Source organism: Roseospira marina (genome assembly GCF_014197855.1).
Taxonomy (GTDB): domain Bacteria; phylum Pseudomonadota; class Alphaproteobacteria; order Rhodospirillales; family Rhodospirillaceae; genus Rhodospira; species Rhodospira marina.
In genome coordinates this window covers 1-57,547 of record NZ_JACIGJ010000018.1, presented here as the reverse complement: position 1 = coordinate 57,547, position 57,547 = coordinate 1, and the positions used below count along the sequence as shown (strand labels likewise).

General features: G+C 69.4%; 51 protein-coding genes (1 of these 51 cut by a window edge). 14 read left to right on the top strand and 37 right to left on the bottom strand.

The genetic code is table 11. The annotated features are described in order from the left end of the window. Both GGD82_RS17720 and gloB read right to left on the bottom strand, forming a co-directional pair. Positions 1–452 carry the 5' end (the start) of a glutamate-5-semialdehyde dehydrogenase gene (locus GGD82_RS17720; protein ID WP_246163982.1) on the bottom strand. It extends 787 nt beyond the left edge of the window, so the window shows 452 of its 1,239 coding nt (coding positions 1–452); the start codon lies at positions 450–452; its stop codon lies off the left edge, out of view. Between the two features lie 222 nt (positions 453–674). Then, entirely contained in the window at positions 675–1,445 is a 771-nt protein-coding gene (gene gloB / locus GGD82_RS17715) for a hydroxyacylglutathione hydrolase (RefSeq protein WP_150063549.1), read from the bottom strand. 102 nt (positions 1,446–1,547) lie between these two features. Here gloB and GGD82_RS17710 point away from each other — a divergent pair, with 102 nt between their 5' ends. Continuing rightward, positions 1,548–2,342, top strand: coding sequence for a class I SAM-dependent methyltransferase (locus tag GGD82_RS17710; RefSeq protein WP_150063550.1), 795 nt, complete (start codon positions 1,548–1,550; stop codon positions 2,340–2,342). Positions 2,343–2,364: 22 nt separating this feature from the next. Here the strand turns inward: GGD82_RS17710 and GGD82_RS17705 are convergent, their stop codons facing one another. Beyond that, a complete protein-coding gene (locus GGD82_RS17705) occupies positions 2,365–4,044 on the bottom strand; it encodes a methyl-accepting chemotaxis protein (RefSeq protein ID WP_150063551.1) in 1,680 nt (559 codons plus the stop codon). Between the two features lie 283 nt (positions 4,045–4,327). Further along, the gene (rlmB, locus tag GGD82_RS17700; RefSeq protein ID WP_311731983.1) at positions 4,328–5,062 is read right to left on the bottom strand and encodes a 23S rRNA (guanosine(2251)-2'-O)-methyltransferase RlmB; all 735 of its coding nucleotides are present in this window, start codon (positions 5,060–5,062) and stop codon (positions 4,328–4,330) included. Between the two features lie 524 nt (positions 5,063–5,586). Between rlmB and GGD82_RS17695 the strand changes: the two genes are divergently transcribed. From GGD82_RS17695 to GGD82_RS17670, 6 genes are all read left to right on the top strand, one after another. Next, positions 5,587–8,028, top strand: coding sequence for a tetratricopeptide repeat protein (locus tag GGD82_RS17695; protein ID WP_150063553.1), 2,442 nt, complete (start codon positions 5,587–5,589; stop codon positions 8,026–8,028). A 426-nt stretch (positions 8,029–8,454) separates the two neighbouring features. Continuing rightward, positions 8,455–9,852: an undecaprenyl-phosphate glucose phosphotransferase gene (locus tag GGD82_RS17690; protein WP_184013315.1), complete on the top strand. Its 1,398-nt coding sequence runs from the start codon at positions 8,455–8,457 to the stop codon at positions 9,850–9,852. A 147-nt stretch (positions 9,853–9,999) separates the two neighbouring features. After that, positions 10,000–11,265 carry a nucleotide sugar dehydrogenase gene (locus GGD82_RS17685; RefSeq protein WP_150063555.1) on the top strand — a complete coding sequence of 422 codons (1,266 nt, stop codon included), beginning with the start codon at positions 10,000–10,002 and terminating at the stop codon, positions 11,263–11,265. A 61-nt stretch (positions 11,266–11,326) separates the two neighbouring features. Beyond that, positions 11,327–12,586, top strand: coding sequence for a glycosyltransferase family 4 protein (locus GGD82_RS17680; RefSeq protein ID WP_211364822.1), 1,260 nt, complete (start codon positions 11,327–11,329; stop codon positions 12,584–12,586). 172 nt (positions 12,587–12,758) lie between these two features. After that, the gene (locus GGD82_RS17675; RefSeq protein WP_150063556.1) at positions 12,759–13,106 is read left to right on the top strand and encodes a hypothetical protein; all 348 of its coding nucleotides are present in this window, start codon (positions 12,759–12,761) and stop codon (positions 13,104–13,106) included. Positions 13,107–13,152: 46 nt separating this feature from the next. After that, positions 13,153–13,602, top strand: coding sequence for a hypothetical protein (locus tag GGD82_RS17670; RefSeq protein WP_150063557.1), 450 nt, complete (start codon positions 13,153–13,155; stop codon positions 13,600–13,602). A 38-nt stretch (positions 13,603–13,640) separates the two neighbouring features. Here the strand turns inward: GGD82_RS17670 and GGD82_RS17665 are convergent, their stop codons facing one another. The 5 genes from GGD82_RS17665 to msrP all read right to left on the bottom strand — a co-directional run bounded on the left by GGD82_RS17665 (position 13,641) and on the right by msrP (position 18,520). Next, positions 13,641–14,282, bottom strand: a complete 642-nt coding sequence (locus GGD82_RS17665) for a hypothetical protein (protein ID WP_150063558.1) — start codon at positions 14,280–14,282, stop codon at positions 13,641–13,643. A gap of 119 nt (positions 14,283–14,401) precedes the next feature. Beyond that, positions 14,402–15,919, bottom strand: a complete 1,518-nt coding sequence (locus GGD82_RS17660) for a tripartite tricarboxylate transporter permease (protein WP_150063559.1) — start codon at positions 15,917–15,919, stop codon at positions 14,402–14,404. After that, positions 15,916–16,389: a tripartite tricarboxylate transporter TctB family protein gene (locus GGD82_RS17655; protein WP_170284410.1), complete on the bottom strand. Its 474-nt coding sequence runs from the start codon at positions 16,387–16,389 to the stop codon at positions 15,916–15,918. The genes GGD82_RS17660 and GGD82_RS17655 overlap by 4 nt, the downstream gene beginning before the upstream one ends. A gap of 38 nt (positions 16,390–16,427) precedes the next feature. Next, positions 16,428–17,429: a tripartite tricarboxylate transporter substrate binding protein gene (locus tag GGD82_RS17650; protein WP_221240822.1), complete on the bottom strand. Its 1,002-nt coding sequence runs from the start codon at positions 17,427–17,429 to the stop codon at positions 16,428–16,430. A gap of 113 nt (positions 17,430–17,542) precedes the next feature. Continuing rightward, positions 17,543–18,520: a protein-methionine-sulfoxide reductase catalytic subunit MsrP gene (msrP, locus tag GGD82_RS17645; protein ID WP_150063562.1), complete on the bottom strand. Its 978-nt coding sequence runs from the start codon at positions 18,518–18,520 to the stop codon at positions 17,543–17,545. Between the two features lie 340 nt (positions 18,521–18,860). Here msrP and lexA point away from each other — a divergent pair, with 340 nt between their 5' ends. Beyond that, on the top strand, positions 18,861–19,595 hold the full coding sequence (gene lexA / locus GGD82_RS17640; RefSeq protein ID WP_150063563.1) for a transcriptional repressor LexA: 735 nt from the start codon (positions 18,861–18,863) through the stop codon (positions 19,593–19,595). 19 nt (positions 19,596–19,614) lie between these two features. Continuing rightward, positions 19,615–20,331, top strand: a complete 717-nt coding sequence (locus tag GGD82_RS17635) for an acylneuraminate cytidylyltransferase family protein (protein ID WP_150063564.1) — start codon at positions 19,615–19,617, stop codon at positions 20,329–20,331. Positions 20,332–20,418: 87 nt separating this feature from the next. Here GGD82_RS17635 and GGD82_RS17630 read toward each other — a convergent pair whose 3' ends face one another. From GGD82_RS17630 to GGD82_RS17590, 9 genes are all read right to left on the bottom strand, one after another. Then, positions 20,419–21,870, bottom strand: a complete 1,452-nt coding sequence (locus GGD82_RS17630) for an O-antigen ligase family protein (RefSeq protein WP_150063565.1) — start codon at positions 21,868–21,870, stop codon at positions 20,419–20,421. Between the two features lie 5 nt (positions 21,871–21,875). Further along, complete coding sequence (locus GGD82_RS17625) at positions 21,876–22,742, bottom strand: hypothetical protein (RefSeq protein ID WP_150063566.1); 867 nt, start codon at positions 22,740–22,742, stop codon at positions 21,876–21,878. Beyond that, entirely contained in the window at positions 22,720–25,011 is a 2,292-nt protein-coding gene (locus GGD82_RS17620) for a GumC family protein (RefSeq protein ID WP_170284412.1), read from the bottom strand. The genes GGD82_RS17625 and GGD82_RS17620 overlap by 23 nt, the downstream gene beginning before the upstream one ends. A gap of 182 nt (positions 25,012–25,193) precedes the next feature. Further along, a complete protein-coding gene (locus GGD82_RS17615; protein ID WP_150063568.1) occupies positions 25,194–25,562 on the bottom strand; it encodes a helix-turn-helix domain-containing protein in 369 nt (122 codons plus the stop codon). Beyond that, on the bottom strand, positions 25,559–25,963 hold the full coding sequence (locus tag GGD82_RS17610) for a Smr/MutS family protein (protein WP_170284413.1): 405 nt from the start codon (positions 25,961–25,963) through the stop codon (positions 25,559–25,561). The genes GGD82_RS17615 and GGD82_RS17610 overlap by 4 nt, the downstream gene beginning before the upstream one ends. Before the next feature lie 253 nt (positions 25,964–26,216). Continuing rightward, positions 26,217–26,909 (bottom strand): LutC/YkgG family protein, encoded by a 693-nt coding sequence (locus tag GGD82_RS17605; protein WP_184013312.1) that lies wholly within the window; start codon positions 26,907–26,909, stop codon positions 26,217–26,219. Between the two features lie 82 nt (positions 26,910–26,991). Next, entirely contained in the window at positions 26,992–27,513 is a 522-nt protein-coding gene (locus GGD82_RS17600) for a hypothetical protein (RefSeq protein ID WP_150063571.1), read from the bottom strand. 116 nt (positions 27,514–27,629) lie between these two features. Continuing rightward, the gene (locus tag GGD82_RS17595) at positions 27,630–29,051 is read right to left on the bottom strand and encodes a LutB/LldF family L-lactate oxidation iron-sulfur protein (protein WP_150063572.1); all 1,422 of its coding nucleotides are present in this window, start codon (positions 29,049–29,051) and stop codon (positions 27,630–27,632) included. Positions 29,052–29,079: 28 nt separating this feature from the next. Then, a complete protein-coding gene (locus tag GGD82_RS17590; RefSeq protein WP_150063573.1) occupies positions 29,080–29,877 on the bottom strand; it encodes a (Fe-S)-binding protein in 798 nt (265 codons plus the stop codon). 349 nt (positions 29,878–30,226) lie between these two features. Here GGD82_RS17590 and GGD82_RS17585 point away from each other — a divergent pair, with 349 nt between their 5' ends. Next, on the top strand, positions 30,227–31,840 hold the full coding sequence (locus tag GGD82_RS17585) for a sensor histidine kinase (RefSeq protein WP_170284414.1): 1,614 nt from the start codon (positions 30,227–30,229) through the stop codon (positions 31,838–31,840). A 22-nt stretch (positions 31,841–31,862) separates the two neighbouring features. Here the strand turns inward: GGD82_RS17585 and GGD82_RS17580 are convergent, their stop codons facing one another. The 9 genes from GGD82_RS17580 to GGD82_RS17540 form a co-directional block, all read right to left on the bottom strand. Continuing rightward, a complete protein-coding gene (locus tag GGD82_RS17580; RefSeq protein ID WP_150063575.1) occupies positions 31,863–34,067 on the bottom strand; it encodes a heavy metal translocating P-type ATPase in 2,205 nt (734 codons plus the stop codon). A gap of 238 nt (positions 34,068–34,305) precedes the next feature. Continuing rightward, positions 34,306–35,484 carry a methionine adenosyltransferase gene (gene metK, locus GGD82_RS17575; protein ID WP_150063576.1) on the bottom strand — a complete coding sequence of 393 codons (1,179 nt, stop codon included), beginning with the start codon at positions 35,482–35,484 and terminating at the stop codon, positions 34,306–34,308. A 282-nt stretch (positions 35,485–35,766) separates the two neighbouring features. After that, positions 35,767–36,555: an aminoacyl-tRNA hydrolase gene (gene pth, locus GGD82_RS17570; RefSeq protein WP_150063577.1), complete on the bottom strand. Its 789-nt coding sequence runs from the start codon at positions 36,553–36,555 to the stop codon at positions 35,767–35,769. Positions 36,556–36,642: 87 nt separating this feature from the next. Continuing rightward, positions 36,643–37,257: a 50S ribosomal protein L25/general stress protein Ctc gene (locus tag GGD82_RS17565; protein ID WP_150063578.1), complete on the bottom strand. Its 615-nt coding sequence runs from the start codon at positions 37,255–37,257 to the stop codon at positions 36,643–36,645. A 182-nt stretch (positions 37,258–37,439) separates the two neighbouring features. Beyond that, a complete protein-coding gene (locus GGD82_RS17560; protein ID WP_150063579.1) occupies positions 37,440–39,098 on the bottom strand; it encodes a PepSY-associated TM helix domain-containing protein in 1,659 nt (552 codons plus the stop codon). 54 nt (positions 39,099–39,152) lie between these two features. Continuing rightward, complete coding sequence (locus GGD82_RS17555; protein ID WP_150063580.1) at positions 39,153–39,443, bottom strand: hypothetical protein; 291 nt, start codon at positions 39,441–39,443, stop codon at positions 39,153–39,155. 1 nt (position 39,444) lies between these two features. Beyond that, a complete protein-coding gene (locus GGD82_RS17550; protein WP_150063581.1) occupies positions 39,445–39,717 on the bottom strand; it encodes a hypothetical protein in 273 nt (90 codons plus the stop codon). Positions 39,718–39,779: 62 nt separating this feature from the next. Next, positions 39,780–42,050 (bottom strand): penicillin acylase family protein, encoded by a 2,271-nt coding sequence (locus GGD82_RS17545; RefSeq protein WP_150063582.1) that lies wholly within the window; start codon positions 42,048–42,050, stop codon positions 39,780–39,782. A gap of 316 nt (positions 42,051–42,366) precedes the next feature. Then, the gene (locus GGD82_RS17540) at positions 42,367–43,083 is read right to left on the bottom strand and encodes an IclR family transcriptional regulator (RefSeq protein ID WP_246163978.1); all 717 of its coding nucleotides are present in this window, start codon (positions 43,081–43,083) and stop codon (positions 42,367–42,369) included. Between the two features lie 337 nt (positions 43,084–43,420). Between GGD82_RS17540 and GGD82_RS17535 the strand changes: the two genes are divergently transcribed. After that, on the top strand, positions 43,421–45,508 hold the full coding sequence (locus tag GGD82_RS17535; RefSeq protein ID WP_150063584.1) for a TonB-dependent receptor: 2,088 nt from the start codon (positions 43,421–43,423) through the stop codon (positions 45,506–45,508). Positions 45,509–45,714: 206 nt separating this feature from the next. Here the strand turns inward: GGD82_RS17535 and GGD82_RS17530 are convergent, their stop codons facing one another. Both GGD82_RS17530 and GGD82_RS17525 read right to left on the bottom strand, forming a co-directional pair. Beyond that, positions 45,715–46,470 (bottom strand): COQ9 family protein, encoded by a 756-nt coding sequence (locus GGD82_RS17530; RefSeq protein ID WP_246163979.1) that lies wholly within the window; start codon positions 46,468–46,470, stop codon positions 45,715–45,717. Positions 46,471–46,515: 45 nt separating this feature from the next. Further along, the gene (locus GGD82_RS17525; protein WP_170284415.1) at positions 46,516–47,421 is read right to left on the bottom strand and encodes a helix-turn-helix domain-containing protein; all 906 of its coding nucleotides are present in this window, start codon (positions 47,419–47,421) and stop codon (positions 46,516–46,518) included. Between the two features lie 56 nt (positions 47,422–47,477). On the opposite strand from GGD82_RS17525, the gene GGD82_RS17520 reads away from it, so the two are divergent. After that, positions 47,478–48,074 (top strand): LysE family translocator, encoded by a 597-nt coding sequence (locus GGD82_RS17520; protein ID WP_170284416.1) that lies wholly within the window; start codon positions 47,478–47,480, stop codon positions 48,072–48,074. Here GGD82_RS17520 and GGD82_RS17515 read toward each other — a convergent pair. From GGD82_RS17515 to GGD82_RS17480, 8 genes are all read right to left on the bottom strand, one after another. After that, on the bottom strand, positions 48,069–49,649 hold the full coding sequence (locus GGD82_RS17515) for an ATP-binding protein (protein ID WP_170284417.1): 1,581 nt from the start codon (positions 49,647–49,649) through the stop codon (positions 48,069–48,071). The two genes, GGD82_RS17520 and GGD82_RS17515, sit on opposite strands and share 6 nt — an antisense overlap. A 1-nt stretch (position 49,650) precedes the next feature. Continuing rightward, positions 49,651–50,454: a response regulator gene (locus GGD82_RS17510; protein WP_150063588.1), complete on the bottom strand. Its 804-nt coding sequence runs from the start codon at positions 50,452–50,454 to the stop codon at positions 49,651–49,653. Next, positions 50,444–51,343, bottom strand: a complete 900-nt coding sequence (locus tag GGD82_RS17505; RefSeq protein WP_150063589.1) for a bifunctional 5,10-methylenetetrahydrofolate dehydrogenase/5,10-methenyltetrahydrofolate cyclohydrolase — start codon at positions 51,341–51,343, stop codon at positions 50,444–50,446. Before GGD82_RS17505 ends, GGD82_RS17510 begins: the two co-directional genes overlap by 11 nt. A gap of 85 nt (positions 51,344–51,428) precedes the next feature. Beyond that, complete coding sequence (locus GGD82_RS17500) at positions 51,429–51,779, bottom strand: DUF167 family protein (RefSeq protein ID WP_246163980.1); 351 nt, start codon at positions 51,777–51,779, stop codon at positions 51,429–51,431. Between the two features lie 8 nt (positions 51,780–51,787). Next, positions 51,788–52,087 (bottom strand): YggT family protein, encoded by a 300-nt coding sequence (locus GGD82_RS17495; RefSeq protein WP_150063590.1) that lies wholly within the window; start codon positions 52,085–52,087, stop codon positions 51,788–51,790. 121 nt (positions 52,088–52,208) lie between these two features. Further along, positions 52,209–52,859, bottom strand: coding sequence for a GNAT family N-acetyltransferase (locus GGD82_RS17490; RefSeq protein ID WP_150063591.1), 651 nt, complete (start codon positions 52,857–52,859; stop codon positions 52,209–52,211). A gap of 486 nt (positions 52,860–53,345) precedes the next feature. Beyond that, on the bottom strand, positions 53,346–53,555 hold the full coding sequence (locus tag GGD82_RS17485; RefSeq protein ID WP_150063592.1) for a cold-shock protein: 210 nt from the start codon (positions 53,553–53,555) through the stop codon (positions 53,346–53,348). Between the two features lie 93 nt (positions 53,556–53,648). Next, positions 53,649–55,088, bottom strand: coding sequence for a DEAD/DEAH box helicase (locus tag GGD82_RS17480; protein WP_150063593.1), 1,440 nt, complete (start codon positions 55,086–55,088; stop codon positions 53,649–53,651). Between the two features lie 323 nt (positions 55,089–55,411). On the opposite strand from GGD82_RS17480, the gene GGD82_RS17475 reads away from it, so the two are divergent. Together GGD82_RS17475 and GGD82_RS17470 are read left to right on the top strand one after the other, a co-directional pair. After that, the gene (locus GGD82_RS17475; protein WP_170284418.1) at positions 55,412–56,203 is read left to right on the top strand and encodes a hypothetical protein; all 792 of its coding nucleotides are present in this window, start codon (positions 55,412–55,414) and stop codon (positions 56,201–56,203) included. Next, a complete protein-coding gene (locus GGD82_RS17470) occupies positions 56,200–57,450 on the top strand; it encodes an ABC transporter ATP-binding protein (protein ID WP_170284419.1) in 1,251 nt (416 codons plus the stop codon). The genes GGD82_RS17475 and GGD82_RS17470 overlap by 4 nt, the downstream gene beginning before the upstream one ends. Positions 57,451–57,547: the final 97 nt, after the last annotated feature.

Below are 57,547 nucleotides of genomic sequence, written 5' to 3'. Positions count from 1 at the left end.
GAGGAATGGAAGCTCTCCGACCCGCCGCGCAGGATAACCGCGTTGCCAGCCTTCAGGCACAACGCGGCGGCGTCGGCGGTGACGTTGGGACGGCTTTCATAGATCACGCCAATCACCCCGATCGGCACGCGCACGCGGGCGATGCGCAGGCCGTTGGGCCGGTCCCAGGCCGCCAGTTCGGTCCCGACCGGATCGGGCAGCGCCGCGACCTCCTGCAGGCCCTTGGCCATCGCCTCGATGCGCGCGTCGGTCAGACGCAGCCGGTCGAGCATGGCGGCGGGCAGCCCCTTCGCTTCCCCCGCGGCGATGTCCAGGGCGTTGGCGGCCAGGATGGTGTCGATCTCGGCGCGCAGGGCCTCGGCGGCGGCGGTCAGAACCGTGTCCTTGGCGGCGCTCGGCGCGGTGGCGAGCGCGCGGGCGGCGGCCCGCGCCCGCCGGCCGATGTCGGTCATCAGGGCATCAACGTCGGCCACAGCGTCGGGCCCCGCCTCTTTGGGCCCCACCTCTTTGGGCCCCACCTCTTTGGGCGTTGCGTCCAGAGCGTCCATCATCCTGTCTCCGCACCATACGTCTTCATCAGGGTGTCGGTATCCCACAGGGTGCGCGCCCTGTCACTCACCTTGGCCTCCCCTTAGCCTCCCCTTGGCATCCACCGGGGATGGCAGGGTGAGGGCTCAGAACCGGTCCTTGCGGCCGCGCACCTCGGCCAGCACCGCCACCGGATCGGCGCCCGCCAATCCGAGCCGCGCCGCCAGAGCCGGATCATCGGCGCGCAGGAACGGGTTGGCGGCGGCTTCCTCCCGCAGCGTCGACGGGACGGTAGGCTGCCCATCCGCGCGCAGGCGGTCCACCGCGTCGGCGCGCGCGGTCAGGGCCGCGTTGTCCGGATCGACCGACAGCGCGAAACGCACGTTCGCCGCCGTGTACTCGTGGGCGCAAAAGACCCGCGTTTCCGGCGGCAGCGCGCGCAGCTTGGACAGAGAGTCCCACATTTGCGCGGGGCTGCCCTCGAACAGCCGCCCGCAACCGATGGAAAACAGGGTATCGCCGCAGAACAGCGCCGCCGAGTCTGCGAACCAATAGGCGATATGGCCCACCGTGTGGCCCGGCACTTCGAACACTTGAGCCACCTGCCGACCCACCGCCACGGTGTCGCCCTCCACCACCCGGACATCGATGCCGGGAATACGATCGGCGTCGCGGTCGTTGCCGACGATGGTGCAGCCGGTGGCGCGCTTGATGTCGCGGTTACCGCCGGTGTGATCATGATGGTGATGGGTGTTCAGGATGTACGTGATCCGCCAGCCCAGACGCTCCGCCGCCTCCAGCACCGGCGCCGCCACCGAGGGATCGACGGCGGCCGTCTCGTCCGTCTCCGGGTCGTGCACCAGATAGACGTAGTTGTCGTTGAGGACGGGCACTTGCTCTATGATGAGGCCGGCCATGGAACTCTCCCTCCGTTCGACGGTTGGCGGGCGATCGTTCCCCATATAGAGTCCAGGGACCGACCTCGCCAGGGCCCGCTTCGCCAGGGAAGGAGCGTCTGCATGCGCGCCGACGTCATTGACCTTCGCGATTTTTATGCCTCGCCGCTGGGCGAGCTGGCGCGACGTCAGATTAGCCGCCATGTGCGTGCGCTGTGGCCGAACGTGCGCGGGGAGCGCATTCTCGGGCTGGGTTTCGCCGGGCCGTATCTGGATGTGTTCGCGGAGGAGGCCGAGCGGACGCTGGCCGTCATGCCGCCCTCCCAAGGCATCATGCGCTGGCCAGCCCAGGGCACCAACCGGGCCGTGCTGGCCGACGAGACCGAACTGCCCTTCCCCGACTGCTCGATCGACCGCATCCTTCTGGTGCACGGGCTGGAGGGCCTGGAGCAGACCACGGCGGCCTTCCGCGAACTGTGGCGCGTGCTGACGGACGCCGGGCGGCTGCTGATCGTGGTGCCGAACCGGCGCGGCCTGTGGTCGCGGCTGGAGCGCAGCCCGTTCGCTTGCGGCCGGCCGTATTCCAGCGGGCAGTTGGAGGCCGTCCTGCGCGCCAACCTGTTCGCACCCGAGGCGCGGGGCGCGACGCTTCTGACCCCACCGTTCCAGTCCGCGATGGTGCAGTCGCTGGCGCCCGTCATCGAGCGGATCGGGTCCCGCTGGTGTCCCGGCGTCGCGGGCGTGCTGGTGACGGAGGCGGGCAAGCAGATCCACGCCCTGCCCCTGTCGCGCGAGCTGCGGCCGGCGCGCTCCCGGGAGTCGGTGGTCGCCCTGCCGGGTCTGCGGCCGGGCGCGGTCGCGGCGCAGCGTCGGACGGAGCCGCCGCCGATGGCGCAACCGCCCCGCCCGGTTCGGTGAGCCCAAAACAGGAGCGGGGCCGTCAGCCCGCCCGGATCTGCTGGATGAACTCCGCGACGTGCTGGCGCAGGGAATCCGCCTGCTGACCGAGTTCGTTCGAGGCTCCCAGCACCTGGCTGGCGGATTCGCCCGTCTCCCCCGCAGCGTGTGATGCGCCCTGGACGTTGCGGGACACATCCCGCGTGCCGTCGGAGGCCTGCTGTGCGTTGCGCGCAATTTCGTCCGTCGCGGCGCGCTGTTGCTCGATGGCCGAGGCGATGGCCGTTGAAATCGTGTTGATCTCCTCGATCGTGCCGCTGATCGCCCGGATGGCGTCCACGGACTGGGACACCTGACCCTGAATGGCGGTGATCTGCTGGCTGATGTCGCCCGTGGCCTTGGCGGTTTCGCCGGCGAGGGTCTTGACCTCCTGCGCCACCACGGCGAAGCCGCGTCCGGCCTCGCCGGCGCGCGCGGCTTCGATGGTCGCGTTCAGGGCCAGCAGATTTGTCTGATCGGCGATATCACTGATCAGGTCAACCACCTGGCCGATCTTCTGGGCGGCGCTGGCCAGATCCTCGATGACCCCGTTGGTGCGGCGCGCGTCTTCCACCGCCTTGCCGGCAATCAAGGTGGATTGGGACACTTGGCGGCCGATCTCGGCAACCGACGCGCTCAATTCCTCGGCCGCGCTGGAGACCGCCTGCACGCTGACCGACGCCTCCTCCACCGCGGCGGCCGCCGAGGACGACAACCCATTGCCTTTTTCGGCCGTGCTCGACAAAAACTCGGCGGACGCTTGCAACTCCGTGGCCGCGGACGACACCGTGTGCACGATCCCCTCGATGGACTTCGCGAACCTATCGGACACGTCGTTCAGCCTCTTGGCTTGGTCCAACTGCGCTTTTCGGCTCGCCTCCTGTTCGGCGGCAAGAGAATCCGCCTTGATCATGTTGTCCTTGAACACCAGGACGGTCTTGGCCATGGCCCCAAGCTCGTCGCCCCGGTCGGCACCGGGGATCGTGACCGCCTTGTCGCCGTCGGCCAACCGCCCCATCACCGCGGACAGGTCGAGGATCGGCTGAGACACACTGCGCACGATGAGCCAGCCGGTGCCCATGGCGAGCGCCACGCCGACGGCCCCCAGGCCAACCAGGAACGCGAAGGCAAATTCGAACGCCGCGTCGCCGCTGGTGCTGGCCTCCTCAGCGCCGTCCTGGTTCAACTGAATCAGGGTCACGAGTTGGGCGCTGGCGTCGTCGAACGCACGCCGCGACTCCCCCTTGAACAGAGCGGCCGCCTCGTCGTTCCGGTTCTCCCGTGACAAGGTAATCAGGCGGACGTGAACGCTCTGATTCTGGCTCCACAAGCTTTTGAACGTGTTAAACAATTCACGCTCGTGGTCCGACGAGATCAGCGACTCGTACCGCTGGACTGTGGATTCAATGGCCGCGTCCAACCTGTCCAGTTCCACGTCCGCCGCCGCCATTGCCGCGGAATCCAACGACATGACATGCATCCCCTCGGCGATGCGATAGTCGCTGGTCTGCGTGTTGAGCCGGCCAATCACCCGCACACTCGGCAGCCAGTTATCCGTGATGACGGTCGACTTATGGTTGATTTCAGACATCTGAAACAGCGAAAAGCCACCAAAACACACGATCACGAGGCTGACGACCGCAAACGCGCCAATGAGTTTTTGCTTGATTGAAAGAGAGCCCATGTTCCCTGCTCCACCGTGCAAACGGGGGCACGGCACGCCCCCGGACACCCGCCATCGCTAGTCATCGCGGTTTGGCAACGAGTTGGAGAGAATTTCACAGCGCTCCTTAATTTTCTATTGCTTGGGCAAAGCTCGTAAAACGGGTGCGCGCCCCGCGCCACGCCGTGAAAGGCCCCGTGAAAGGCCCCGTGAAAGGCTTTGTGTGGCCGGCCCCACCGGTCTGTTTTGTGTCCCCGCTCTTTCCTGTGCTGTCAGGGATCCGAAGGGCCGATGTCCGTCGGCGTCACCGGGCCCCCGAGGACTCCAACACGCCCCGCCGCAACTCGTAGAGGGCGACCGCACAGGCGTTGGACACGTTCAGGCTCTCGACCGCCCCGGCCACCATGGGCAGCCGCGCCAGATGGTCGCAGCGATCCCGGGTCAACCGCCGCAGCCCGCTCCCCTCCGCCCCCAACACAAGGGCCAGCGCTCCCGTCAGGCCGGCGCCGGCCAGGGTCGCGGGGGCGTCGGCATCGAGCCCCACGCTCCAGAAGCCCCGGTCGCGCAGATCGTCGAGGGCCCGGGCCAAATTGGGCACACGCATCAACGGGACCCGCTCCAGCGCGCCCGACGCCGCCTTGGCCAGCGCGCCCGTCTCGGCCGGAGCATGCCGGTCCTGGGTGATCACCGCCCGTGCCCCGAACGCTGCGGCCGAGCGCAGAATGGCGCCCACATTGTGCGGGTCGGACACCTGATCCAGAACCACCACCACCGCGGACTCTCCTGGGGCCGCGAGCGCCAGGTCGCCGATATCCGCGTCGGGGAGCGGCCCGACCTCCAGCGCGAGGCCTTGGTGCACCGCCCCGGGCGGCAGCAAGCCCTCCAGGGCGCCCCGGTCGGCCGGCTCGATGCCCAGGCCGCGCGCCTCGGCCAGCGCCGTGACACCGGGAGCGGTGTCCGCCGTCGCCCACAGGCGGCGCACGGGGCGGTCCGGATTTTGCAGCGCCGCAACCACGGGATGGCGGCCGTAGAGGCGCATGACGCCATCGCCATGCCCGGGCCCACGCCCGGCGCGCGGCGGGCGGGCGCCTTTCCGCGGGTTCGGGCGCGGGGACGTCGGGTGGGCGCGGCGATCAGAGCGAGACGACGGAGACATGGCGAATCCTGGCAACGAGACGGGCAACCGGTGAGGGGCGAGCAGGACGGCAGACGAAGGCCGCATGGGGCACCGATAGCATGGTCCGGGTCATCGGGGGCAGAGGGAACCGCCCCGGGACTCGCGGGGACCGCCGCCGGATTCGGGACGTCCTCCGCGCCCGAACGCCGTCGCAGGTGGACGCGCCGTTGAAACCGCCCCCAAAACGGCGGTACGGTGCCGGTCGCGTGCCCTGGTGCCGCACCGGTCGTGACGGATGCGCCCACCAGCCCCATAGTCCTACTCCGTATTGTGTGTCCGCGCCGGTCCGGTGGAGTGCGCGTACTCTGACCCTACCCGCGAACGGACCCGGCATGCTTGGCTCTGCTATCGCGCCCCGGCTACTCCCACACAGGAACTGACGCCCCATGAAAACTCGGTTTTTCACGCATGCCCCCCTTTCGACGGCCCTTCGGCGGACCGCTCTGGCCGGCATGCTGGCCGTCACCCTTGCGGCATGCGGCGACGCGGAAAGCAAGCAGGCGGAGTACCTGGAGCGCGGCAAAGATCTCTTCGAAGCCGGAGACTATGTCCGGGCGAGTGTCGAGTTCCGCAACGTCCTGCAAATCGATCCCAAGAACGTCGAAGGCCGCTACTACCTTGGTTTGATCTCTGAGGAGAACGGCAACTATCAGGCCGCCTTTCAACAGTTCAAAGCCGTCTCGCAACTCGATGAAACGCACGTGCAGGCCCGTCTGCACATCGCCCAATACCTGCTCGTCGGCGAACAGACGGCCCGCGCCCGGGCGCTGTATCAGGAGCTCGTGGCGTTGGCGCCCGACGACCCGGAGGTCATAACGCTGGGGGCCGGACTGGCGCTGCAGGAGGGCAACCTCGACGAGGCCGAGACCCTGGCGCGGCGGGCCCTGGAGGCCGATCCCGCCTCGGGCGGGGCGGTGTCTGTCCTGGCCGGCGTCCTGACCAAGCGCGGCGACCTCGACGCCGCGATCACCCTTGTGGACGATGGGCTGAAGCGGTCACCCGACAATCAGACGCTGCGGCAACTCGACCTGAGCCTCTTGATGCAGGCCGGCCGCCCCGACGAGGCCAAGGACGGATTCCGCGCCTGGATCGCCAGCACACCGGAGTCGTTCGGGCCACGGTCCGACTTCGCCCGATACCTCGTGAGCCTGGGCGACGTCGAGACGGCCAAGGGGGTCCTCCGTCAGGCCATTGAGGATGGCGTTGGCGGCAGCCAGCCGCGCCTGACCCTGGCGAACCTGCGCCAACAGACCGAAGGCGTGGACGCGGCCGTTGAGGAGCTGGAGGCCGCCATCGCCGCCCATCCCGACACCACGGACTACCGGTTCGTCCTGGCGGAGCGCCTGCACCAGGCCGACCGACTGGACGAGGCCCGCACGACCCTCCGGGGCATCATCGACCAGCACGGCACCGATGAGGACGGCCTGAAGGCACGCACCGCGTTGGCGCGCCTGGAAGTAAACGACGGCAACCGCGACGCCGCCCAAGCCCTGATCGACGACGTGCTTGCCGTGGACGCGGAAAACACGGGCGCCCGCTTTGTCCAGGGGGCCATGAATGTCAATGACGGGAACTTCGAGGCCGCGATCTCGGATCTGCGGACCGTCCTGCGCGGCAATCCGGAAAATGTGGACGCCCTGCGCCTTCTGGCGCGGACCGAGCGTGCGCAGGGCGACGAAGCCCTGGCCTTGCAGACCTTGACGCGCCTGGTGGAGATCGCCCCGGCGGACGTGGCCGCGCTGGAGGAACTCGCCGCCCTGCAGGATCGCCAAGGCAATCCGAGCGCCGCGATGGACACCCTTGATCGGGCGCTCGCCATTGCACCCAACGCGCCCCGGCTGCTGGCCGCCAAGGCCACCTTGGCCACCCGCGAAGAGGCCTGGACCGAGGCCGAGGCGGCGATTTCGACGCTGGCCGAGGTCCCCGAACAGGCGGATCAGGCCCGCCTGCTCCATGCCCGTCTGCGCCTTCAGCAGGGCCGTTACGACGAGGCGTTCGACGATTTCGAGGCGGTTCGGACCGCCGTGCCCGACTCGACCGCGGCCGCCAGCGGGGCCGTGACCGCGCTGATGGCCGCCGGGCAGACCGACCGCGCCCTGGCGTATGTTGCCGGCTTGCGGGCGGCCCAGCCCGACAGCCCCTTCCTGGCCACGCTGCAGGGCGAAACCCTGGCCCAGGCCGGCGACGGGGACGCCGCCGCCACCGCCTTCCGCGAGGCCATTGCGCTGCGAGCCGACGCCCTGCCGGCCTATCTGGGCCTCGCCCAGGTGCAGGGGGCGCAGAATGACCGCGCGGCGCAAATTGCGACCCTGCGGGCGGGGCTGGACGCGCTGCCCGATAACCCGGCCCTGCTGCTTGATCTCGGCGGCGCGCTGACCGCCAGCGACCAGAACGCGGCAGCGCTGGACGTGTTCCGCCAGCTCGCGGACCTTCAGCCGCGCAACCCTCTGGTGATTAACAACTACGCGTCGCTTCTCGTCGCCCTCGAACCGGACAATACGACTGCGGTGCAGGAGGCCTGGAAGCGCCTTGAGCCCTTGCAGAGGACCGAAAATCCCTATCTCCTCGACACCATCGGGGCCGTTCTGCTCCAACTCGGGGATGCCCGACAGGCCCAGGCCTATTTGGAGCGTGCGGTCGCCCTCAAGGACGACATGCCCGAGGCGCATTATCACCTAGGGCTGGCGCTGCTTGACCTCGGGAACGCCGCCGATGCCGTGCCCCATCTGGAGCAGGCGGTCAACGCGCCGGCCGCATTCCTCGGCAAGGCGGAGGCCCAGGCCGCCCTCGATCGGGCCCGCCAGCAAGCCCAGACCGCTCCGAACTGACCGATCCCGGTCGCCCGCCGCCCCCCCCGCCTCATCGCGCAGCGGGGGGGGGCTTACGCGCATCCCGGGTCACCGATGGCCCGTGCTCCGTTTCCGTCCCGTGAAATTCTGTGCTGCGCGTGCGAAGGCCCGCTTGATGCCCAGGACAAAGCCGTATAGTTTTTAAATGGAAACAAGGATTTGCCCAACTTTAAGCGGGAGATTCGACGTTTGCCGGAACTTCGTGTGATCGACGCGCCTCGGTTCGGGCGCGCCCGCTCTGCCCGCCTGACCCCAGACGACTTGAGCTCAGACGACCTGAGGTCAAACGACGTGGGCCCAGACGCACGGACCGGGGCGAAACCCGCCGACCCACCGTGACCTGACATGCCCCGATCCGATCCCCAACACGCCCCGTCCCAGCGACGCCGGATGCTCTCCCTGGGCATGAGCCGCGCCCTGTTCGTCGCGGCGACGCAGGCGACCGACGTTCTGTCGTTCGTCTTTGGCGCGTATTTGGCCCATTCGATCCGCTTTGGATCCGATCCCTTCCAGAGCCTGGAAGTGGGGCCGGTCATCCTCTCCGTGATCCTCGTCCTGCTCGTCTTCCCGACCGCACGGGCGACCGGCCTGCCCGCCCTGGAGAACCCGTGGCGCGGCGTGAAGCGGATGTCGCAGGCGTTCGCAAGCGTGTTCGTCGTCCTGGCCATCATCGGGTTCAGCCTGCAACAGACGGAACAATTCTCCCGCCTCTGGGTCGTCAGTTGGATCGTCGCAACCTATTTCAGCCTGCTGTGCACGCGGGTTTGGTGGTCCGGGTTCCTGAAACACGGCATCGACAGCGGCTATCTGCGGGAACGCATCGCCCTGATTCACGGCCGTGACCAGCGATACCTGGACGCCATCATCGCGGATCTCAGGGCGCACGGGTTCGAAATCGACGCCTTGGTGCCGCTTTATCCCGAGGCGCCCGCCGCCGTTGCCCTGGACAGCGCGCCCACGGGGTCCACGCCCCGCCGGTTCGACGACCTGACGGATTTCGTGCACCGCTTCGGGACGGACGCCAAGACCGACCGGGCGCTGCTGATTCCCGACACGAACACCGGGATGACCCTGCACCAGATCGCAGCCGACCTGCGCATGATTTCGCTGGACGTCGACGTGATCCCCTGCGGCTACGATCCCTCCCTGCTCGGCCGCATCCCGCGGCTGGCCGGCCGCATCCCCGTGGTCAACCTGATGACCCGGCCCCTGTCGGATGCAGACGTGTTCGTGAAACGCACGGAGGACCTGATCCTCGGGGGGCTGTTCCTGATCCCGCTGCTCCCCGTTTTGGCGCTGATCGCCCTTCTGGTGAAGCTCGACAGCCCGGGCCCCGTGCTGTTCGCGCAATCGCGCGCCGGGTTCAACAACGTGCCCTTCCGGATCTACAAGTTCCGGTCGATGTACGTGCACGATGACCCTCATGTCCGTCAGGCCACCCGCGACGACGACCGCATCACCCGCGTCGGGCGCGTCCTGCGACGGACCAGCCTCGACGAGTTGCCGCAGCTGTTCAACGTGATCCGGGGCAGCATGTCCCTGGTCGGCCCACGCCCGCATGCGCTGGCGCACGATCGCGAGTATACTGAGATGATCGGGACGTACATCGCGCGGCACCGCATGAAACCGGGCCTGACCGGTTGGGCGCAGGTCAACGGGTGGCGCGGAGAAACCGACACCCTCGAGAAGATGCTAAAACGGATCGAGCACGACCTGTACTATGTCGATACATGGTCGTTATTCTTTGATCTGAAGATTATTGTCCTGACATTGCGCGTACTGTACCATCGTAACGCGTACTGATCCGTGCGGCACCTGGGCAAGTCTTGCCCCGCCGCCCCGCACCCCGGGCCGGTCACCGGCGCGCTCCCGGTCCGCCGCCGTACCCGCCATCGTCACCGCCACCGAAGGGTGGCTCCACGGAGCCTTGCCCTATTTGGGAGTCTTTTCATGCGTGTCGCGATTTTCGGACTGGGCTATGTCGGGTTCACGGCGGCCTGCTGCATCGCCCACGAGGGCCACACCGTCCTCGGCGTCGATGTCAGTGAATCCAAGGTGGCCGAGATCAACGCGGGCGTTCCGCCGATCGCCGAGCCCGGGGTGGCCGAACTGTTGACCGAGGCCCGCGCCGCCGGCCGGCTGAGCGCGACCACCACGATCGGCTCCGCGCTGGAGGAGATCGATCTGGCGATCGTCTGCGTCGGCACGCCCAGCGCCCCGGACGGCTCGCAGAACCTCAGCTACATCGCCGACGTCTCCCGCCAGATCGCCGCTGCCACGCGGCCGGGGCGCAGCCGGCCGCTGACCGTCGCCTACCGCTCCACCCTGCGGCCGGGCACCATGACCCGCGTGGTCGCGCCGGTGTTCCGCGCCCATCTGGGCGAGGCGTTCGCCGACACCGTGGAGTTGGTCTACAACCCGGAATTCCTGCGCGAGTCCTCCGCCGTCAAGGACTACTTCAACCCGCCCAAGATCGTCATCGGCACCGCCGACGGCCAGCCATCGGCCACCATGGACGCCTTGCACGCCAATCTGAACGCACCGGTGTTCGTCACCGCCTATGGCGAGGCGGAGTTCACCAAGTTCGTGGACAACACCTGGCACGCGGTCAAGGTCGCCTATGCCAACGAGATCGGCCGGGTGTGCCAGCAGCTCGGCATCTCCGCCCGCACGGTGCACGAGATCTTCGTATCGGACACCAAGCTGAACATTTCCCCCTATTACACCCGGCCGGGCGGGGCGTTTGGCGGCTCCTGCCTGCCCAAGGATGTGCGCGCCCTTCAGTTCATCGCCAACGACATCGGCGCCAACACCCATGTGGTGGACAGCCTGTTGCGGTCCAACGAGGCCCATAAGAACCATCAGCTCCAGTCGGCAACCCGCGATCTGGCGCCGGGCGCCCGCGTCCTGCTGGTCGGGCTGGCGTTCAAGGCCGGCACCGACGACCTGCGCGAAAGCCCGGGCGTGGATCTGGCGCGGAAACTCCTCGACGCCGGATTCGCGCTGTTCGTGCACGACCCGGCGCTCGACCCGCGCAAGCTGGTCGGCCAGAACCTCGGCTACGCCTATGCCCACCTGCCGAGCATCGACCGCCTGCTGGTCGACCGCACCGCCGCGGAACAGGAGAACTGGGACCTCGTGATCGCGACGAACCGGCTGATCGACGACCTCGATATGACCGGGCGAACCGTCGTCGCCCTGGACGTGATCCCCTAAGGACCCGATTCCCCAAAAACGCGCCCGCTCACGACGCGACCCTGGACACACGGAGCCCCCCTTGACCACACCCCCGCACCCGCCGGTCGGCCCGCCCCTGACGCGCGCCGATCTGGAGCGCGACCGCCCGCTCGACGGGCGCCGTGTCCTGATCGTCGTAGAAAACCTGCCGGTGCCGTTCGACCGCCGGGTGTGGATGGAGGCGCGGACACTGGCGGCCGCCGGCGCCCGCGTCACGGTCATCTGCCCGACCGGCAAGGGCTATGAGACCCGCGACGAGGTGCTGGAAGGCATCCGCGTCCTGCGCCATCCCCTGCCGCTCGACGCCAAGGGGGCCGTCGGATATCTGCTGGAATACGGCGCGGCCCTGTTCTGGGAAACGGTGCTGGCGTGGCGCGTCTGGCGGCGCGACGGCCTGGATGTCATCCACGGCTGCAACCCGCCGGACCTGATCTTTCTCGTCGCCCTGACGCTGCGGCCCTTCGGCGTGCGCTACCTGTTCGACCACCACGACATCAATCCGGAGCTGTACGAAGCCAAGTTCGAGCGGCGCGGCCCGTTCTGGCGCCTGATGGTGCTGTTCGAACGCCTGACCTTCGCCGCCGCGCGGGTGTCGATCGCCACCAACGACAGCTATCGGGCCATCGCCATCAAGCGCGGCCGCATGAAGCCCGAGGATGTCTTCGTCGTGCGCTCCGGCCCCGATCTGTCGCGTGTCAAGGCGGTGCCCCCGGTGGACACGTGGCGCAACGGGCGGCGCTTCCTGGTCGGCTATGTCGGCGTCATGGGCCAGCAGGAGGGCCTCGACCTGCTTCTGGAGGCGGCACGCCTTCTGGTGCAGGAACACGGCCGCGAGGACATCCAGTTCGTGCTGGTCGGCGGCGGCCCCAGCCTCGACGACATCCGCCAGATGGCCGAAACGATGGGCCTGGCCCCCTACGTCACGCTGACCGGGCGCGCGCCCGATGCCGACCTGTTCGCGGTGCTGTCCACCGCCGATGTCTGCGTCAACCCGGACCGCGTGAACCCGATGAACGACAAGTCCACCATGAACAAGATCATGGAGTACATGGCGCTGGGCAAGCCGATCGTGCAGTTCGAGGTGACGGAAGGCCGGGTGTCCGCCGGCGAGGCCTCGCTGTACGCCGCCCCCAACGACCCGCGCGACATGGCGGCCAAGATCGCCGCTCTGCTCGACGACCCGGAGGCGCGGACGCGCATGGGCACCATCGGCCGCCAGCGGGTGGAGGCCGATCTGTCCTGGGACCATCAGATCGCCCCTCTGGTGGCGGCCTATCGCCGTGTAACGGCGGACCTATGATACGGAACAGAAACGGGTCGGCGGTAACGGAGCGGGAGTAACGGGACAGCCTGTCACTGCGCTGCCCTACAGTAGGGCATAGACAATTTCCGGGCAGTCGAGGTAAAGTACTATCGGGTAGTCGGCGGCGCATTACGTTTCTCTGCCGTTTCATTCCGATAGGACTTCTAATATGGACAACACACCGTTAGAACTCGACAACATTATTGAACTAGAGCGGGAATTCTTCTCGGATATTTTGACGACGAACGCTAACATTACACCCGACATGAAAGCCGCTTTTCGCAACGAGACTATCGCGGAACGGCGGCAACGTTTGTGCCGCGAGCTGTATCAAGAGTTCGAAGGCCGCGTGATGGAGGGTCCGTTCCGAGGCCTCTTCTTGGAGCCGACGCCGGCCTGGAGCGCCAGCGACCAGTGCAGCATGCTCCTGGGCACCTACGAAGCCGAGGTCGTGGCGCTCCTGTTCTCCCCGGCGACGGCCCACCGCGATCACCTGGTCAACCTTGGGGGGGGGTGACGGCTATTATGCCGTGGGCGGGCTCACATCCGGACGGTTCAAGACTGTGGATTGCTTCGAACTGTGCGCCGATCAACGGGCTGTCATTGAAAAGACCGCGTCGCGCAACGCAGTGTCGGACCATTTGCGCATTCATGGCGAAGCCACGGACGACTTTCCGTCCGCTATTCCGGACACCGATTGGTCCCGAACATTGATTCTGTGCGACATTGAGGGTGAAGAGTTCCGCGTCTTTACGGATCGGTGCTTTAGCACCCTGCAACGCGCCGAGATCATCGTCGAGATCCACAAATGGATCGACGATTTCTGGGAGCATTATACGGCGTTCCTCAAGCGCGCGAGCCCGTACTTCGACATCGAACTCCTGGAGCGATCGACCCTCCCGGCGCGGACACCGAAGTTCTTGCACAACCTGCCGGACGACAATCGCCTCCTGATGCTGTCGGAAGGGCGGCCGAACATGATGCGCTATCTTCACCTTAAGGGCCGCGCCTGAGACCGGCACGATCGCACGGGCGGCCGACCGGGATAGGATCAGGCGATCCGGTGAATGATGCCCCAGGTCTGGATGCGCCCCTTCGCGCCGGGTTTGTAGGGGCTCGTCTGGCCCTTGTGCGCGCCCCACATATCGATCGCGTAACCGCCTTCGTCCGCCTTGTAGGTAAACGGCGTTCCCGCTTTGATGGCCTGAACGTGCACGTTGGCGTCCCAGGGGTCGCAGATGGTGGCGTAGTGGGTGCCCCGGAGCGACCGCACGGTGTCGATGACCGCCCAGTGCGCGCCGCCGGAATCCCAGTCCACGCCAATGATGATGGGGTTGACGGTCAGGGTGGGGCCGGGGGCCGCCGTGACCCCGACGAGGTCGATGATCTTCTGCGACGCCGGGCCGGCGGCCACCTGCGACCACATCCACTTTCCGCACTTCAGGCCGTTCAGCACCGTGACGAGGTGGTTGGGGTGCGTGCCGACCTTCTCCGGCTGGTACGTACCGCCGGACGCCTTGGAATAGGCGTCGTAGATGTCCTTGTTGATGTGCACCGCCTGCGCCCCGGGGGTGATCTTGTTGATCTTGAAGACGCACATCAGCACGCTGGCGATGCCGCACGACATGTTCGCCTCCTGGCCGAACACAAGGTGCATGTCGCCGAACCGGGTGAACCGACTGAACCAGGCCATGGGTCCTCCTCCCCAAGGACGGCGCGCCCAGGACCGCCGGCCTTCGTTCGGGCCCCGGCCGCCACGTCGATGATGCCCCGTTTCCAGAACGGCAACAAACCGAACATTGATCGCCCGATTCAACGTTTGAGGGCTCGAGTCCGCCGTCGCCGGCCCACTCTCCGGACTATTCGGGGGGCGATCCAGGGCACCACCCAAACGGCCACGGTCACACCAGCGAGCACGGCGGCCAACGGACGGCCGACGAACACCGCTGGATCGCCGCCGCTTTTCATGAGCGAGACCAACGCGGCCTCCTCCACCATGGGACCGAGGACGAACCCGAGCACCGCCGGCGCCAGCGGCAGCCGCGCGGCCTCCATTCCCACGCCCAAAAGACCAACCACCACGGTCACCACCAGCGCCGTCGTCGTGCCCTCGACGGCGTACACACCGATCAGGGCGAGCCCCAGAACCAGCGGCATCAGGATCGCATCCGGCACGCGCAGCAGCGGCCGCGCCAGGGCCATCGCCAGCAGCCCGGCCGGCACCAGCAGCAGGTTGGCCAGCAGATAGGCCAGCACGACGGCGGTCATCAGGGTCGGCTGGATGACGAAAACGGCGGGGCCCGGCGTCACGCCCTTCAGCATTAGAAGGCCGATCACGATCGCGGTCAGGGAATCTCCCGGCAGACCAAGCACCGTGGCCGGCACCAGGGCGCCGCCGATGGCGGCGTTGTTGGCCGCACCGGCCGGCACGATGGCGTCCAGGTCTGCGTCATCGACGTCCGCCGCCCCCCGCGCAGGGCGCCGGCGCCCTGCGGCGGCCCGCGCGAGATAGGCGGCCACGTCCGCCCCCGCCCCCGGCACCGCGCCCACCACCAGACCGACCGCGCTTCCGGTCGCCAGGGCCCGCCAGCGCCGGGCCAGAATGGGGCAGAGGCCGCTCAGCACCGGCCCCAGCGCTGTCGGCCGGGGTGCGTCCGCCGCCATGCCGCCAGTCAGGGCCTGCCGCAGCACGCGGGTGACGGCGAACAGACCGACCAGCACCGGCACCAACCCGAGCCCTCCGCTCAGCACCGCAAGGCCAAAGGTCAGGCGCGGCTGGCCGGACACCGGGTCCAGCCCAACCAGCGCCAGACTCAGGCCGATCAGCAAGGCCAACGCACCGCGCACCGGCGATGGCCCCGCGACGGCCGCTGCCGCGCTCAGCCCCAGCAGCGCCAACCAGGCGCGTTCCACCGTGCTCACATGCAACGCCAGCGTGGCCAGGACCGGCGCGCCGAGCCACAGCACCACGGCGCCCGTCACCCCTCCCAAGGCGGCGCACACCAGCCCCGCCGCCAGGGCGCGCCCAGCGTGGCCCCGCCGCGCCATCCGATGGGCAGCGTCGGCATAGGCCGCCGAAGCCGGCGTGCCGGGGATGCCCAGCAATGCGCCCGGCAGGTCCCCGGCCGCGATGGAGACCGCCGCCAGGGTCATCGCCGCCGCCAAGGCGGGCACCGGGTCGAGCGTGACCGCCACGGGAATCAGCAGCGCCATGCCGAGGGTCGCGGTCAGGCCGGGCAGCGCTCCGACGATCAGCCCGGCCAGCGCGGCACCCGCCATGGCCGCCAGCACCTGCGGCGTCAGCAGCAACGCCAGGGCGTCGGCGGTCACCGCCCCGTCGGCCCCAAGAGCGCCGAGACGCGGGGCAGTGGCCCGTTCGGGAGGGGGCGACCAAGCCCACCGTGCACCAGGCCGACCAGCAGCGCGGACACCGCCACGGCCAAACCGACGGCCCACACAGGCCGCCGGGTCTGCATCGCCAGCAGCGGCGCCAGCACGAGCCCCAACCCGATCGCCATGCCGAACGTCTCAAGCGTCAGCGCGACGAAGAGCGGAAGGCCGAGGGTCAGCGTGAACAGGCCCCACCGGCGCGAGGTGGGTAAGGATCCGGGGCAGGATGCGGAGCGAACCGCGCCGTCCCGCGCAGCGGTCGCGCCCCGCCGGACCAGGAGAAGAACGCCCGTCACCAGCAGGCCGACGCCGATTACGGTCGGCGCCACACCGGGCCCCATCGGCAGGTGGGGGAGCGGCGCCAGGGTGCGCGCGGCGAGGATCATGCCGCCCCCCGCCAGGATCGCCATCCCTCCGGCCACACGCTCCGGCCGAACGCCGGGGACGGTCATAGGCCCAGGCGGGGGATCAGCGTGCGCACGGCCTCCGCCTCCGCCGCCATAAAGGCCTCGAAGGCCGTCGCATCGCGCCATGCCAGCCCGAACCCACCGGCCGCCATGGCTTCGCGGAACGCCGGGTCGTGCACGATGGCGTCCATCGCCGTTTCCAGGCGACCCGCCACCTTTTCGGGCAACCCGGCGGGCCCGACCACCCCGCGCCAGGCACCCAGGGCGCGGGCCTCGCCCATCGTCTCGGCCACGGTGGGCACATCGGGAAACGCGGGCTGACGTTCCTCTCCGAACACGGCCAGCGCGCGCACCATCCCGGCCTGAAGCAGACCCCGCGCCTCGGGCAGCGAGCACGGCACCACCGCCACGCCCCCCGCCACCAGATCCTGCAACGACGCCGCCGCGCCTTGGCTGGGGATCATCCGCACCCGCGCCAGATCCACGCCCTCGGTCGCGAACAGGCTGGCGATGGCCATCGGCCAGGACCCGCCGCAGCCGCCGGCGCAGGCGACCGGATAGGTCTCCGGATCCGCGCGCAGAGCCTCCAGCGCGGCCGGCAGATCGGGCCAGGGCGCGTCCGCGCGCACCTGCACCGCCGCCGGATCGAAATTGTACTGGGCGATGGGGGTGAAGTCGGCGGGCTCGAAATCCGCCTGACCAAGCGCCTTGTAGTGCGCGAAATTGTAGAGGATGCCGAGGGTGTAGCCGTCCGGAGGGGCGTCCCGAATGGCGCGGATGCCGACCACGCCGCCGCCCTGGCCCTGATTGACGACCGTAAACGGCTGACCGAACCGCTCTTCCAGGGCCGCGGCCAAGAGGCGGCCGGTTTGGTCGGTGCCACCGCCCGCCCCCGAGGGCACGATCAGGGTGACCGGCCGTTCCGGCCATTCGGCGTGGGCGGTCCCAATCCCGCCGCTCACCACCGCCGTAAGGACGGCAACACACGCAGCCAGACGCGCGCCCCACCGGGCCCACCGCCGCTCCCTCTCCCCTGCCGACATGCCCGCGCGCCCCTCCCCCATTTGGTTCCCGACGTGGAAACCATGACGATAGGATGTGGGTCGCGACAGGGTCAACGGATCTTCGACCTGTCGTCGGTGCGGAGCAAGAGAGGCTAGTAGTTCGCTTTCAGGTCCATGCCGCGGTACAGGGACGCCACCTGCTCCCCATAGCCGTTGAACATCAGCGTGTCGCGCCGGCCCCAGTCGCCGATGCGCCGTTCGCGGGCCTGGCTCCAGCGCGGGTGGTCGACGTTCGGGTTGACGTTGGCATAGAACCCGTACTCGGATGGCTGAAGCCTATTCCAGCTTGTCGCCGGCTGGTCCTCGGTGAAGGCGATCCGCACGATCGACTTGATCGACTTGAAGCCGTACTTCCACGGCACGATCAGGCGCACGGGTGCGCCGTTCTGGTTGGGCATCGCCCGGCCATACAGTCCGACGGCCAGGATGGTCAGCGGGTTCATGGCCTCGTCGATCCGCAGGCCCTCCCGGTACGGCCAGTCGATCAGCCGGCTGCGCTGGCCGGGCATCTGAGACGGGTCCTCCAGCGTTTCAAACGCAACGTACTTGGCGTTGCCCGTCGGCTCGAACCGCTGCAGCACCGAGGCGAGCGGAATGCCGACCCAGGGGATGACCATGGACCACGCCTCGACGCAGCGCAGCCGATAGATCCGCTCCTCCAGTGGGGAGCGCTCGATCAGGTCGGCGACGCCCAGAGTGCCGGGCTTGGCGCAGGCACCCTCGACCCGGATCTCCCATGGCGACGTCGCCATCTGGTCGGCATAACGGGACGGCGCGTCCTTGGAGGTCCCGAACTCATAGAAGTTGTTGTAGGTCGTGATGTCGTCGAAGTCGTTCTGGTCCTCGTCGGTCGAGAACGCGCTGGGCTGCACGTCGGGCAGGGGCGCGTAATCCCCCGGTTCGGCGGCGCGCGCCGAGCGCAGGCCCGCAAGCCCGAACGCTCCGCCGGCCAGACCGGTCAGGGCGGTCACACCCGCGCCCTGCATGAGGCGGCGGCGATTGAGGTAGACGCCCTCCGGCGTGATGTCGGAGGGCGTGGGGTCGGCGGGGGAGCGGAAGCGGAACAGCATCTCTCGGTCCTCTCGTCGGACGGAGCCGCCGGACGCCGAACGCCCGCGACGTGGAAACGATGCCACTGTGGGCCTTGCTCATCATAGGAATTGGAATGTGTCCATTTTGCGTTTCGTGCCAACCGGCCTGGACGCCACGATCCCGCACGCGCGGCTCGGCGAGGGGCTTGACCGGATTCGCGAACCAACGTAGAACAGACCGTGCATGTACTGCCTTTGTTCGCGAAACGCGGGGCCCCCACGGCCGCCGATGCGTGCGGCGGTGGCATGCCCTCTCCGCCTGTGTTCCAGGCGTTCCGCACCGTTCCTTTTTGCACCGGACCACAAGGACCCGCGCCTCATGCTGACCCGTAAACAATACGAACTTCTGGTGTTCCTGGATGAACGCCTGAGTGGATCCGGGGTCGCGCCCAGCTTCGAGGAAATGAAGGACGCTCTCGGCTTGCGGTCCAAATCCGGGATCCACCGCCTGATCTCGGCGCTGGAGGAACGGGGGTTCATCCGCCGCCTGCCGCACCGGGCCCGGGCGCTCGAAATCCTGCGGCGCCCGGGTGAGCCGGCGGCCGATCCGGCGCCCAAACCCGAGCCGGAGCCCGCGGGCGGACACGGCACCTTCCAGCCCCGCGTCATCCAGGGCGACTTCAGCGGCGCGCCACTGCACGGTGCAACGGTCCCGGAGGCCGCGCCGGCCGACTCGGTGCAGGTTCCCCTGCTGGGCAAGATCGCGGCCGGCACCCCGATCGCCGCGCTGTCGGACGCCACGGCCCGCGTCGACGTGCCCGCCGGCCTGCTCGGCCATGGCGATCACTACGCTCTCACCGTCGAGGGCGATTCCATGGTCGAGGCCGGTATTCTGGACGGCGACACGGTGGTGATCCACTCCTGCGACAGCGCCGAGTCCGGCGTCATCGTCGTGGCCCTGATCGATGACGAGGAGGCCACCTTGAAGCGCCTGCGCCGCAAGGGGCACTCCATCGCGCTGGAACCCGCCAATGCTAACTATCGAACCCAGGTGCTCCCGGCAGACCGGGTCAAGGTCCAGGGCCGGCTGGTCGGCCTGCTGCGGCGCTACTGACGCGCCGCCGGGGCCCACCATGAACGAGACAAGGTCGAGCGGCCTGCGCGCGGCCGTCACAGCGATCCTGCCCGTGCGCGGCACCAGCGAGCGGGTCCCCGGGAAGAACCGGCGCCCGCTGGCCGGACGGCCGCTGTTTCACCACATCCTGGCGACCCTGCGCCGTGTGCCGGCCATCGGCACCGTGGTCGTGAACAGCGACGACCCCGCGCTGCTCGACGCGGCAAAGGCCGCCTTTCCCGGCATCGTGACATTACGACGGCCGCCTGCCCTGTCCGCGCCCGAAACCTCCATGAACGCCGTGCTGCGGGACACGGTGGACCGGCTGGCGCAGGACGGCGCGGACGGCGGACTTCTGCTCCAGACCCACGCAACCAACCCGTTCCTGACAGCGGGCACCATCACGGCGGCGTTGGCCGCCTTTCGCGACGCCGCTCCGGCCTACGACAGCCTGTTCACGGTCACGCGGCGGCAGGTCCGCCTGTGGGATGGCGGCGGCCAGCCGATCAACCACGACCCGGCCCGCCTGCTCCCCACCCAGGACCTCCCTCCGGTGTTCGAGGAAAACTCCTGCCTCTACCTGTTCACAGCCGCCAGCCTGCGGGCCCACGGCACGCGCATCGGGGCACGGCCCCTGCTGTTCGAAACGCCGGCCCTGGAATCGCTCGACATCGACGACCCAGCCGATTTCGCGCTGGCGGAGGCCCTGGCCGCGCATCCGGCGCGGCCTGTTTGAAACTCCGCGCATCCGGCGCAGCCTGTCTGATACGGCGGCGCACCCCACACGGCCTGTTTGACATACCGCGCGTTTCGCGCGGCCGGGCTACAGCGGGTTCGGATCGGCAAAGGTCGCACGCTCAGGCGTCCGGACACGCCCGACCAGTCCCGCCACAAGCAACAGCAGGAACGCCACCATTACCGCCGGGATCTGAAGGCTGAAGTCCATGGTGGCGTGCACGGCCACCAGCACGACGGCGGCACATGCCAACAGCGGCCGCTCCGGCTCAGGATCCAGCACAGCCCGCCGCAAGGCCGCAGCCGCCGCCACGGCAAACGCCAGAATCACGGCGGCCGCCGCGGGCAGGCCGACATCCATGGGCAATTCGAGCCAATCGCTGTGCCCCCGATCGAAAAAGCCCTCGACGCTCTCATCCCGGTACAGGCGGAACGCAGACTCGAACGTCCCCAGGCCATGCCCGACCCAGGGCCGATCCCCGATCGCCGCCACGATCCGCGGGAACACGGCGAACCGCCCATCGCCCTCGATGAAAAGATGGTCAACGCGGCTCAGGGTGACATCGCCGCTCAGGCTCACACTCCCGGCCAGCATGAGGACGACGACCGCCACCAGGCCGCCCCCGACCCAGCGAACCCGGCCACGCATCCGCCCGATCCAGATGCCCAGGAACACGATCGCGCCGGCCGCGAACGACGCCAGCCCCATGCGGGAGCCGGTCAGCAACAGGGCGACGGTTCCGACCGCCATCACGGAGACCGGCACCAGCACCCGCCCCCACAGGTCCTCGGCCAGCGCGAGCACCACCCGGCGGGCGTCCGGCTCGGACTCCAGCGTCTGGCGCAGATGCCGCAAGACAAGGGCCAGCGCGGCCAGGACGCCCAGGCCGACAAAGGTGGCATAGCTGTTGCGGTTGATGAACGTGCTGCTCAGGCTGCCGCGATAGGCGGTCTTGTCGAACCACAGCACCGTCTCGAACCCGCCCAGATAGACGACAAGACCATAGGCCGCATAAACGCCCTGCGCCGCCACGAACAGGAAGAGCAAGCGGTCGGCGTTGCGCGCGCGGTAGGCCACAAGGGCCACGAGCAGACCGAACCCAAGGTACGTGACCCAGGCGAACGCCGTCGCCCGCGTCCGTTCGGGCACCAGCGAGATCGCCGCCGGCAGGTCGTCGGCGCCCAAGGCGCGGGCCGCGTAGTCCCAAGCGGGGTGCGCAAGCCCCGGCAGCAGGCCGGGCGTCGCCTGCACCTGGGCCCAGGCGGCCACCGCGAGCACCAGCGCGCCGGCGATCACAAGCGGCGCGGGCACCGGCGGCATCGGGCGCCGCAGCCGCCACCGCTGCCAAGCGTAGGCCGTCAGGCCCAGCCCGACCAGCATCGCCAGCAGGTCCACCCAGACCGGCCGCGCGCTCGCCAGGGGCAGCGGCGTCAAACCGACCAGCATCGCGGCGATCCAGAAGGCCGGCCCCCGCATGGAGACGGTGCTGGTCCCACCCCGCCCGGCGCGGCTTACAGACGATGAGACGGCCTGCCCCATGCGGCTTATCCCCCCTCGCGACCCGGCCCCATGAGGGCGCGCCAGCGTGCGCGCAACGCCGGGTCGCGCTGTGTCAAAATCCGGCTCAGCCGGAGCAAACCCGGATCGCGGGTCAGGCCGTCGCGGAAGGCCTGCACCGCCGGATCCCGGCCGTCCATCCTGAGCAGAGCCCGCAAATCGCGGCCCATCTTGGTCAGGGTCCGCCCGCTCCACCGCTCGTAAAGGTCCAGCGCGAGGCGCATCCGGTAGGCCGCCAACTCCGGCTCGACCGGCGCCAGATCATACGAGGCGTCGAGATACCGGAACGCGCGCCCGGCGGCGCTGGGCTCGGTCGTCCCAGTCCCGCCGTGGGCGCCGCCCTGTTCCAGACTCGTCGCATGGGCGAGGTAAATCCAAGCCAGCGGATCCACCGGATCGTGGAGCAGAGCCTGACGGGCCAGATCGGCCGCCCGGGCCGCCTCCTCCCGCCCTGGCCCCTCCCGTCCTGCCTCATCAGGACCCGCCTCCGCGCCCGCATCGCCCAGGCGGCCCCCGGCGGCGACGTCTTTCGCGATCATCAGGCGCAGCCCGGCATACCGACGCAGCACATCGTTGGTCCGCGCCGCCGGTGGGATCGCGTCGAACAGGGTCAACGCTGTCTCGCGGGCCGCCGCCCGCAGTGCCGGATCGTCGGCCTGGATCCGGTCGGCGGCGGTCGTCACGAACTGCAACGCCGGTATGCGCGGCAACTCCGCGGACAGGCGCACGCCGCCGATCACCAGCAGCACCAACCCTACGAGCGCAACCGTCCGCGCGATGATCACGTCGCGCCGCCCGAAGCTGCGCCCGCCGGCGCGTCGGGCGCGGGCCTCAGCTTGTGTAGTACTGGCCATAGCGCCCGTAATACGAGGCGTAGTCCCCGTACCCATACTTCGCATGCTTGCGAAGATCGACCTGCGTCATGACCACGCCACCCACGGGAACCTCCGCCTTACGCAGCATGGAGATCGTCGAGCGCACGCCGGCGCGCGCCGTTGACTCCCACCGCACCAGCAGCACCGTGGTGTCGGCATGCTTACTCAGCAGAACGGCGTCCGACACCGCCAGCACCGGCGGCGTGTCGAACAGAATGAGGTCGTAATGCTCGCGCGCCTCGCGGGACAGAACCTCCATGCGCCCCGACTGCAGCAGGGCCTGCACGTTTTCCGTACGACCCGACGTGACGATCATATCCAGATTGGACGCTGCGTCCGTGTGGACGCAGTCCCGCCAGGTCGGCGCGGTGCCGAGCAGATAGTCCTCCAACGACAGCGGGTGGTCCTTCTTCGACGCCAGGGCGCGCCACACCGCGTTGCGCCGCAGGTCGGCCTCGACGAACAGCACACGCTGATTGCCCGCCCGGGCGAGCAGTCGGGCCAGGCTGAGGGTGAAGGTCGTCTTGCCCTCCCCCGGCAGCGACGATGTCACCGCAATGGCCTTCGGCGCGGGCACCTGCCCGTAGGTCAGGGTGTTGTAGACGGAGCGGAGCGCCTCGGCGTAGGCCGAGGCCGGACTGCTCAGCACGTACTCCACCGGGGATCGGCCACGCAGCTTCCGCCGCGACAGGCGCGGGACCATGCCCAGCCCGGTCAGCCGGATCTCGCGCTGGACATGATCCAGGGTCCGGTATCCGTGATCGAGCAGCTCCAGCAGGACCGCGATGCCCAGCGCCAGCATGACCGCCAACACAAACGCAATGGACAGGATCAGTTTCTTTTTCGGATAGGACGGGTCGTTCGAAACCTTGGCCTGGGAAATGATGCGGGCGTCCGCCTGTTGCAGGTCTTCCTGGCTGGTCGTTTCCTTGAACCGCGACAGGAAGGTCTCCAACAGAACGCGGCTCGACTCCGCCTCGCGTTCCAGCTCCCGCAAGTCCACCCGTGCGCTTTCCACTTCGGCACTGGTGGCTTTCAGCGCCTCCAGACGAACCTGCAACGCCGCCACGCGGCTGCGGGCCACCGTCACCTCATTGGCGACGCCGCTGACGATGCGGTTGACCTCCTCGCCGATCTTGCTGCGGATATCGCGCAGTTCGGCGCCCACTTCGGCGACCTCGGGATGCCGCTCGCCATAGCGGCTCAACACCTCGGCCTGACGGCGGCGGACCTGGGCCTCCTGCTCGCGCAGGCGCTGGATCAACGCGGAGTCGAGGACGGCCCCAAGCGCCGCGTACGAGCCACGCCCGGCCAGATCCCGGACCTGATTGTAGCGCGCCTCGACGGCGGCCAGCTCGGTTTCGGCCTCGATGAGCTGGGTGTTCACCTCGCCAAGCTGCTGTTCGCTGACCGTCGCGGTTTCCGACGCCTGCACGATCTGATGCGCCTGCCGGTACCGCTGGACCGCCTGTTCCGCCTCGCGCACCCGGTCCCGGAGATCGCTGATCCGCGTGCTGAGCCATTGGGTCGCGCGTTCCGTGGCCTCGAACTTGGCTTCAAGCTGGTCGGTCAGGTACAGCTCGGCGAGGCCGTTGGCGAGACGCGCGCTTTTGCGCGCATCCTCGGTCTCGAACGAGATCCGGATGGTGTAGGAGATCGTCGGGTTCGACACCGTCAGCGCGTCGGTGACGGCGCCGATCACCGCCTCGCGCTCGCGGTCCCGCCGCTCCTCCTCGGACAGGGGCACCTCCTCGGCTTGGGGAATGCCAAGCGCCGTCAGCCATTCCGGCGCCATATAGGTGCGCGGATCGATCAGGCGCACCAGCGGATCGGCGGGGCGCAGTGCGGCATTGAATTCGGGGTCCCGCGTCAGCCCCTGAGCGTCCACTAGCTTGCCCACCAGACGCCCGGACGTCAGGATGTCCAACTCCGTGTTGATGACGCTGGCGTCCGGCGACAGGCCGGAGATGACGGCCTCGATATCGACGACGCTCTCCCGGCGCGGGTCCAGGGTCAAAAGCGCCGTGGCCGTGTACAGCGGCGTCAGTTGGAACAGCACCAGCACGGACAGGATAAGGCACAGCAGGACGATCCCCACGATCACACCGCTTCGGCGCCAGACCGCCCGCAAAACCGCCCTCAGGCTTGCGGCATCATCGCGCGGGGCGGCATCCTCCACCCCCCGGTCCGGCTGGCTGCGGGACCGCTGCGCGCCCGCCGGGTCCGGCCGTTCATGAATCGCGTTCACGGACTCTCCACGTTCTGTGCGGGCGAACCGCATCCCCCTCGGCTCTGGGTCGCCGGGACCCGCCGCCGCGTGCGTCGGACCGCCAGTGTACACCACGGCGGGGTGCCGGTCACGAACGTGCGCGGACCGTCGCGCACACCTCCACCCGACCGGATCAGTGCGACCACATCAGCGGATCCGGATCAGCGGGGCCGATCCGGGGCGTCCCGCACCGTCTCCAACAGAGCGGCCAGGGTGTCGTCGTCGAGGTGGCTCAGACGCGCGGCCAGACGGTTCGCCAGTTCGGTGGCCAAGGGCGACAGACCGCCGGTGTTCAGGGTCACCCGGGGCGCCGAGACGGCCGCCAGCGCCTTCAGCGTCTCCGCCTCGTCCCAGATCAGATCCAGGGCCCCGCAGACCTGCATCACCAGCCCGGGCTGAGGGCGGCCGCGTCGTCCATGTTCCAGCGCGGACAGATAGGCGGGCGAGACGGTCAGCCGCGCCGCCAGTTCGTTCAGCGTCATCCCGCGCGCCGCCCGCAGCGCGCGCACCCGGGCGCCGAAGGGCGTCATCGGCCGCGGGCCCGCCCAGACCCGCGTCCGGGGCCGCTCCCAGACGCCGAACCCTCGCGGCCCTCGCGCCGCCGCCGCACCAGCACATACAGCGCGCCCTCGCCGCCGTCGCGGATCTGGGCGTGGGTGAACGACAGCACCAAACCGCGTAGCCCGGCCTGATTGAGCCACAGCGGCACATCACGGCGCAGGACCCCGCCGCCCTCGCGGCCCGTGCCCTTCCCGGTCACGACCAGCACACAGCGCGCCCCCCGCTCGTAGGCCCGGTGCAGGAACAGGGCCAGCGCCTGATGGGCGCGTTCACGGGTCATGCCGTGCAGGTCGAGCCGCCCGTCAATGGCCATACGGCCCCGCCGGAAGCGGTCGTGGGTGCGCTTATCGATACCGGCGGACTCGCCCAAGCGCACATCAGCGCGGTGCGCGCGCGGTTTCGGGGGCGCGGCCGGGGGGCGCGGTGCGGACACGGCCCCGGAGGCCGGCGGCACGGGCCCTTCAGATCCCCGGCCCGGGGCGGTCTCCGCCCCCTCCGGGACACGCGCCCCGGCTTTCCCCGCGCGGCGCCGGCCCGGCAACGGCATGGCGCTCCGCGTGACCTCCTGCCACAGGCGCAGGTCGGACTCCGAGAGCGCGGGAGGCCCGGACCGCCGTCGGCGGTTACTGTCCGAGGGCATCCGGACCGTCATCGACCAGGATCACATGCAGCCGGCGCGGCCCATGCGCGCCGAGCTGAAGGGTCTGCTCGATGTCGCCGGTGCGCGAGGGGCCCGTGATGAAATGCACCGTGCGCGGCAGCCCGTCCGTGGACAGCGCGCGCAGCCGGTCCCAGGCGTCTTCCAGGCCGCCGGCCACGTCCGTGGCCCGCACCACCACGATATGGGTGTCCGGCAGCATGTTCAGCGTCGAGGGACTGGCGGGACCGGACGCCATCATGAGCGTGCCGGTCTCCGCGATGCCCGCCACGGCGTGGGACACCCCGACCAGATCGTCCGGGGCCGGCGTGCCGCGCCGATCCACGGTCAGCACACCGTCGGCGTCGAGGTCGTCCAGCCGGGGATCGGCGGCCACCGCCACGCGGGCCGGAAGGTTGTGCCGGCGCACCAGATCGGCCACCGCCGCGGCGACCCCGTCGGGCGCCACGCGCGCCACCGTCGCGGCGCTGGCCTCCGCCTGAGCAATGAAACGCGCCACGAGGGCATCCCGCCCACCCCGCGCGATGGACGGAACGACACTGGCCGGGTGGTCGGCCAGACGCCCATCAAGCTCCCGGCGGACGGACTCCGACACGGGTCCGCGCCGCAGCGCGGTCCGGATGCCGTTCAACACGGTCTCGCGCGATGAGTCCGCCACGCTGCGCCTGCTCCTTTTCATGTCCGGTCGTGTTCGTGTCCGGGGGTGTTCTTAACGGGAGGGGATTGAGACCACCCTCCGATCAGACGACGGTGGCGTCGTCCATCGGCTCCGGGCCGGCGCCGCCCGGCCCCATCCTGTCCCCCAGGCCGGGGCCGACCGCCGCGCCACCTTCGAACTGCTTGGCGAAGGCGCGCCAGTTGCCGGCGGGCGCCACCACACCGATTCGCGGATTGCTCGTCAGCGTCACCACGACCCCGCCGATCGACCAGATGACCTGCCAGTTGTGGGCGTTTTTCAGCATATTTTCAATGGTCCGGGTTCGCAGCCGCTGCGCGATCCAGGGCCGCACAAAAAAGGCGTAGGCGAACATTGCGCCAATCAGGACCAGTGTCCCCGCCACCAGGTTGAAGGCCATGACCGCAAGGCTGGCGAGAATCAGGCACAGCAACGGCACGACGTTTTCCCAAGGGTTAAACACCGGCGACCCGGTCCGGTTCAGCCGGTTGAAGTCCACAACGATCTTAATCCGATCGGCCATGAAGGCCTCGATCAGGCGACCGTGCAGGCGATAGTCCTGGGCGGCCTGGGGAGAGCGCACCATCGGGCTCGGGACTCCTGGAGCAGAGACGACAGACAGACAAATAGACAGACAGACAAATAGACAGACAGGCGAACGCCAGAAAGCCGCGGCGGCGGAACCGGCGCGGATGACGAACCCTATCGGGTTTCCCCGCGTTTGTAACGGGCCATGAAGGTCCCCCCGGGCGGCGGCACCGGCAGGTCGCGCACCTGCGTCCAGCCTCCCGCCAAAGGCAGCCGGGCCAGACGCCCGCGTCCGCGGCCGAGGCGGGACAACAGCCGGCCCGCCAGCCCGGTCCCGAGCCGGTACAGCCACGGCCGCCGGGCAGCGAAGGCCCAGGCCCGCAAGCCCCACCGCGTGCGCGCCGGGGTCAGGTGCCGGGCGAACTCCTGCTCCCGCCAGTGCCGCAGCATGCGGGGCAGCGGGATTTTCATCGGGCACACCTCTTCGCAGCGCCCGCACAGGGTGGAGGCGTTGGGCAGGCTGGCGGATTCCTCCAGCGAGGCGAGTCCCGGCGTCAGAACCGAGCCGATCGGCCCCGGGTAGACCGACCCGTAGGCGTGCCCGCCCACCGCGCCGTAGACCGGGCAATGGTTGATGCAGGCGGCGCAGCGGATGCAGCGCAGGACGTCCTGGAACTCGCCGCCGAGCAGGCGGGACCGCCCGTTGTCCAGCAGCACGACATGGAAGTGGTCCGGTCCGTCCGGATCGTCCGGCCGGCGCGGGCCGGTCGAGACGGTCGTGTAGGACGACATGATCTGGCCGGTGGCGGAACGCGCCAGCAGCCGCAACAGGGTGCCGGTGTCCTCCAGCGTCGGCACCACCTTCTCGATGCTGGTCACGACGATGTGGACCCGGGGCAGCAACTGGGTCAGGTCGCCGTTGCCCTCGTTGGTGACGATGACGCTGGAGCCGGTTTCCGCCACGAGGAAATTCGCCCCGGTGATGCCCACGTCCGCGCCCAGGAAGTGCTCGCGCAGCACCGTGCGCGCCTCGTCGAGCAGCTCGCGCGGTTCCTCCAGCGGGCGGTCGGCGGGAAACTGGGGATGGCTCTCGCGGAAGGTGCTCGCCACCTGGCTTTTGCGCACATGGATCGCGGGCGCGATGATGTGGCTGGGCAGTTCGTGACGAAGCTGGATGATGTACTCGCCCAGATCGGTCTCGACCGGCCGGATGCCGTGGCCTTCCAGGAAGGCGTTGAGTTCGATCTCCTCAGCCACCATGGACTTGCCCTTGGTGACCGTCTTCGCCCCATGCGTCCGGCAGATGTCGAGCACAGCGCGCCGGGCGGTCTCGGCGTCCGGCGCCCAATGCACGTGGCCGCCACGCTCCAGCACCCGGGCCTCGAAGTGCTCCAGGTAGTGGTCGAGATGCTCCAGGGTGTGCGTCTTGATGGCCTTGCCGGCCTCGCGCAACGCCTCGAACTCGGGCAGCGCGGCCACCGCGAGCCCCCGCTTGACGCGGAACCCGGTTTTCATGGTGGCGAGCGACTGGCGCAGGTTGGCGTCGTTGACGGCCCCCCGGACGTTGTCCTTGAAGCGACGGCTGGTCACATGCATCGCGAACCCCTCCTGCGTTTGGGCCGGATCATGGCGCCTCGGTCCCTTCGCCGATCGGTGGTGCCGCGTCGGTCAAGCCCGCCAGCACCTCCGCCACGTGGCGCACCTGCACCGAACTGCCCCGGCGCTTCAGCATGCCCGCGATGTTGAGCAGGCACCCCATGTCGCCGCCCAAGACCATCCCGGCCCCGGTCGCGACCACGTCGTCGGCCTTGTCGCCGGCCATGCGGCCGGAGATGTCCGGGTACTTCACGCAGAACGTCCCGCCGAAGCCGCAGCATTCCTCCGGCGCCGCCAGTTCCGTCACCGCCAGCCCCTCCACCCGGGCCATCAGGGCGCGCGGCTGCGCCTTCACGCCCAGTTCGCGCACACCCGAACAGGTGTCGTGATAGGTGACCTGGGCGTCCAGGCGCCCCGGCACATCGGTCCAGCCGAGGCGATCCACCAGGAACGACAGCAACTCGTGGGTCTTGTCCGCCAGTTCCCGCGCCCGGCCGGCCCAGGCGGGATCGTCGCCCAGAAGGATCGGATACTGATGCCGGATGTGGCTGGCGCAGGAGCCGGAGGGGGCCACCACATAATCGACGGACTCGGCCTCCAGCGCCTCGACCATGAATCGGGCCTGGGCAACCGCGTCCACGCGGTCGCCGCTGTTGAACGCGGGCTGGCCGCAGCAGGTCTGCCGCTCCGGCACACGAACGGTGCAGCCGGCCGCGTCCAGCAGGCGCAAAGCGGCCTGGGCGACGGTCGGCCGGAACAGGTCGGCCAGACAGGTGACCAGCAGCGCCACCCGGGGCACCCCCGGCGGCGTGGTTTCAGGCGGCATGATAGACCCAATCAGACAGAACGCATAAGGCCCGGCGCCAGCGCCGCGCATCACCGCAACGGCATCGGCCGGTTCTCTCGTCTTAGCACAGCGCAGCCCCAAAACGGAAAGCCGTCGCGCAGCCCGGTCGACCGGCGCGCCGAGCCCCCGGCCGTGCGCCCATCAGGCTATTTTGTTACCGTCGGTTTCCGGCTACAAAATGGAAATCCGTCCCGCAAAATCGTCTTGGCAGCGAAGTGTCGCGGGGTCCCTGAAATCGGGCCCCCGCGCCCGGATCCCCGCCCACCCCGGCGGCGGTCCGCCTCTCGCCCCATCCCACGCGACGCCCCGCGTCGGAAAGTGCCCCGGAATGCGTCGGTCCTGGACCATTACCCACTGGCTCGCTGCCACCTTTCTGGTCGCGATGATCACATCCGGCGTGGCCGTCGGGCTGATCCTGAGCGCCCAGATGAACAACTCCGTTCTGACACTTGCCCGGCAGCAGGCTCAGGGCACGGCGCATCAGGTCTTTCAAAATGTGTATGGCGCCATGCGCCGCGGCACGGCCCACGACGAAATTCCGGAGATCATGGCCCGCCTGAACGCGACCGCCCTGGAGGACGGCTCGGTGCGACTGGTGCGCGGCCCGGCGGTGGCGGCCCAGTATGGCCCGCGCGCCGGCGCGGCGGACGCGAACGTCGAGGATCCGCTGGTGCGACGGGTGCTGGAGACCGGCGAGGATCCCTCGGTGCAGAGAGACGGCCGCGTCCGCCACCTATTTCCACTGGTCCTGGACACCGAATGCACCGCCTGCCATGCCGGGGTGGTGGGCGAGACGGTCAACGGACTGGTGGACATCGACCTGCCGCTGTCCGGCCTGCGCCAGCCCCTGACCCTGGTCACCGACACGGCGTTCCTGGTCTTCATGGGCACCCTCGCGCTGATCTTCGTCGTGCTGTTCGTCACCGTGCGCACCCTGATCGTGCATCCGATCCGGACCCTGTCCGACACCATGACCCGGCTGTCGGCGAACCCGGGCCGGGGTCCGAGCCTCAACGCCAGCACGTTCCGGACCCGAGAGTTGCGGAACCTCGCGACCCGTTTCACAACCCTCATGACCCGCGTCGCCGACCAGCGGTCGGCGCTGGAGGATCACGCCCGGGCGCTGACCGCCGCCAAGGACGCGGCCGAGGCCGCGCGCATTCAGGCCGACGCGGCCAACATGGCCAAATCGCATTTCCTAGCGTCGATGAGCCACGAACTGCGGACCCCCCTCAACGCCGTGATGGGCTTTTCCGAAATCCTGCGCGACGAGATCTACGGCCCCCTCGGGTCCGCCCGGTACCGCGAGTACGCCACCGACATCCTCAACAGCGGACAGCACCTGCGCGATCTGGTCGACGATCTGCTGGACCTTGCCCGAATCGAGGCGGGCTCGTTCGAGATCCGGCCGGAGCCCCTGACGCTGGCCACCGAGGTGCCCGCCTGTCTGGCCCTGTTCCGGGAGCGCGCCGCGGCCGGCGGGCTGACCCTGTCGCACGACTGCCCGGACACTCTGCCGCCGCTGCGGGCGGATCCGCGCGCGTTCCGGCAAATCCTGTTCAATCTCGTGTCCAACGCCGTGAAGTACACGCCGGATGGCGGACACATCGCCATCGTCGCGCGCGCCACCGCGACACAGATCACCCTCGCCGTGCGCGACACTGGAATCGGCATCCCACCACAGTTTCACGACCTCGTCTTCGCGGCCTATGGACAGGTCATCAACGTCGAAACCCGCGACATGGAAGGCACCGGCCTCGGCCTGTCGCTGGTGATGGCCCTGATGCAGCGCCACGGCGGCACCGTCACGCTGGACAGCGCGCCCAACGCGGGCTCCACCTTCACCGTGATCTTCCCTCGGTCCACCCGCAACGACGACACACACGACGACACACACGATCAGGGCGACACCGCGCCCCGCCACACCCCGGTCGAAGTGTGACGGCCGAACAGGACCCGACGCCTCAGGATCGCGCCGCCCGGCTGACCCGCAGCAGCAGGGAGCTGCTCACGACGCTGACGCTGGAGAACGCCATCGCCGCGCCCGCCAGCGCCGGGGACAGGTAGCCGAGCGCAGCGGCCGGCACGGCGGCCAGATTGTAGGCGAACGCCCACACCAAATTCAGCCGGATGCGGTCGTAGGTCGCCCGGGACAGCGTCAGCGCCCGCACCAGGAGGGCCGGATCGCCGCGCATCAGGGTCAGGCCGGCGGTCTGCATCGCCACGTCCGTCCCGGACCCCATCGCGATTCCGATGTCGGCGGCGGCCAGGGCCGGGGCGTCGTTGATGCCATCGCCCACCATGGCAACCGACCGCCCCTCGGCCCGCAGCGCCGTCACGGCCTCCGCCTTGTCGGCCGGCAGGACCTCGGCCCGCACGTCGTCAATGCCCAGACGGCCCGCGACCGCCTCGGCCGCCGCCCGCGAATCCCCGGTGAGCAGGACCGGCGTCAGCCCCCGCGCCTTGAGCGCCGCGACCGCCTCCGCTGCGCCCGCCTTGACCGGATCGGCCAGGGCCAGCAGCCCCAGCACCGGACCCTCCGCGTCGGCGACCCACACCACCGTACGGCCGGCGGTCTCCAGGTCTCGCGCACGAGCAGCCGACGCCTCGTTGATGCGGCCGCGTTCCTCCATCAGCCGGCGCGACCCCACCAGAAGGGCGCGCCCACCGACCGTCGCGGACAGGCCGCGCCCAGGAAGGGCCTGGAAGTCCTCAAGCGGGCTGGGGTCCAGATCGCGCGCCTCGGCCGCCGCCATCATGGCGCGGCCCAGCACATGCTCGCTGCCCTGCTGCGCCCCGGCGGCCAAGGCCAGAAGCGCGTTTTCGTCCAGATCGGACGCCAGCACCGCCACAGCATCGACCGCCGGACGGCCCTCGGTCAGGGTCCCCGTCTTGTCGAACACGATGGTATCGACCTTATGCGCCCCCTCCAGCGCCGCGGCGTCCTTGATGAGCACGCCCCGGCGGGCAGCCAGACCGGTCCCGACCATGATGGCGGTCGGCGTCGCGAGGCCCAGAGCACAGGGGCAAGCCACCACCAGCACGGAGACGGCGGCGACGAACCCGGCCTCCGCATTGCCCGTCAAACCCCACCAGGCGGCGAAGGTCACGGCGGCAATGGTAATGATCCCGGGCACGAACACCGCCGCGACCCGGTCCACCAGCCGCTGCACCGGTGCTTTGCTGGCCTGGGCATCCTCGACGAGGCGGATGATGCGCGTCAACACCCCCTGGCCCCCCTCGCTGGTGGCCGTCACCCGCAACAACCCCTCGCCGTTCACGGCGCCGCCGATGACCGTGTCGCCGGGGCCGCGCGCCACGGGCAGGCTTTCCCCGGTGAGAAGACTTTCATCGAGCTGGCTTTCGCCCGAAAGGATGGTGCCGTCCACCGGCACGCGCTCCCCGGGGCGGATCAGCACGACGGTACCGACGGTCACCTGCTTCAGCGGCACCTCGACCGAGGCGCCGTCCGACCGCTCGATCCGGGCCACGTCCGGACGCAGGGTCATCAACGATCGGATGGCGGCGGCGGCAGAGCCTTTGGCCCGTGCCTCCAACAGCTTGCCGAGCAGAACCAGCGTGATGACGACGGCCGCGCCCTCGAAGTACAGGCCCTGATCGGCCGTGCCGTTGAGCACGCGCCACAGGCTGAACAGATAGGCCGCCGACGTGCCGAGCACGACCAGCACGTCCATGTTGCCGGCCCCGGCCTTCACGCTTTTCCAAGCGCCGGTGTAGAAGCGCGCGCCGGACACGAATTGGACCGGAGTGGCCAACGCAAGCGCCAGCCACGGCGACAGGTGGAGCGGCGCGCCCACCCACATCGACACCATTTCCACCAGCAGGGGCAGCGTGCAGACCACGCCGACGCCCAGATCAATCAGCCCACGCCGGTCACCGCGCCAGTCGGTGTCGAGATCGGCCGCGCTCCAGTCGTCCGAATGCTCCGTGGCGTCATAGCCGGCCTTGCGCACCATGGCGATCAGATCGTCGAGGGTCAGGGTGTCCCCCGCCACGTCGACGCGCGCCTTCTCGGTGGCGAGGTTCACCTGGGCGCGGGTCACGCCGGGACGCTTGTTCAGCACCTTCTCCACGCGCGCGGAGCAGGCGGCGCAGGTCATGCCCGTGATGTCGAGTTCATAGGTCCGTACGGGAGTCGTCGTGTCCATGATGGGGTCTTTCGCTGTCCAGTCGCTTGTGACGTGGGCTGCCAAAGCCCCACCGTCAACGCGGAGCCACCCTCAAGACTCACAGGCTCCCCATTCGATCGGCGTAAAAACGCGAGAGGCAGGAGAATGGGGAGCGTTCGGAGACGCTCAGCGCCCGATCCCTAAAACGCAAAACGGGCGCGCCCGGCCGCCAAAGCCGAACGCGCCCGTTCCCCGAACGCTTCAGGGGTGCCGAGGCCTAGAGGCCCAGCGCACTCTTCAGGTTCTCAACCAGATCGACACGCTCCCACGAAAAGCCGCCGTCCGCTTCCGGCGTGCGACCGAAGTGGCCGTAGGCCGCCGTGCGGGCGTAGATCGGCCGGCTCAGGCTGAGGTGCTCGCGGATGCCGCGCGGCGACAGGTCCATGACCTCACACAGCGCCGTGGCTAGCTTGCTCTCGTCCACCCGCCCGGTGCCGTGGGTGTCCACATAAACCGACAGGGGCTTCGACACACCGATGGCGTAGGACACCTGAATGGTGCACTTGCGCGCCAGACCGGCGGCCACGACGTTCTTGGCCAGATAACGCGCGGCGTAGGCGGCCGAGCGGTCGACCTTGGTGGGGTCCTTGCCGGAGAACGCGCCGCCGCCGTGCGGGGCCGCGCCGCCGTAGGTGTCCACGATGATCTTGCGCCCGGTCAGGCCGCAGTCGCCATCCGGCCCGCCGATCACGAAGCGGCCGGTCGGGTTCACGTAGAACTCGTCCTCGGGGCACATCCAGCCCTCGGGCAGCACGCCCAGCACATGCTGGCGCACCAGCTCGCGCACATCCTCGGACGACGCGGCGTCGGCATGCTGGGTGGAGACCACGACGCTGGTGGCACCGACCGGACGGCCATCCACGTACTTCAGCGTCACCTGGCTTTTGGAGTCCGGCCCCAGCAGACCCGCAGCCCCACCCTTGCGGGCCTCCGCCAGCGACTTCAGGATCCGGTGCGAGAACGCAATCGGCGCCGGCATCAACTCGTCGGTCTCGTCGCAGGCATACCCGAACATGATGCCCTGATCGCCCGCGCCCTCGTCCTTGTTGCCGGCGGCATCGACGCCCTGTGCGATGTCCACGGACTGGGCGTGCAGGTGAATGCGCACCTCGGCGTTCTGCCAGTGGAACCCGTCCTGCTCGTATCCGATATCCCGGACGGCTTCGCGCGCGACCTTTTCCAGCAGATCACGGTTCTCGGCCACATGGGCTGGGCCGCGCACCTCACCCGCCAGAACGATCAGGTTCGTGGTGGTCAGCGTCTCGCAGGCGACGCGCGCGAGCGGATCGGCCGCGAGAAAGGTGTCCACGATGGCATCGGAGATGCGGTCGCACACCTTGTCGGGATGCCCCTCGGACACGGACTCGGAGGTGAACAGGTAATCTTTCAAAGACACGGCCGGGCTCCTTCTCGGCGGGCGGCGACGCGGGACACCATTCCAAAGGCGCGGGCGGCTGTCCCCGGCACGCCCCCGTCACGAAATCGCCGATGGCGGGCCGCGCCGACGCCGACCGTCGGCGCCACACGCACGCGGTCCTGTGGCGCCCCCCGGTCCGCCATCAAGCGGCGGTTCTTGGCATGAAAAGACCCCATCTGGCAAGCGTTTGGGGTCATAGCGCGCGGCACGGCCCGACGCCGCGCGCCGCAACGCCCGGGCGGCTCACGACGCGCCCTTTCTTCACGACGGGCGTCCCAGGGCCCGGCGCAAGGCATCGCCCAGCGACTGGCGGCGGTCCGCGCTCCCCGCCTCAGAGGATGTATCCGCGGGCGGCGCATCCGACGACGGCGCATCCAAAGGCGGGCCCTCCGGCGTCGCCGCGGCGGGATCGGTCGGGCCGGCCTTGCGGGCCTGCGCCGTGTTGGCGCGAGCCTTGTCGGTCTTCGGCGTCTCGGGTTTGGGCGGGCGCAGATCCTGCGCGATCTTGCTCATGAAATCGGACTCGCGGCCCTCTGCCAGCAGGTCCGCGCGGGCGGCCACCGCATCCATCAGCGGGTCGAGCCAGTCGCGATCCGCCTTGGCGAAGTTCGACAGCACCCAGCCGTGCACACGGCTCTTGTCGCCGGGATGACCGATTCCCAGGCGCACCCGGCGGTAGGCGTTGCCCAAGTGGGCGTCGATCGAGCGCAGGCCGTTGTGGCCGGCGGCGCCGCCCCCGGTCTTCACCTTCACCTTGCCCGGAGCAAGGTCCAGTTCGTCATGGAAGACAATGACGTCCGCCGGCTCCAGCTTGTGGAACCGCGCGGCCTCGCCGACCGCCTGGCCGGACAGGTTCATATAGGTCTGCGGCTTGAGCAGCAGCACCTTCTCACCACCCAGGCGACCATCGGCCAGCAGGCCCTGGAACTTGGAGCGGAATGGACCAAAGCCGTGCCGCGCGGCGATGGCGTCCAGCGCCATGAACCCGATGTTGTGGCGGTGCCCGGCATACTCGGCGCCAGGATTGCCGAGCCCGACAAGAAGCAGCATCGCGCAGCCCTTCGTGGCATCGGTCGAACAGGGAACGAACGGGCGGACCGGAGGTCAGACCTCCCGCCTCCGCCCGTCCAAAGCCGATCAGGCCTCTTCGGCCTCGCCCTCGTCCTCGGCGGCCTCGGAGCGCATGCCCGACGGTGCCGTCACGGTGGCGATGGTGAAATCGCGATCGGCGATCGTCGGATGCACGCCCTCGGGCAGCGTGACGGCGCTGAAGTGGATCGACTCGCCGACGTCGAAGCCCGACAGATCCACGTCCAGGTGATCCGGCATGGCGTCCGGCGTGCCGACCAGCTCGACGTCGTGGCGCACGATGTTCAGCACGCCGCCCTTCTTGATGCCCGGGCACAGCTCTTCGTTCAGGAAGCGGACCGGCACCTCGGCGGTGACACGCGAGGTCGCGCTGATGCGCAGGAAGTCGATGTGCATGATGGCGTCGGAGACCGCATGGAAGTGGACATCCTGCGCCATGACCCGGTAGGTCTCACCGTTGAGGTCGAGGCTGTACTGGCGGGCGTAGAAGCCACCCTTGTGCAGCTCGGCCCACAACGGGCGCGGATCCATCTTGATCAGGACCGGTTCCTTCTTGTCGCCATAAATGACGCCGGGCACCAGACCCTCGCGGCGAACCGCGCGGGCCGCGCCCTTACCGGCCCGCTCGCGCCCCTGCACCGGCAGCGTGCTGATATCGGACATGTTGCATTTTCCTTTTGGGGAGCGCCCGCCGGGGCGCTCGCATGGGATCGGCGCCGCTGGCCTCCAGGGGTGCCAACGGCCAACGCGCGCCGGCCTGTACGGGCGGCGTGCGGAGGAGCCTTATAGGGCCTCGGGTGCGCTCTGGCAAGCCGGAGGCGCCCGGCGGCGGAGCGTGTTCGTTCTCATGACTCTGGGGCGCTGAGGGGCTCGTGCCCCGCGCCGGCCGCCGACCACACGCTGTCGGTCGGTCCGGACCGGACCCGCCGGCGCGTGCCACGGGCCATCGCGGCGAAGGCCAGCGCCCCCACCAGCGCCGTCGCATCCACACCCAGGGCGGCGGGGTTCATATGCGCCCACAGGCCGGACGGCACCCCAACTCCCTCCACGAGCACCGCCAGGGCCGTGGTGGCCGGAATGGCGGCCGTGATCGCCGCCGCCAGCCACAGAAGGTCGACGCCGGCCCGCGCGGCACCGCGCCAGAACGCCCAGCCGATGCAGCCGAAGAACGCCGCGTAGTACACGATCTGATGCCAGAGCGTGAGATCCCCCACGACGCCGTGCAGCCACTTGCCGGCCACGATGGTCAGCGAGATCCCGCAGACGCAGCCGAGGCAGACGCCGACCGTTCCCGCCGCCATGAGATCGGTATCGCGCCGTTGCCGCGGCACGGCCTCACCGCGGCGTTGGCGCTTTCGGCGGCTCTCGATCCACAGCAGGTTGCCGCTGTAGAACAGCCAGGCCCCCGCCAGTCCCAGGCCGAAGTACGCCCAGGCCACCGGCGCTCCGCCGTAGGTACCGAAGTGCAGGGCGAAGATGGCGCTGAGGGTGGACATCCCCGCGTTCTGCTGTCCCGGCAGATAAGCCGTGGTCAGAACACGGCCGCTGTACGGGTCCAGGGAGACGAACCCACCGCGTGTTCGGGGAGACAGGGCCGTGCGGTCGTGGCCCCAGACGCGCACGACGGCGCGCGGCCCGGTCACACCCTGGTACTGCAGGATGTCCGGCTCGAACGAGGGGGAGAGAGACCGGACTTGGGCGACCAGATCGGCCGGCGGACGCATCGTGGCCGGGTCGCGGGGTGCGGTGTGATCGGGCGATTGAGGGGGCGGCCCCCAGGCGCCGGCCAGTTGGCCGCCATGGATGACGGTGTCCTGAACGGCATACAGGCCGTCGTGAAAGGCGAAGACGGCCGCCGTCAGGGCCATGACCACATGAAACGGCAGACTGAACACGCCCACCACGTTGTGGGCGTCGCGCCAGAGCCGTTTCAGATTCGCGCCGAGGCGCAGGGCGAACAGGTCGCTGACCAGCGTCGGCAGCACGAGGATGACGCCCGACACCAGCGCCAAGGTGTACAGCACGGCAATCACGCCCATGATCCAGCGGTTCATGTCCGAATCCACGGGCAAACCCACGACCCGATGCAGAACGTCGATGAACTCGGCGAGCGTCGAGGGCTCCACCTCGTCGACCTGCGCGGTGCCGTCGGCGCGCAGGCTCGCCGCGTAATGCCGCATGGACAAGGCATCGGGATGCCCCTGGTGGCCGGGGTCCTCGGGCACGGCCCAGTCCATGCGCGCCGGCCGGTGCGCATCCGGCTTCAGGATCAGCGAGAAGCCGGCGGCCGCCGCCGGATGCGCCTCCAGCGCGCGGGCGATCAGGGCCGGCGCATCCTCCAGCGGCACGGCGGCCGTGGTGGCGGGGGGCGAGGCCCAGCGTGCGATCGGCTCCTTGAACACCGTGAGCGCCCCGGCATAGAAGGCGATGAACAGTGCCAGGCCGGACACGATGCCGGTCCAGGTGTGCACGGTCTTGTAGACGCGGAGAACGTCGGCCTGCATCGCGGCGCGGTCCTTATGGCAAGGGCGGGGGCAAGAAGGGGCAAGCCGGCGGGGCTAAAGTTGGTTGGCCACGATCAGCAGGGCGAAAACCGCGAGATTGGCGAGCCCTAGTCGGAGCCAGACGGCGTGGGCGTCGCGCACGGCGAAACACGCGCTGAGGACACCGAGCCAGATCGGCACGACCATCCACATCGCCAGTTGGGCTTTCGTCGCCAGATCCAGGCGCAGCACGAGGTGCACGAAGACGCCACTGCACCCGATCGCGAACGTGAACCCCAACAGCGTGCCCGCCAGGATTTTCGCCAGCCAGTCCCCGCGCGTGGGCGTGTGACGCGTTGCCGCCATGTCAGGATGCCGGCTTGGTGACGCGCAGCACCCCGACGAGGGGAAGCAACACGAGCATCACCATCGCCCAGGTGATGACCGTAAACACGGCCGCCACCGGCTGCATCGCCGCAGACAGCACGATCAGGCTGCCCACAAGCAACAGGGCTCCCACGCGGTGGGCGCGACGACGCGGCCAGGGGCGCGGGCGCCAGCGCTGGTGCGGTGAGGCCAGATACAGCGCCACGCAGCCCGCGGAGGCGAGCAGCAGGCTCAGGAGCAGAAGCGCCGACATGTCACACACTCTCCGGGGCGGCGTATGGGGGCACAGTACAGTGAGGCGGGCGGTCGCCCGACTCACTCTCTCGCCTCGACCGTCAGCACCACGCGCTCGACGGAGTCCGCCTGGGACACCTGCGCCGCAGTGAACGGGAATCGATACAGCGTCTTGTCGGAAAACATCGTCAACTGCGCGGTCCGCCCCGGCGTTTCAACGCCGTCGCGCTGGCCGTGGCTGAGAAGCACGTCGGCGATCACCTCGCCCTGCTCCCACCGCACGCGCTGGACATAGGCGGTGCCGAACAGAATGGTGGGAAAGCCCTCCTCGGTCAGCGGGGCGGGCATTTCGCCGTTCAGGATGCCCTCCTGGTACGAACCGCCATGGAGCGGAATCCGCTCGCCCTCGGCCGTCATGGACAGCGCGGCACCCCAGGGGGTATCGGCGGCGAAGCCGAGATCCTTGAGCTCCCGCACGGCGGCGCCCAAGGCCTCCACCACGGCGGGCGCGGTGCGCGGCGTCAGCACCAGGCGCGCCGCGACGTCGGGATCGCCCGACGGGTCGACGTCCAGAAGCCCTTCGATCCGGACAACCCGGCTCCAGGCCTGGTGAAACAGCAACGCCCCCCGACTGTCGGCGTTGTTCCTCCGGTCCCAGGCCTGCAGGACGGTGCATCCCTCGCGCACGGCGTCGTCGTCCGCGCCATCACAGAGGGCGAGAATATCGTCGAGGAAGGTTTCCGCCGCGTAATTCCGGTTGTCGAACAGGACCTGCAGAGCGTCGTCCGGGGTCACGACGCCCTGCGCGGTGATCTCCGCCAGCCGGCGCGCCGACATGACAAGACGCGGGTCGTAGCGCAACCCGGCCGCCACACGGGCCTTGGCCCCGTCGTCGTCGGCATGGATCCCGAAGACCATGGGATAGCTCGGCTGCTCCGCTCCATACTCCGAATATTTGTAGCTGTTGTTGGTGTTGTGGATGATGCCGCGCGACACGACGGTCGGATAAAACGATGGGGGCGCGATCTCAGGCCGGCCCTCGGCATCGCGGAAGGCGCAGGCCTCCCGTCGGCCGTCCAGGATGTTGAACGCGACGGACGGGTCGCGCAGCGCACAGGCCCGCATCTGATCGTCCGGGATCGGCAGAATATTGCCCGCAAGCACATAGGCCACCTCGCCGTGCCGGTCCGCGACCAGCAACTGGGCCAGGATGCCGCGATGGGCCTCCACCGCCCGGATCAGGTCGCGGGTCGAGGTGGCGCGCGCCACGGCCAGAAACTGATCCAGACCGCGTGCGTTCCGTTCTCCCGGGTTGGTGATGGCATACCACCCCGCCGGCCGCCCGGGCGCGGCGGCCAATTTATACAGGGGGCCGAGCTCGGATTGCGCGAACGCGTAGGTTCGCGTGCCAAGGGTGCCGTCCTCCTCCAGGACGTCGACGGAGACCTCCCGGAACGCAAGGGGCTTTTGGATCCCGTCCACGGTATACGTCGGCTCCGTCGGGGACTCCTGCACGTCCATGGCCTGCAACACATAGGGCGTGACCGTGCCGGCGTGCAGAATCGTCCAGGCGACATCCGCGTTGAAGCCGGTCAACGGCGACGGCATGCCCAGAAACGACGCGCCGGCGACATCCAGTTCACCGGGAATGGTCAGGTGAACCTGGTGCATATAGATGCGCTGTTCATGGGGGGTGCGCGCCCAGGCCGAATGCGGGTTGGCCACCATCATCGCGCCGCCGCCCTCGACCACATCGGCCCCATAGACCCAGCCGTTGCTGCCGAAGCCCTGTTCGACACCGACCGGGTCCGTGTGACGGCGCGAGTCATCGCGGGGCGTTTCGGTTCCCGTCCACGCCGACGCCGATGTCAGCAGGGACGGTCCGACATCGATCAACTCCTTGCCCACGCCGAACGCCATCGCCGCACGGACGATATCGCTCTCTGTGAACGTCGGCACGGGCTCTTCGGGGCACAGGGCGGTTCGCTCGGCCTCGGACAGAGTGTCCACATAGTGGTTCAGGCCGGCCGCCACGCCGCGCACGTAGTCCTGCGTGTTGGGCTGCAAGGCGTCGAATTCCTCCTGCACCCACGCATCCGGTAGCCGCAACCGGTACATCAGGTCGGAATTCAGGTTGGTCGTTCTCAGGAAGCCGACGACGGCCACCGCGTCCGGGCCGTAGTAGCGGGACCGCTCACCCCGCAGAATGAGGGTGCGGCCCGCCGTTTCGCACAGCCGGTCCCGGGCCAGCGCGTAGCCGTAGCCGAACCCCAGGCCCTCGTAGGTCTCCGCCGTGATGTGGGGAACGTCATATGGCGTCCACTGGATGTCGACGCGTCCGGAGTGTGCCATGGCAGGTTCCGCATAGGAGGCATTGGAATATACAGAAACGAAAAGCAGGCCCTTCAGAAGGGTTCTCAAACAGCTCATGTCATAATCATCCGTCGCTTCATCCCGGTGCATTTCAGGTCCGGGCGCTCTGTTCTGGCAAACGCGCCATCTCTAGCGGTTGACACACGCTGTGTCCGACGCGGGAGTGCCAGGGCCGCACGCGGTCACCGGTCCGGAACCGTGGATCGGGTATAAATGCGAATGCTACGCAAGAGCAACTGAAAACGAAGCGTGTGCGCCGGGGCGCGTCAGAGCCGACCGATCGGCCCGTCTCCGGTCAGGCGAACCGGGCCGCCCCGCCGGTTTCGCGCGCCACCGCCTTTGCCGTCTCGAACAGGGCCGACCGGTCGTCCGGCGTTCCGGCCTGCCCCAGGTTGGTGACGGTCGTGATCACGCAGGCCAGTTCCTGCTGCGCGTCGAACACCGGCACGGCCTGCCCGGTAATCTCCGGCAGCAGGTGCCCCGTGAGTTCGGCGAAGCACGCCTCTCGGACCTCGTCCAGTGTCGCGGCGGACGGGGGCGCCCCCCGGAACGGATCCGGTTGGCGACGCCGGGCGGCGTCGATCAGGCTGGCGGGGAGGAACGCCTGAAACACAAGCCCGCTGGCCGAATTGTCCAACGGCAGAATGTCGCCCAGGCCCAGGGAACTGATGGAGAAGTACGCGCTGCGATACCACCGCACCAGCGTCGGCCCCCGTTCGGTCCAGATAGCGACCCCGCCGCTGGCCGCGATCCGGCCGGCCAGTTGCTTCATATGCCGGGCCGCGACCTCGACCGCATCCATGCGCTTGAGCGCTGCGATCCCGATGCTGAGCGCCGTGGGCCCCAGGTCGTAAAGCCCACTGATGGGATCCTGCCGTGCCAGCCCCTCTTGGACGAGGCTCTGCGCATACCGATGGGTCGTTGAACTGCCGGTTCCCGCGCGGCGGGCCAGAACGCTTAACGCCAGCGGTTCCTCGGAATTGGCGAGAATGGCGAGGAAGCGGGCCGCCATCGCGACCGACTGGATCGTTCCAGCGCGTTTTTCGCCGGAGGCTGAATCAGACACAGGGGGCGGCAGCGCCATGGATCGGCCGACGGTTGGAGCGGAACGCGCGCCGACGCACCGGGGCGCGAGCGCAGACAGACGCACAGGATATCACGGGTCTAGGCCCGTGGCTCAAGCCGCCCGCACCCGGCAGCCCGCCGGCGGGGTTCGGAGGGACCGGTGGCGTTGCCGAGAGGCAACAACCTCATGATCTTTGTGATGACGCTCCGTATCGCGGGATGACTTCCGCCATTCGGTATGCTTTTTGAGACTCCGTCGCATTCGCATAGGAGTTTCTCCCCCAATGACCGTACGCGCGTTTGCCAAGGCATGCCGCTGGGCGGGTGTCGCCCCCATCACCGCCGTGCTGGCCGCCCCGGCGCTGGCGCAGGACACCACCGCGCCGACCAACACGCCGATCGTGCTCCCCCCGCTGCTCGTGACCGGCGAGAAATTCGAGCGCAGCCTCGACGACACCGCGAGTTCGGTGGAGATCATCTCGACCGAGGAGATCGAGACCAAACCGGGTGCGTCGTCGGTGTCCGACCTGATCCAGGACGTCCCGAACGTGGTCTACACCGGCTCGGTCGGCGCCCCGATCATCCGGGGCCAAGACACCCAGGGGCCGAACTTCGGCTCCACGGCGTTTTTCGGGGGCACGATCCCGCGCGCGACCATCAACCTCGACGGCCACTACCTGGGCTACAACGAGTATGTCTTCGGGAGCGCGTCGATCTGGGATGTGGACAGCGTCGAGGTCTTTCGCGGCCCCCAGACGACCTCTCAGGGGGCCAACGCCATCGCCGGCGCGATCGTGGTCAACACCAAGGACCCGACCTTCACCCCCGAAGGCGCCTATCAGGCCGAACTCGGCACCTACGCGCGGCGGCGGGCCTCTCTCGCGCTGTCCGGCCCGCTGGTCGAAGACCAGGTGGCCGCGCGCGTGGCGCTGGACTATTCGGGCCGTGATTCCTTCATCGACTACGTCAACGAGGGATTCCAGAAGGGGGACACGGACCTGGACTTCCACGCGTTCACCGCGCGCGGCAAGCTGTTGTGGGAGCCGGCCAAGATCCCCGGCCTGTCGACCAAACTGACGTACGCCTTCAACACAGTGAACCGGCCGACCTACGAGACCGCGTCCAAACCCTACGACGATCTCGACAACACAACGACCTCCATGCCGAGCTGGGATCAGGACACCCACACGGGCATCGCCGACGTGTCCTATGCCTTTGACAACGGCATCACGCTGTTCGACCAGATCCAGGTTTCGTACACCCATGTCGACCGCGTAACGGAACCGGTGACGGCCGGCACCGCCGTCATCAATCGGAACACCCTGTCGAACGAAGCCCGCGTGACGTTCGGCGATACGACATCAACGGTCAGCGGCGTGACCGGCCTCTATCTGGCCCGGACAAAGTCGGACGACGTTCTGTTCATCCGCGGCCTCTCCGATTTCGACGATGAAAAGCAGAACGTCGGGCTCTACAGCGAGGTCACCTATCGGCTGACGGATCGCTGGTCCCTGACGGGCGGGCTGCGCTACCAGCGCGACCGCATCCAGCGCAGCGGCATTTCAAGCTACGCCAGCGAGTCCCTGGATTATGACAAAACGTTCGACGCATGGCTGCCGAAGGTGTCGCTCGCCTACACGGTGACGCCCGGCGTCACGGTCGGCGGCCTCATCAACCGGGGCTACAACCCCGGCGGTGTCAACCTCAGCTTCGCGACCGGTGAATACGTGCCGTTCGATCCCGAAACCGTCTGGAATTACGAACTGTTCGGCCGCGCCCGGCTCCTGGAGGATCGCCTGACCCTGACCGGAAACCTGTTCTACAGCGACTTCAAGGATTCCCAGCGGCTGTTGCCGGACTATCTCGGCGGCATCCAGTACGGCAGCGTGGTCGTCAACGCCGACAGCGCGACGTCCTATGGCCTCGAAGTGTCGGCGGATTATCAGGTTCTCGACAGCCTGCGCATCCGCGCCGGGGCCGGTCTGGTCCAGACGAAGATCGGAACGTTCTCCAGCGCGGACGGCACGAGCCATGAAGGCAACGAGTTCGGACGGGCGCCCAGCTACACGCTGAGCTTCGGCATGGACTGGGATGTGACGTCCGAGATCCGGCTGACCGGCGAGGTTCGCCACACGGACGGTTACTACTCGACCGACGAGAACGAATCCGACTACGCCGTGGACGGCTACACCACCGCCAACGCGCGCATCGGCTACGCTCCACGCGACTACTTTCAAGTCTTCGCGTACGTGAACAACATTTTCGACGAACGGGCCGCGACCTATCTCTACGATGATCGGAGCGTCGGGGGCGTCGTCGCCAACATGAACGAGCCGCGCATGTTCGGCATCGGCCTCAAGGGCACGTTCTGAGGCCGGCCCTCCGATTGGGACGGACCGGACCCCTCTCGATCCCTGTCCCGCCGCCGGTTCGGCGCCGGGCTTGGAACAGACCACGTCAAAACGGACTCGCTGTCGATCCCCGTTTTGGCGCGTAAATCGGCTCGGCACCCCGACACGGCGACTCGATTCACGCTGAAAACCGGACCCTCTGTGGGTCCGGTTTTTTACGATCGGCTCTAAGCGCGGTGCCCGCGCGGCATGCGGAACCGGGGGGCGCGGGACGCCATGTGCTGCGCTTTCTCCGCCACGGTGCGGGCCGCCGAAAACGGGTTGGGCACCTTGGACAGCCCGGCGCGCACCCGGTGGCGGGCCTTGTGCAGCCGCACGATGTCGTTCAGGCGCCGCTCCAGGAACGCCCAGGTCTCGGCCGACTCCTCCGACGAATCGTCGAGCCAGTAGAGCAGCACGGCCGAGTACACCCCGGCGAGTTGAAGCCGCTTGGTGTAGAAGTTGAAGTCCGTGGAGGCATCGCCGACGGCCCACCAGATCGTGTCCACGGTCCGATAGGTGCAGCGGAGCGACGTGCGAGCGTTGCTGGGCAGGGAGAGCAGCGCGACGCCGCGCCGCACCGCCTCGCGGTCCATGTCCCATTGCTCCAGACGCAGGCGGATCGCCAGCCCGACCCGCTCGTGCAGGCGCAGGCCCTCGGTGCCGTGCTCGTGCAGGGCCGCCTCCATGCGGCGGTCGGCCAAATCGCACCAATGCGCGACGGCGTCGACGGCCCCGCCCGGAAAGGCGCGATCCCCCTGCGACGGCTCAAACCCCGCATCGGCGGCGGCAGCGCGCAGCGTCTTCGGGCTCCAGCCATCGAACGCCACATGGATCAGGGCGTGTTCCACGATGGCGTCGCGAATGGCCGTCATCGTGTCGTGCGGCCCGGTCTCCGCCCCGGCGGCGGATTCGGTGTGGAGCGCATCGGTCGGTTCAGTCATGGCGGGTCCTCGCGGAAACAGCGGTCAAGGGGACGTCCCCGAGACTTAGGATCCGTGAGCGCCGCCGTCCAGCGTTCCCGACGATTCCGTGTCGGCGAGCGCCCGCCATTGCCCCGGTGCGAGCCCATAGGCGGCACGAAATTGGCGGGTCATATGGCTCTGGTCGCTGAACCCGGCCTGGGCCGCCGCGTCGGCCAGACCGGCCCCGGCGCGAATCGCCGCACGCACCGCGTCCAGGCGTCGGGCCGTGCGGTAGCGGCCCGGGCTCACCCCGTGCACCGCCCGGAACTGGCGGTACAGGGTCCACCGATCCAGGCCGCTCACCCGCTCCAGATCGGGCGCGGTGATCCCCGCCTCCAGGGTTTCGCACAACAGCGCCCGGACCCGCGCCAACGCCGGGCCATCGATGGCCCCGACCGACCGGTTCGGCCGCGCCCCCGCCGCGTCGGCCAGGGCGTCCGCCAGCATGACCACCACATCGGTGGACACCAGCGGGTCGACCGCGTCCCCCGTCGCCGCCAGCACCGCCCAAATCGTGTCCCGCAGCGGCCCGGCCGCCGCCACCGGATCCGACAGGAAAGGCAGCGAACGCCCCCCCAGGCAGGCGGCAATCAGAGCCGGCGGCACATACAGCGTGCTGTAGCCGAACCCGCCCTCGGTCCCCGGCCGGCCGTCATGGCGGACGTCGGGATGCAGCACATAGGCCTGCCCCACGCAGGTGTGACGCCCGATCCCCCGGTAGGAGAATGCCTGTACGCCGGCCCGCGTCAGGCCGACGGCGTAGGTATCGTGCCGGTGCGGCGAATGCCCGCCCGCGCCCTGTGCCAGCGTCACGTCGAGTCGCATCAGCCCCGCCCACGCCGCGTCCTCGGCGCCCCCTCCATCCAGAGCGGCACCGTTCAGGGCGGTCCGGCGGGCGCGCACGACGGGATGCTGTGCAGGATCGTTCAAGACCGGCCCTCCCCCTCCCGGACTACCGTACGGCGGATCATGAGGGAGACCCGCCTATGCTCGACGACATCCTCCGCCTTCAGGCCACCGCGCTTCCGCTGGCGGGAAGTCCGGGTCCCGCAACCCTGAGCATCGCCGCCATGGGCGCCGCCTACGGGGTTCGCGCCAGCCTACCCTATTGTCTGGGCATCGTCTTCGGCACGATGCTGGTGCTGATCGCCGTGGCGTCCGGCCTCGCCGGAATGCTCCTGGCCGTGCCCGGTTTGGTGCCCGTGGTGACGGTGATCGCCCTCGGCTACATCCTCTACCTGGCGGTCCGTATCGCCACCGCGCCGCCGCTGTCCCGCCCGCGTGAACCGGGCAGCCGGCCGGCGGTCGGGGGCGCGCTGATCCTGGCGCTGAGCAACCCCAAGGCCTATGCCGCCCTGGGCGCCGTCTGCTCCAGCGTGGTGGTGATGCCGGCCAACCCGACCCAGGACGCGCTGATCAAAGTCGCAAGCCTGTCCGCACTGATCCTGGTGATCGACATCGTCTGGCTCGGATTCGGCGCCACCTTCTCCAGCGCCCTGGGGTCGCCGCGCATCGCGCGGGTGGTCAACGTCACCTTCGCCGTGCTCCTGGTCGCCTCGGTGTTCGCGGCGCTTGTGCTATGACGCCGGAACGCCCCCCGCACCGCGCCCGCCCGGGATGTCCAGGCGCGCCTCAAGCCCCCCCTCGGGCCGGTTGGCCAGCACCAGCCGGCCGCCATGCGCGTCCGCCACCGCCTGCACGATCGAAAGCCCCAAACCGATGCCGCCCGTGGCCCGCGCCCGCGACCCCTCCACCCGGTAGAACGGGTCCGTGACCTTGGCCAGATGCGCCTCCGGGATGCCCGGCCCATCGTCGCGCACCACCACGGACACCCCGGGGCCGTCGGGCAAGGCCACCGGCTCCACGCTCACGGTCGCCCCATCCCCATAGACACAGGCGTTGGCGACCAGATTTGTGACCGCGCGGCGCAGCGCCATGGGCCGGCCCAACACCGTCGCGGGCCCTTCATCCACATCCTCATCCTCGGACTCCGCGACCTCCACCGGCCGCCCGGTGTCGGCCAAGTCCGCGCACAGCGCCGTCACCAGCGCCGCCAGATCGAGCGGCCGCGCCGGTTCCGCCGTGGCATCGTCGCGGGCGAAGTCGAGGGTGGCGCGCACCATGGCCTCCATCTCGTCCAGAGTGGCCAGCATGCGCCGACGCTCCTCCTCAGCCTCGACGAACTCCGCGCGCAGCCGTAGGGTCGTGATGGGGGTCCGCAAGTCGTGGGAGATCGCCGCCAACAGCCGTGTGCGGTTGTCCACCAGCCGGGCCAGCCGCGTCTGCATGTCGTTGAAGGCGCGCGCGACCTCGCGCAATTCCCGGCTGCCGGACTCGGGCAGCGGATCGCGGCGGGGGTCCACGCCCATGCGCCGGGCCGCCTCCACCACACCGCGCAGTGGACGGGTGGTGCGGCGCACCGCCCAGAGCGACAGCGCCAGGGTCACCGCCGTCATCAGCCCGACCGACGCCAGCGCGCCGGGCGTCCAGAAGCCCTGCGGACGCGGCACCCGGGCCAGCACATTCAGCCAGCGGCCATCCTTCAGACCGATCGAGATCGCCAACATCGTATCGGCCGGATCGCCCACCATCAGGTGATGCAGGCGCGTGCGAAAGGCCATGTCGGTGTCATCCGGGGCCATGCGGCGGAACGGCGGGTGATCGCGGCCCGGCCAACGCCCCCACATCGGCCGATCCGACGGTGGCGGCGCGAACGCATCCTCCGGCGCCGGGCCGACACGCACAACCCGGTCGGGGTCGGCCCCGAACGCCGTCCGCAGCGCCTGCCGGAACACCCGCGTCCGGATGGCGCCCAAGGCGGAGACCGGCGCCTCCGCGTCCAGGATCAGCGGCGCCGGATCGATCCGCACCTGAAGGCGAGCCCCGCTCAGCACGCGGGTCAACCGATGCTCGAACCGGCGCGACTCGGCGGTTTCGATCAGATTGGCCGCCTCGACCACGCGGGCAACGACGGCACGCCCCCCCAGCGTTTCCAGCAAACGCAGCCGGTCGAGCGAATACAAGCCGAGCGAGGCCAGATGCGACAGCATCAGCCCCAGCAACAGCACCAGAATGGTCTGCCCAGCAAGGCTGTCCGGCCAGGGGAACCGCCACCGGAAGCGACGGCGGGGGCGCGCGTCCTCCGCGCGGCCGGCCATGTCAGGCGCGCTCCACCGGCACCGCCAGCACATAGCCGCCACCCCACACGGTCTTCAGCAGGCGCGGGTCCTTCGGGTCGACCTCGATCTTGCGGCGCAGGCGGCTCACCTGGGTGTCCATGCTGCGGTCGGTCACGGCCGCGTTGTGGCCCCGCGCGAGATCGAGAAGCTGGTCGCGGGTGAGGACACGCTGCGGATGCTCGACGAAGGCGCGCAGCATGGAAAACTCACCGCTCGACAGGGCGACGCCGACGCCGTCGGGGCCTTCCAGCTCACGCCGGCCGAGGTCCAGGATCCAGCGGTCGAAGCGGACCCGGCCCGCCTCGCCCAGGCGCGGCGCGATCGGCGGGGTCCCATCCTCAGCACCGCTGCCGTTGGCCAGGCCTTGCGCCGGGGCCGCGCGGCGCAGCACCGCCCGCACCCGGGCGAGCAACTCGCGCGGGTTGAAAGGCTTCGAGATGTAGTCATCGGCGCCGAGTTCCAGGCCGACCACGCGGTCGGTCTCCTCCCCCATCGCGGTCAGCATCACAATGGGCAACGCGGCGGTCCCGGGATCGGCGCGCAAGGCCCGGCACAGGGACAAGCCGTCCTCGCCGGGCATCATCAGGTCGAGAATCAGAAGGTCGGGCCGCTGCTCCGCCGGGCCGGTGAGGATCGCGCGGGCCGCGGCGGCGTCGGCCGCGGCGTCGACCGTCAGGCCGTGTTGGCCGAGATAGCGGGCCAGAAGCTCCCGGATATCCGGAGTGTCGTCCACCACCAGGACACGCGGCCGCGCGTCCGGCGAACCCGCGGGATCAAGCCCCATGGCGCGCCTTCTCGTCGAGTCGGTTCTGGCGCCGGCAGGCGGTCACCACGCTGCGCATCAGCATGGCGATGGCCACCGGCCCGACGCCCCCCGGCACCGGAGTCACCCAGCCGGCCACCTCGCGCACCTCATCGAAGCGCACATCGCCCACGATGCGCAGTTCGTCGTTCACCGTGACGCGGCTGCGTCCCAGGTCGATCACGGCCGCCCCCGGCTTGACATGCTGGGGGCGGATCATGCCGGCCCGGTTCGTCGCCGCGATCAGAATATCCGCCTGCCGCGAAATCTCGGGCAGATCGCGCGTGTCCTCGTTGGCGATCGTGACCGTGCAACGGTCGTTGAGCAGCAGGCGCGCCGCCGGCCGGCCGGTGCGGTGCGTGTCGCCCACCACGAGAGCGCGCCAGCCGATCGGCCGTGCCTCGACGAAATGCTTGATGAGGTGGACCCCGGCCAGCGCCTCGCACGGCACGAAGGCGGGCGCATCGTTCGCCAACAGGCCGGCGTTGCGGGTGTGGAAGCCGTCCACGTCCTTGGCCGGATCCACCGCCTCGATCAGGCGGCGGGCGTCGCGATAGCGCGGCAGATAGTGCTGGATGAGAATGCCGTGCACTTGGTTGTCGTTGTTCAACCCCTCGATGACCGTGATGACCTCGTCATCCGAGGTTTCCTGCGGCAGCGTGTGGAGCTGGATGCGGACCCCCGCCTCTTCGGCCCGCTTGCGCTTGTTTTCGATCAACCGCAGCGTGTTGGCGTCGTCCCCGACGACGACCATCGCCAGAGTGGCGGTGATCCGGTGGACCTCGCTGAGGTCGTGGACGTCACCGTGCACGTCCCGCAGCATCTCGCGGGCGATGTCGTGCCCCTCGATAATGCGTGCCCCGCTTGTCATGGGGGATCTCCCTTGTTCGGCGGATCGGTGACCCCGCCTCGGTCCCGTCCCGCACGCCCGAGCGCCTGGGCGCTTTGGCGCGGGATCAGCGCCGGGGGAGGTCGGACAGGTGGGCCGCCACCTCCTCGACTGTCGCCGCGCCGCCGTCGATGCGCAAGGTCTTGCGCCGGGCGGTCGCACCGGACGTCACCGTGAACGCGCCCTTGGGCAGGCGCCAGGCCTTGGCCAGCAGGGCGATCAGCGCGGTGTTGGCCTTGCCGTTTTCGGGCACGGCGGTCACCGTGGCCCGCAGCCAGGGCTGGCCGTCGGCGTCCGCTTCGATGGACTCGATGCGGGACCGCGCGGCCTTTGGTGTCAGCCGCACGGACAGCCGGCATCCGCCGTCCGCCTCCGCGACCACGGGCAGCTCCCGCCCGGACGGGTCCGTCCCGGTCACGCGGGACCTCAGAGGACCTTAAACATCAGACGGGTCAGAACCATCTGGATGAAGACCAGGATCAGGATCAGCACCACCGGCGACAGGTCCACGCCGCCAAACGCGGGCAACCGACGTCGGATGGGTGCCAACGCGGGCTCGGTCAAACGGTACAACACCTCCGAGATCGAACCGACGAAGCGGTTGTAGGTGTTGATCACATTGAACGCGATCAGCCAGGACAGAATGGCCTGGATGATGATGACCCAGATGTAGAGTCGAATGACGATCAGAACGATTTGGAACAGGGGCGCGATAATCACATCCATGGGTCGGCCATCCGTATTGGTCCAGAGGACAGGGACTTGATTGCCGGGACCCTAGAGGATTTCGGGCGCGTTGGAAATCCCGCGCCGCCACTCCGGGCAAGCATGATCGGGGCGACCCGGATCAGGGCAGGCTGTGCCGCGTCGGTGCCACCGGCAGGGCGTGCGCCGCCATAAGGGTCCCGCCGCCGCCGGCCGCGCCCTCGGTCAGTTCCAGCGCGAGCACCCGGTGCGGCCGTTCGAACGGCATCACGATGCCTTTGTGCGCGGCGGGCTGAAAGCCGAACAGGGTGTAGTACGGCAGATCGCCGACGAGGACGATCAGGCCATGGCCGTGCCGTCGAGCCTCGAACAGGCCCTTGCGCATCAGCGCCTTGCCGATGCCCCGCCCCTTCAGGCCGGGCTCCACGGCGATCGGCCCCAGCAGAAGCGCCGGGTGGGCGGCATCTCCCAGAAGAACGGGCCAGAAGCGGAGCGTGCCGATCAGGGTGCCGTCGGGCCGGTCGGCGACGAAGCCAAGCTCCGCCACGGGATCGACGCCCTCCCGGTAGGCATAGGACCGCTTGGCGTGCCGGTCGGGGCCGAACGCCCGGTCCAGCAGGGCTTCGATGGCGGGGGCATCGTCCGGCGTCTCGGTGCGCAGCGCATAGGGCACCGGCGTGGTCGACGGATCCAAGGCAAGGCCCGCCGCTGGCCCAACGGCCGACGAGGACGGGGTCGGAGCCGGGGAGGGGGACACGGAAGCGGTGGAGGAGACGAGGGTCGGAGCGGCCATGATCGGATTCCCTGACGACGGGACGGACAGCGGAGCGGCGGCGGATCAAGGGCCGTCCCGCGCGCCGGCCGGTCCGGTCAGCGGCCGGAGACGGCGGAGGGGCGCGCGCGGCGGCCCGGCCCGCGTCGTCGCGCGGGCAGCATCATACGTCGTCGGAACAGGGCGAAACCCGAAAGCATTCGGCGGTGTCCAAAACGGGGGGCGCGGACCAGAGGGGCCCAGGCGCCAGCGCGTTCACAGGTCATGGATCGTGTATATAACACCGCACGGGCCCGAAAGCCCAAAATTTTCAAACCGGGCCGCAACGGACCACGATGTGTGGGGTCCCGGCCACTGTAGAGGGCCACGGGACAGGGCAACGGTAAAGGATTGGGGTCAAAATCGGGAGGAAAGACACCCCCGGCCCGGAGGGCTCCGGATCGAGGGTGTCCAACCTTATCCCGTTCGGCGATGGAGCGGACGCGCCCGCCCCATCGCCGGCGGGTCTTAGACGGCGCGCAGGTTCACGGCCGAGGACTTGCCGCGACGGCGGTCAACCTCGATCTCGTAATCAACCCGCTGGCCTTCGTTCAGGCTGGCCATGCCGGCGCGCTCAACGGCGCTGATATGCACAAACACATCGGCACCGCCCTCGTCCGGCGCGATGAAGCCATAGCCCTTGGTCGTGTTGAACCACTTGACGGATCCAGTGCTCATGGGAGTCTCCTTTTTTTGAGCGTGGATTTTTTTGGGAACGCCAGTCCGGCGACGGCCCAGAGACCGACACCGGAGAGGATAGGGGAAACGCGATCAGGCCCCGTGGCCGCCCCGGGCCCGAACGGGCCGCTGGGAACCGGAACTATGGGGACCAGAACCTGTGGACCCGGCACTGCGGCCGCGGCCCCGGCCGCGCGGCGCAGGCGCGCCACCACGACCCTCGGTGCCGGCCAGCATGCGGGCGAGACCGTCGTCGGGTGCGTCCGATGCGGCGGCGCCACCCGCCCCACGCCCGGAGGCCTGAGGCTGCACGGGCGCGGCCGGACGCGCCGCGCGCGGACGGCTCGGCGGCCCGTTGCGGCGGCGACCACGGTCAGCTCCCTCCGGACGCGCCGGAGCGGGAGCCGGCGGCGCGCCATCGGGCGCGTCGATCGAGCGGCCGATCAGCTTTTCGATGTCGCGCAGCAGGCCGCGCTCGGCCGGATCGCACAGCGAAATCGCCGTGCCGCTCTTGCCGGCCCGGGCGGTGCGTCCGATACGGTGGACATAAGACTCGGGCACGTTGGGCAGCTCGAAGTTGATGACGTGCGAGACGTCGTCAATGTCGATGCCGCGCGCCGCGATATCGGTCGCCACCAGCACCGTCACGCCGCCATTGCGGAACGCCGCCAAGGCACGCTCGCGCTGGCCCTGACTCTTGTTGCCGTGGATGGCGGCGGCGGGCAGACCGGCCTTCTGCAAGTGCAGGCTGACCTTGTCCGCGCCGCGCTTGGTGCGGGTGAAGACGATGGCGCGTTCGACCTGGGGCGCACCCAGCAGATCGACCAGCACCTCGCGCTTGGTCGCGCCATCCACATGCTTCACGGTCTGGCTGATACGCTCGATCGGACGCGAGGCCGGCGCGACGGAGATCTCCGCCGGGTCGGACAGGAAATCGTTGGCCAGGGCGCGAATCGGCTTCGGCATGGTCGCGGACAACAGCGCGGTGTGCCGCACGGCCGGCAGCGCCGCCATGACGCGCCGGATGGCCGGCATAAAGCCGAGGTCGAGCATCTGGTCGGCCTCGTCCAGGACCACGGTCCCGGTGGAGGCCAGGGAGATCGCGCCCGCCCCCATGTGGTCGAGCAGACGGCCCGGGGTGGCGATCACCAGATCGACGCCGCCGGAGAGCGCCCGGATCTGCGGCCCGGGGCGGGCACCGCCAATCACGAGAGCCACGGACGGACGGGTATGGCGGCCATAAGCCCGCACGCTGTCGGCCACCTGCGCGGCCAGCTCGCGCGTCGGCACCAGCACCAGGGCATGGCAGCGACGGGGGGCCGGGCGCTCGCCACGCTGAGCGATGGCGTGCAGCAGGGGCAGCGTGAACGCCGCGGTCTTGCCGGTGCCCGTCTGGGCAATACCAACAATATCGCGCCCCGCCAGCATGGCAGGGATGACCTGGGCTTGAATGGGAGTGGGGTGGGTGTAGCCTTCGGCTCGGACGGCGCGAAGGAGGGGCTCGGCAAGGCCGAGGTCGTCGAACGAATTCAAACGGAAACTTTCGGCTGTCGTCGCGCGTCAACGGACAACAAAGTCCTGGCGCAACGGCGGATTGTCAAGGGGCGCTCTCGCGGAACAGTCGCCAAATCGTGGTCGAGGCTGCGAGACCCCGACGTCGCGGCCTCAATCGACGGAGCGACCGGCCGGACGGAGCGCCGCTTGGACCGGGATCCGGCCTCCGCGAGCGGCGCTGACACCCATCAGAGACCACGTTTCCGGTCCTATGGCAACACAATTCGTCAGGATCAAGTATTCCCTTGCGGAACACCCGGACCACTCGCAATAAGTGGGTCGGGCAAGAGGGACGCAAACCGATGCCGAAAGCGGAGCCACGCCAACCGGTCGGACCGCTGCGCACGCGCCTGCGCGTGGCGCGGGCGCTGGCCCGTCAACGGACCCTGACGCTGCGCCGCCGCGCGCTTCTCGGGCGGTTCAGTGCGGTCGTGGCGCCGCTCTGGCCACTGCTGGTCTATCTGCCCCTCGTCGCCGCCGGCGCGCTGCCCCGTCCCGGCGCTGTGCCGCCCCTGGCCTATGCCGCGCTCGGATACTGGACCTGGAGCCTGCTGGTCGACGCCACCCTGGCGCCCGCGCGCGGGCTGGCGGCCCATCGCGGCCCGACCACAGCGCCGACCGCCGCCATGCTGGCCGGCCTGATCGAGGCCGCGCAGCGAGCCGGGTGGCGCGCCGTGATATTAGGACCGCTGGCGCTGGCGGCCACCAGCAGTGCGCTGCCCCCCCTTGGCATCCTCCAAGCCCTCGCCGCTGTCACGGCCGCGCTGGTCCTGGCGCTCGCCGCCGGGCTGATCCTGGCGCTGTGGTCGGCCCCCTGGCCGGACGTGCCGGTCGGCGCCGCCACCGGCCTTCGCCTGACCCTGCTGCCGAGTCTGGTGCTGTTCCCCCTGCCCGACGCCCCCTGGACCGATGTCGCGACCATGCTGAACCCGCTCGCCCTGTGGACCGACACGGTGCGCACGCTGCTGCTGGGGGACGGCTGGCCCTATCCGGTCGCGGCGGCGGCCTGGAGCCTGCTGGGCCTTGCCGGGTTCACGCTGGCCCTGAGGGCGCTCGGCCGTCTGGCGCCGTGCTTGCGGGAGGCGTTGGGGTGAGCGCGCCCGTGCTCACCCTGGCCGGGGTCGGCAAACGCTTCCCCGCCACGCCGGGGGCCGAGCGCCGCGCCTGGACCCGGCAGCTCGGTCGGGCGCTGGTGGGACGCGCCTCCCGCCCCAGAGCGGCCGAAGACGGCCGGGTCACAGCCGTGGAGGACGTCCATCTCACGGTGCATCGAGGGGAAGCGGTCGGCGTGGTCGGCCTGAACGGCGCCGGCAAGACCACTCTGCTGCGGCTGGCCGCCGGGCACCTCGCGCCGGACACCGGCACGGTGAGCTGCGTCGGGCGGGTCGGCACGCTGATGGACCTGACGGCGGGCCTCGCCCCCGCCCTGACCGGGCGGGAGGCGATTCCCCTGGCCGGCGCGCTCATGGGCCGCTCCCGCGCGGAGATGGCCGCCGCGATGCCGTTCATCGAAGACTTTTGCGGCCTGGGTGCCGCGCTCGACCGGCCGGTCGGCGGCTATTCCAGCGGCATGGCCCTACGCTTGGGCTTCGCCATCGCCGCCCATGGCGACCCCGACCTGCTGCTGATCGACGAGGTGCTGTCGGTGGGCGACTTCCCGTTCCGCCAGCGCTGCCTGACCCGCATGATGGAGGTGCGGGAACGCGCGGCGGTGATCCTGGTCTCGCACAACCTGCCGGAGGTCGCCCGCTTCTGCGCCCGCGTGGTGGTGCTGGCGGCGGGCCGCGTCGTGTTCGATGGCCCGACGGAGGACGGCTTGGCCGCCTACCGCCGCCTTGCGGAGGGCGCCGCGCTCCCGACCCCGACCGCCCCCCCGGAGCCGGACGCGACGCCCGCGTTTCTGCGCCCGGTGTTCCGCGACCCGGCACGGGTCGGGCCGCTCGATCTGTCGTGGCGGGATCCGGCGGGACAGGCGGTCGCCAGCCGCCCGTTCGGCGCGCCCCTGATCCTGCGGCTGCGCGCCACCCTGGCCGCACCCGCCCGCGCCCTCAGCGTGGGTGTGCCGCTGTACGCGCCGGACGGCACGCGCGTCACCGGGCTGGCAAGCGATCTCACCATGCCGCCCCGCCCCGCGCGGGCCGGCACGACCGTCACCGTCACGTTGACCCTGCCCGCGCCCTGCCTCAACCCGGGGCCCTGGCACGGCGTGGCGGTGCTGCACGACGGCCCGGGCACACTGGCCCGCCAGCCGCTGCCGCCCCTGACCATCACGGGCGGGCCAAGCCGCCATTGGGGGGTCGTCACACCGGACGCCGCATGGCGCGTCGACGCCTCCAAATAATTGGTTCATGACGGAAAATCGGGGAGGGGCGGACAACGGGACGGCCTGACACACTGGTAGTTGCGACACGACACAGACTGCCAGGGAGGCCCCGTTG

Bases quoted from the DNA above. Each gene is read 5' to 3' on its own strand.
- gloB (WP_150063549.1), bottom strand. From the start codon at position 1,445: ATGGCCGGCCTCATCATAGAGCAAGTGCCCGTCCTCAACGACAACTAC.
- GGD82_RS17710 (WP_150063550.1), top strand. From the start codon at position 1,548: ATGCGCGCCGACGTCATTGACCTTCGCGATTTTTATGCCTCGCCGCTG.
- GGD82_RS17705 (WP_150063551.1), bottom strand. From the start codon at position 4,044: ATGGGCTCTCTTTCAATCAAGCAAAAACTCATTGGCGCGTTTGCGGTC.
- rlmB (WP_311731983.1), bottom strand. From the start codon at position 5,062: ATGCGCCTCTACGGCCGCCATCCCGTGGTTGCGGCGCTGCAAAATCCG.
- GGD82_RS17695 (WP_150063553.1), top strand. From the start codon at position 5,587: ATGAAAACTCGGTTTTTCACGCATGCCCCCCTTTCGACGGCCCTTCGG.
- GGD82_RS17690 (WP_184013315.1), top strand. From the start codon at position 8,455: ATGAGCCGCGCCCTGTTCGTCGCGGCGACGCAGGCGACCGACGTTCTG.
- GGD82_RS17685 (WP_150063555.1), top strand. From the start codon at position 10,000: ATGCGTGTCGCGATTTTCGGACTGGGCTATGTCGGGTTCACGGCGGCC.
- GGD82_RS17675 (WP_150063556.1), top strand. From the start codon at position 12,759: ATGGACAACACACCGTTAGAACTCGACAACATTATTGAACTAGAGCGG.
- GGD82_RS17665 (WP_150063558.1), bottom strand. From the start codon at position 14,282: ATGGCCTGGTTCAGTCGGTTCACCCGGTTCGGCGACATGCACCTTGTG.
- GGD82_RS17655 (WP_170284410.1), bottom strand. From the start codon at position 16,389: ATGGCGATCCTGGCGGGGGGCGGCATGATCCTCGCCGCGCGCACCCTG.
- GGD82_RS17650 (WP_221240822.1), bottom strand. From the start codon at position 17,429: ATGTCGGCAGGGGAGAGGGAGCGGCGGTGGGCCCGGTGGGGCGCGCGT.
- msrP (WP_150063562.1), bottom strand. From the start codon at position 18,520: ATGCTGTTCCGCTTCCGCTCCCCCGCCGACCCCACGCCCTCCGACATC.
- lexA (WP_150063563.1), top strand. From the start codon at position 18,861: ATGCTGACCCGTAAACAATACGAACTTCTGGTGTTCCTGGATGAACGC.
- GGD82_RS17635 (WP_150063564.1), top strand. From the start codon at position 19,615: ATGAACGAGACAAGGTCGAGCGGCCTGCGCGCGGCCGTCACAGCGATC.
- GGD82_RS17630 (WP_150063565.1), bottom strand. From the start codon at position 21,870: ATGGGGCAGGCCGTCTCATCGTCTGTAAGCCGCGCCGGGCGGGGTGGG.
- GGD82_RS17625 (WP_150063566.1), bottom strand. From the start codon at position 22,742: ATGGCCAGTACTACACAAGCTGAGGCCCGCGCCCGACGCGCCGGCGGG.
- GGD82_RS17615 (WP_150063568.1), bottom strand. From the start codon at position 25,562: ATGACGCCCTTCGGCGCCCGGGTGCGCGCGCTGCGGGCGGCGCGCGGG.
- GGD82_RS17600 (WP_150063571.1), bottom strand. From the start codon at position 27,513: ATGGTGCGCTCTCCCCAGGCCGCCCAGGACTATCGCCTGCACGGTCGC.
- GGD82_RS17595 (WP_150063572.1), bottom strand. From the start codon at position 29,051: ATGCATGTGACCAGCCGTCGCTTCAAGGACAACGTCCGGGGGGCCGTC.
- GGD82_RS17590 (WP_150063573.1), bottom strand. From the start codon at position 29,877: ATGCCGCCTGAAACCACGCCGCCGGGGGTGCCCCGGGTGGCGCTGCTG.
- GGD82_RS17585 (WP_170284414.1), top strand. From the start codon at position 30,227: ATGCGTCGGTCCTGGACCATTACCCACTGGCTCGCTGCCACCTTTCTG.
- GGD82_RS17580 (WP_150063575.1), bottom strand. From the start codon at position 34,067: ATGGACACGACGACTCCCGTACGGACCTATGAACTCGACATCACGGGC.
- pth (WP_150063577.1), bottom strand. From the start codon at position 36,555: ATGCTGCTTCTTGTCGGGCTCGGCAATCCTGGCGCCGAGTATGCCGGG.
- GGD82_RS17565 (WP_150063578.1), bottom strand. From the start codon at position 37,257: ATGTCCGATATCAGCACGCTGCCGGTGCAGGGGCGCGAGCGGGCCGGT.
- GGD82_RS17560 (WP_150063579.1), bottom strand. From the start codon at position 39,098: ATGCAGGCCGACGTTCTCCGCGTCTACAAGACCGTGCACACCTGGACC.
- GGD82_RS17555 (WP_150063580.1), bottom strand. From the start codon at position 39,443: ATGGCGGCAACGCGTCACACGCCCACGCGCGGGGACTGGCTGGCGAAA.
- GGD82_RS17550 (WP_150063581.1), bottom strand. From the start codon at position 39,717: ATGTCGGCGCTTCTGCTCCTGAGCCTGCTGCTCGCCTCCGCGGGCTGC.
- GGD82_RS17545 (WP_150063582.1), bottom strand. From the start codon at position 42,050: ATGGCACACTCCGGACGCGTCGACATCCAGTGGACGCCATATGACGTT.
- GGD82_RS17540 (WP_246163978.1), bottom strand. From the start codon at position 43,083: ATGGCGGCCCGCTTCCTCGCCATTCTCGCCAATTCCGAGGAACCGCTG.
- GGD82_RS17535 (WP_150063584.1), top strand. From the start codon at position 43,421: ATGACCGTACGCGCGTTTGCCAAGGCATGCCGCTGGGCGGGTGTCGCC.
- GGD82_RS17530 (WP_246163979.1), bottom strand. From the start codon at position 46,470: ATGACTGAACCGACCGATGCGCTCCACACCGAATCCGCCGCCGGGGCG.
- GGD82_RS17520 (WP_170284416.1), top strand. From the start codon at position 47,478: ATGCTCGACGACATCCTCCGCCTTCAGGCCACCGCGCTTCCGCTGGCG.
- GGD82_RS17515 (WP_170284417.1), bottom strand. From the start codon at position 49,649: ATGGCCGGCCGCGCGGAGGACGCGCGCCCCCGCCGTCGCTTCCGGTGG.
- GGD82_RS17510 (WP_150063588.1), bottom strand. From the start codon at position 50,454: ATGGGGCTTGATCCCGCGGGTTCGCCGGACGCGCGGCCGCGTGTCCTG.
- GGD82_RS17505 (WP_150063589.1), bottom strand. From the start codon at position 51,343: ATGACAAGCGGGGCACGCATTATCGAGGGGCACGACATCGCCCGCGAG.
- GGD82_RS17495 (WP_150063590.1), bottom strand. From the start codon at position 52,087: ATGGATGTGATTATCGCGCCCCTGTTCCAAATCGTTCTGATCGTCATT.
- GGD82_RS17490 (WP_150063591.1), bottom strand. From the start codon at position 52,859: ATGGCCGCTCCGACCCTCGTCTCCTCCACCGCTTCCGTGTCCCCCTCC.
- GGD82_RS17485 (WP_150063592.1), bottom strand. From the start codon at position 53,555: ATGAGCACTGGATCCGTCAAGTGGTTCAACACGACCAAGGGCTATGGC.
- GGD82_RS17475 (WP_170284418.1), top strand. From the start codon at position 55,412: ATGCCGAAAGCGGAGCCACGCCAACCGGTCGGACCGCTGCGCACGCGC.